The sequence below is a fragment of the Fervidobacterium sp. genome (genome assembly GCF_059913585.1).
The window spans coordinates 1-57,671 of sequence record NZ_DBOLZL010000017.1 but is presented as its reverse complement, the minus strand read 5'-3'; the positions used below and the strand labels follow the sequence as shown (position 1 = coordinate 57,671).

Below are 57,671 nucleotides of genomic sequence, written 5' to 3'. Positions count from 1 at the left end.
TGCAGAGGCCCCTTCTGTTTGTCTTTTTTGTTTACCAACGTATCTTTTGTTTGTTCTCATAGTTTGAACTTTCACTCCTTCCCTTCAACTAATTCATTCCATGTTTCTATTGTAAGTGGTAGTAGATAGAGGTTATGAGTCACTGCGTATATGATTTTGTTTTTAATTATCTCGAAATAGGCGATGTTCAAATCGTAGAAAGCTATTTCTCTAAGTTGATTAACTTTCTCATAATACCTTGTGAATTCCAGGGAATCAGCTAACACGAGGGCTTTTGCATATGTGCCAAAATCTGGATGACCTGACGTGTGGTAAGCAACTCCCAGAAGAACATCTGTGTCAGCAATTTTGTATTTTCTTTTTAGAAACTCAGCAGCAACTAGTCCATGTAAAAGGATAGGACGTTTTTCATAAACACCTTCCGTAATGATACCATAGCTACTGGCAATCTTTTTTAGCTTTTCAGCAGGTAAATCTCTAAAAAGGTCATGAGCAAGTGCCATAATTTCTAATTTATCACTTTCCAAGTTATACCTTCTTGCTAATTTGAAACAAAACTCAACAACACCGTTCACGTGTTCTATTCTTTCAGGCTTTACCAACCTACCAACTAATGTTTTCAGTTCGTCTGCAATGAATCGAGCGTTCATAGGTTACCTCCTCAGGTTACATCTTTTGAGAACTGAGTTTAAAAATGATGGTAGTCATAGGTGAATTCTTCTATAGTATATCGGCCTTCTACATAGTTTTCTATAGTATCAAATTTTGCTTCAGCATCTGATTCGCTAAGGGTTGCAAAGGCAATACCTATAAGCACGTAATCTTTTGAATCTTGCCTTCCTGATTCTATGGCAGAGATTTCGAACTGTTTTTTTAAATCGTTTACGAGACTTCTTACAATACTACGCTTTTCTTTTAAAGAATTAACACCAAAAAGTCTAATAAGTATGTTCCCATACGCAACAACCATAGGTTCTATCACGTCCACGCATATGTTACTCCAATTCTTCTATAGTTATGTTTTCATTTGTGTATATACATATCTCACTGGCAATTCTCATAGCCTCTTCTGCAACTTTTCTAGCATCAAGTTGAGTATTTCTAAGTAGAGCTCTTGCTGCGGCTAATGCGTAAGGACCTCCTGAACCGATAGCAGCTACATCCTCGTCTGGCTGGATTACTTCACCAGTTCCTGAAAGAATCAATAGGTGTTCTTTGTCAGCTACGATAAGCATTGCTTCTAACCTTCTTAGTGCTCGGTCCATTCGCCAGTCCTTTGCAAGTTCGATAGCAGCTTTCAATAAGTTTCCGTTCCATTCACGGTATTTTGTTTCAAACCTTTCGAGCAATGTCATTGCATCCGCGACTGCACCGGCAAATCCAGCAAGGACTTTTCCATCTCCAATTTTTCTGACTTTCTTAGCGGTGCCTTTCATCACAGTTGCTCCGTAGGTTACTTGACCATCAGCAGCCATTACCACTTTTCCATCTTTTCTAACTGCTATGACGGTGGTTGAATGCCAAAGATTTTCTCGTGTTTCGAAAGATGCAGTCATAGCTTTTTCCCTCCTACTGAGACTTGATACTAACCGATTTTCAAGACTTTGAAACAGCTTTCTTAATCCTATTCATTATCGAGAAAAATATACCTTCTTCAGGCAATTTCTCAATCACAGCCTCAGGATAAGGACTCTTATCCACAAGTCTTAAACTTTTGTAGAGATTTTGTGCGATAGTGTACGGCTTTGCATATGCTCCAATTATATGTACATTGTTAGCATTTCTTAGATACTTTTCACAAGTTTCCAATGTACACAAAATTAAGACGTCTTTATTAGCATATTCTTGAATTTTCTCAGGTTCAACCATTTTTAAAGTTTTCTCTGGAGCGTAATGACGATATTTCATGCCAGGTGCGAGTGGCTTTTCATCTGATTTAGGGATGTAAAATTCAACCCCTCCAAATTCTTTGAATATCTCGTTCAGCTCTTCGATAGTAACAGGACCAGGGCGAAGGACAAGCGGTCTTTCTTTTGTTAAGTCGATGATAGTTGATTCTATGCCAAAAGCGCTTTCTCCTGCATCGATAATACATTCCACAAGGCCAAATAAATCCTCTATTACACTTTTCGCATCTGTCGGACTAGGTTTGCCTGATAAATTCGCGCTGGGTGCTGCTATTGGTCCTGCACATTGAGCCAATCGTTGTGCAATGGGATGAGCGGGAATACGTACACCTACCGTATCCAATCCAGCGGTTACTTCAGGTGGAATAATAGACTTTTTTTTAAGAACAAAAGTAACAGGTCCCGGGGATAGTCTTTTGATTATATTAAGATACTTTTCCTCAACATAAGCTACTTCGTTCACCTGATCGAGTGAAGCAAGGTGAACTATCAAAGGATTATCCTGGGGTCTGCCTTTTACTTCGAATATCTTCTTAACAGCCGCAGGATTTAATGCACAAGCGCCAAGTCCATACACTGTTTCGGTAGGGAATGCCACCAAACCACCATTTTTAAGAATATCACAAGCATACTGGATATCATCGTTATACAAATCCGAAATTTTAATTACTTTTGTCTTTGTTGTATTTCCATTCATTTATTCTTACCAACTCCCATTCAACAATGCTTTGAAAATTTGTTCATACATCTTAACAATCCTTCGGTCTTTTGTATTCCAAATCATCTCAACATTTTTGTGAAAGCCACTTTCTGTGTAATTTGTTGACCCTGTGAATAGTTCATCATCAACTATAATAAATTTGTGATGTAACATGGTTCTATTGATGATTTTGCAATTACCTCGAAGATATTTCGATATGCGACTTCTTAAAAACCATTTGTCAGTTACAATTTGCACATCTATTCCTTGGCTTTGTTTCCATTTAATCGAAGCTAGTATATTTTCATCGGTAAATGCGTACATGCAAATGTATATTCTCTTGCGAGCTTTCTGTATAGCTTTGAGTACCTTTTCCTCGGGATTATCTACAGGCGAAACCAAGAAACCTTTGACTCTTCCAATTTTACCATATTCCCATAGGTTTAGGAAGAACTCTTTAAATCTCTCGCTATAATTTTTAGGAAACAAAATAAGATCATTTAGGCCTGTCTCTAAACCACTTACACTAAAATTAGCAGAGCCAAATATTACACCATTGTCGTTTACCATAAACTTTACATGATGCAACCCCTTTGAAGCATCGAGTTTCGAACGAAGTCCAACAACAGGTTTTTCACTAAGAACCCTAACATCAACGCCGTTTTCTTGTAACTTTTTGAGGGCAGAAAGAACTATAGGATGACTCACATCAAGCGCGGATACGTAAAGGAAAGTATCAGAAGAATTCATGAATTCTAAAACAAAATTTGTCAGTGTCTCTGTTTCAGTAAAATGCACGGAGATGTTTGGATTTGCGTTGTGCTTTTGGATTAAGAATACGAGGGTAAGTACTGAGATTACAGAGAATATTATTATTCCTACGTCTTTCCTCATTTTCTTTTCAGCCTCTATGTTCACATATTATCATTCTTCGGCAACCTTAAGTCTTTTTGAGAATATTAACAGATTAATTCCTAAGAGCACTATGTATACTATCGGAACAATAATATGACCTTTCTCGAAACCATTTAAGTTTTTTGCTAAGCGTATGGCATCAACGGTATACGTTAGTGGTAAAAAACGTGCGAAGTTTTTAACTACCGGATTTGCAAACTTCAGAGGAAAGTAAAAACCACCTGCAAACATCTGAACTTGGAAGTATATCTGTCCAAAAACAAAAACTCTGGATGGTTTGTTTTTAGAAAAAATCAAAACATTCAGGCTTAACAACGTTAGTAAAACACAAGCTAATGAAATGTGCAAAACCATTGAAGGTAAGTACTTACCAACATCAACACCTTTTAAGTTCGCAAATAAACTAAGTACTAATATTCCTAAAATTAGTTCAATCATGTTAACAATGGCTGTGAAAATAAGTATATTGATGATATTAACTGGTGTAGTGTAAAATCTGCGTAACACACCCCTTCTGTAGAGGTATTCGACTTCGCCCATAAAACCAAAAATGAATACGGACAGTATTGCCATTCCAACGACTCCGGGATAGATAAATTCGTTGTATTCAAACTCACCTTCGGATAGTTTGTATGTTTCAACAGTGACTACTTCCCTCGTTCCAAGGGAATTAAAAACACTTGATAGGATATCACCAGCAAGTTTTGACTCCTGTCTTACAGGAACGTAGTAGATATTAACTTCTACTTTTCTTTGGAACTTTGTTTTTTGAAGAATTGTTGCTATTGAAAATTCTGAATCAAAGTTTTTTGGAAGCACTACAAAAGCATGGAGTTTTCCAGAACGCAACTCTTTATCTAACTCTTTCAACTTGGACGACTTTTCGACATCGTCTGCAAAGGTTATGAATTCTGCCTGGAATTGTTTGATGTCACTGAATACATTTTCTAATATTTTACTTTCTCCGAGAATTTTAACTTTTAGCTCCACATTTTCCTCAATGTTTCCAAAAATAGTTGTAAGAATCAAAAACAATACCGTTGGAAATATTACCAACCAAAAAACCGATTCTTTCGACCTTAAGAAAAATTGCTTAAACACAGAAGCAAACAATTCGAGCGAACTTTTTGTTTTTGTAGCTTTCATACAATTCTCCTACCCTTAGTCAATTTTACGTCCTGTGAGTTTAAGAAAGACATCCTCCAAAGTGGGATGTCTTAGCACGAAGTTTCTGACGTTGACTGCCAGAAGCTTTTCGATAATAGGAATTGGGTCTGTTACGGAAACGTAAGCGTATTCCCCTGAAATTATCATCCCTTCGAGGTTTATCTTGTCTACATACTGTTTTGGGAACTCGATGACAGAGTTTAATCCTGACGATGAAATAAGTTCCTGGGGTGTTCCGTGAGCAATAATCTTTCCGCGGTCCATGATATATACCCTATCTGATAGTTGATGCGCTTCTTCCATATAATGGGTTGTAAGAATTATAGATTTTCCTTCCCTTTTGTATTTTAAAATCACGTCCCAAAGGTGTCTTCTTGCCTGTGGGTCCAAGCCGACTGTTGGTTCGTCTAAGAAGACGATATCGGGATTATTCAGAAATGCCAGTGCAACTGCTAATCTTTGCTTCTGTCCACCAGAGAGATGTTTAATTCTTGCTTTCAGTTTTTCGCGTAACTGGAATGTGTCAATTATCTCTTCTAACTCCACTTTTGTGTTGTAAAACGATGCGTACAATTTAATGGTCTCAAGTACAGTGAGTTCTTCGAAAAAGAAGTTTTCCTGTAGACAAACTCCTATTCTCTCTTTTACTTCATGCGTTATTTTTTCGTATTTTTCAAAATAGACTATTCGACCACTATCGGGTTTCCTCAGGCCTTCGAGCATTTCAACGGTTGTTGTCTTACCCGCTCCATTTGGTCCAAGTATAGAAATGATTTCTCCTTTCTTCAGTTCTATCGAAACTCCATCTACGGCTTTTACCGACTGGTAATATTTCTTAAGGTCTGTAGCTACGAGCACCAAATCATTTTCTGCCACTTGTATCACCTACCAAAAGTTAGCTATCTATTCTCAGAACGCAAAAATTTCCTCGTTGCAATGCTTGCAATTGTTATTCCCGAAAAAATGAAGATGATGTTTATCATATAGAAGCTGAAATTATCGAATACAGGTATATTGTAAACTTTTTGAAATAACAGATGCACGTACCTTGGTGTTGTGAGATAAGAAACTAAACGAAGGGTCTTCGGTAAGAAGTCTATTGGAAAGTAAACACCTGAGAAAAAGATGAAAATGGTGTAGATTATTTGTGCAACACTTTGTGCTGCGTTTTTGAATAAGAGTCCTATTATCGTACCAAGTGCGAGGTTTACCAACACGGAACTAACTACAACCAACAAATATTCAGGTAATTGTGAGGGCCCTACAATGAGGTTTGCACGAAATATAACCTTTGAAAGTAGAAGTACAGCAAAAGACGAAATGATTCCCGTTATCATATTAGCACTAGCACAGCTCAAGAGCAGTTTTAAAGAAGAGATTGGGGTTACGGAAAGTCTTTTGAAAAGTCCGTATCTTACGTACTCAGAGTAAATACTAACTCCTGCATTCATTCCAACAGAAAGTAAAGAAATAGCGATAACCCCTATCATTATATACTCAAGAGATGTCAGTTCTTTTCCAACCTTTACATCGTTCAATACAACTTCCACAGGCATGGTTGAGCCCTTACTTATATACCGTAGTTTAAAAACCTGGAGTTCATAATCAATTTGCAGAAGATTTGACTTTGAAAAAACCTGGATTTTTCCATCCTTGCCAATGATAATAGCATCGTACGGGTTACTTTTTATCTCTTCATTTGTTGGAACAGTTGAAAGCTTAGTCCAGTTCTCAAAGTCAATATCCAATTCCCTGTCTGAATAAAAAGCAACAGACGCTCCCGTCTGTTGCTTTCCAAACACTGCTCCAAACAAAATTAAAAAGACAATAGGAAGAAGAATGTTCATGAAAAACAAGAACCTGTTCCTAAGGTTTAGTAGGAGAAAAGAGTAAAATAACATCTTCTACACTCCTGTTTACAGTCTGTTTTCACCTTACTTTCCTATTACTAAGTAAGTAGCTATACCAATTATCGTTAAGCCGAAAATAACTAACCAGCTTTTTAGATTTTCATTCTCTGACTTTAGTTCCTTTAGTTGTTTCTGTAAATCATTAATCGAGTCCGAAATTTGTAATAACTCTTCTTGGTCTACTTTGCCTTCAGCAAGTTTTTTCATTTCTTCGTTGGTGAAGGTTATGTGTTCTTGATTTTGTTGAACGGACCGCCTCAAAGTTTCAACTTCTTCTTTCAGTTTACTTAGATCGTTTGAATTCCTTTCAACCGTTTGTTTAACTTTGAAAAACTCATCGTGTGTTGTTTTTTGAGCCAGATCAATTTTCCCAATCTTTTCGGTTAGCGTGCCTTCAACTTCTTTAATCTTTTCAAACATATTGTTTTTTAGTTCGTTGAGTTTTTCAGAAACTCTTGTTTCCATATCATCTAACTTTTCATCTACTGTGTCTTTGGTAGCTAGTGTTTCAATTAAAGCTTCAAATCCGGAAATTTTTCTATCCATGTTTGAAAGCTCGCTTTGTATCTTGGAAATAATCTCATGTTCTTCCTCTAAGCGTTTTGTCAAAACTTCTGTGTTGTTTGCTAGAGCCTCGTTGGTTTTTCTTACAGAAAGTTCGAGAGTATTGAACTTATCAAGTAAGTCATCTATCTTTGTCTCATATTTGCTCAGAGTGTACTTTAAATTCGAAAGCTCATCTTTTAACATTTGCTGAGCAATGTTTAGTTCATCTATTAATGTAGCAAATTCCTTTGTTCTATTGTCGAGTTCATTGAAATTTCTTGCCAAAAGCTCAAAGTTTGGTTCAATAGTTGACAACCTTTCACTGAGTGTAGAAACTATTGAAAGCATTTTATCAAAATCTTCTTTGGAAAGTTCCTGTTGATGAATTTCCAGCTTCTGAATCCTTCCTTCTAGATCTGAAATTATTATTTTCATGTTTGCGATTTCTTGGTCAGTTTCTTTTGCTTTCTGTGTAAGTGCGTCACATTTTGCTTCCAGTGCTGATACTTTATCGTCGCGTAGTTCAACACTCTTAGTAAGCATTGTGGTTTGCGTTTTGAGATCATCAATTGATTTTGTTATCAAGTCAAATCTGTTTTTTAAATCACTGAGCTCAGCATTTATGCTGACATAGTTTGTTTCAGGCTGATTTGTAGTTTGATACGTCGCAGTATCTGTGTCTTTGTTTACGTTTTCTTTTGGAACTTCTAAATTTTGCAATCTATTTTGAATTTCTTTTACTTTGTCTTGGAGATCCAAAACCATAGATAATACTTTTTGAACGTTTTGGTTAACGGAATTAAGTTGAGCGGTTGTCGCTCTTTTTTGGACTTCGTCTTCTACTTTTTTGACTTTATCCTTCAAAGAGTTTACTTCTGATAAAAGGGCTTGATAACTTGATTCCTGAGCAAGCCTTGAAGATATATTTGCTAACTTTAAAGATAAGTCGTCGGTTATTTTTGAAAGTTCGGTATATTTGTCAGAGATAGTTTGCAATTTTGCTTCGAGTTCATCAATTCTTTTGTTTTTCCTTTGAATATCTTCAGCTAAGGCTTGGACTCTAGTGCTATCAACAGGAACCAATCGGAGTTCCGTAATCAACTCTTTGATTGACTCTACCTCCAACCTAAGTTCCTCAATTTCATCTTTTTTAGTGTAATTTTCATCTGTTTGGTATTTATCCTCCAATAGTTTTACCTTTTCTACTAAAGAATTTATGGTAACCTCGATACTTGATAATCGTTTTAAACTTTCTTCGAGGGCTTTAATTTCAGCACTTTCAAGGATTTTTACTTTGAGTTCTTCGATTATTGTTTCGCTATATTTTAGTTCGGAAGCAAGCTGAACACTGGTTTCTTCTTCTTGTTTTACTGAAGTCTTGTCTGAAAGTTTTTGGATTTCCTTTGAGAATTCATCGAGTCTTTTCTTTATCTCCTGGTTTTCGCCAAGCAAATCTTCAAGAGCTTTAGAGACCCTATCTACAGACTGTTTAATAAGATTGATTTGGTTTTGAATATCTTCGTCGTTCTTTGAAAGGTTGGCTAGAGTTTCCTGTATCATATTGATTTCCGCAAGTACTTTTGATATATCTTCTTCGTTTAAGGGGTGAGACCGCTGAGGAATCGCTTTTTCTCTTAGAGTTCTGAGCTCTGATATCGAATTCTGGATTTCAATAACTTTGTTATTTAACTTTTCAACGTCCACTTTTAAAAGTTCCAGCAACGACAATCTCTCTCTCAACTCTTTAATTTCTGTTTCAACTGTGAGGATATCTTCAGAGGTAGGTTTCTGGACTTGAAGACTACTTTCAAGTTCTTTCAACCTGGAATTCAAGGCCATTTCAAGTTCCTTCAATGTGTTATTTATCTTTGATATCGAATCTGAGAGGGTTTTAGAAGATTTTTCAAGGGTTTCCAAACGGGAACTTAAATTTGAGTATTTGTTGTTTAGTTCTTCTAAGGATGTCTTCAAGGATTCTTGAGTTGCACTTAATTTGTCTACTTTTTGATCTACAGCGTTAAGAGAATTGTTTGTTTTATTAAGAGCTGAAACATAACCTTTAAGATCTTCGGATACTTTCTTCAAGTCCTGTGAAAGCTTGTTTAAAGACGCTCTAAGTTCTTCTATATCACTTTTGAAATTTGATTTTAGGTCGTTTTGCTCTTTTTTGAGTATTTCAACAGACTGCTTAATATCTGAAATTTGACTTTGCTGTGGTATGTCGAAAAATCTTGCTTGAATGCTTGATACCTTGCTATCAATTTCCCTTAAGCTCGAATCAAATAAAGAATACAACCTATATAGTAGCATAGCAACCTGAAACCTTGTTACAGTTTCGTTCCCTCTAAATGTCCCATCAGGAAAACCTGAGAAAATGCCCACATTCGTCAATTTTTCAACAGCTTCGTAAGCCCAATGTGATTGCGGAACGTCTTTGTATTCTCCATGCAAAAGCACGGAAACAAAAAGCATGAACGTAACAACTACCCTTCCCCAAACACTCTTGTTCATATGTATGCCCCCCTTGGTGGAAGTTCTGATACTGTTTCTATTCAATTATAACAAACATATTCCCAATTTTGACAATGAGAATTTTTAGAGCAGATAATTTATATTAAGCATTCTTGAAATCACAGTTTTTCGTTTCATAAAGTTACAATTCAGTTGCTTGTAAAATGTTTTTGTATAAACTCCAAAGTTTGAATATCCAGTGTTGAAAAGTCTCCTGCTCTTATCCTGTGTGCATTCTTGGAACCAATACCTGGTATCGAAGTTAATTCTTCAAAACTCAATTCAGATAGAGGAACTCTTCTGACACCCGTTAATGACCTGTGACCATGCCCTACCACAACAATGTCTGAAGGGACCTCGAAATCAGCAGGAACACCTATCAAAATAGGGTATGTGCCGAGCGGCCTGCCAAATGTGACTTTGCCTTCCTTAAATTCTGGAATGACATTTTCTATAACACTCCCGGGAGGGAATACCTTTTTAAGCATTGGGGTGTCAACGTTATTTCTAATAAGATATTTATAGTGTTCGAAAAGTTGTTTGTTTATCTTTAGCGTCTTCCTTTTAGAAAGGTAATAGATAGGGGTACCTGGGAAAATTATCAACTGGCGAAGGTTTATTCTTCTTAGTAACAATCCATTTTCAAGATATTCCAGCAGTTTTTTGTAGTTTATTTCATAAGTTTTCTTTGTCTCACCAAATAATCCAAATATCAGATTTATTCCTGGAAGTAGCTTTGGAATACCGTTGTTATCTCTAATTCCCCCGATTTCATTGACCACCCTTACGGCAGTATCGATGTCTTCCACTTCCCCATCTATATTGTTCTTTTTCCTGACAATAGAGTCAAAACTCTCCACTCCAAATGATAAGATGTCTCCTGCGGTGTTGTGTTTAACAATGGTTTCAATTATTCTTGCTGAATGTGGGAGATTTTTGGAGATGTAAGCAGGGTTTGCATTGTCTGTATGTAATACTCTAATCTCTGGACACGAACTTCTTATACCACTGTAGAGTTCTTCAACAGCTAATGGATTTATTGAACCTGAATTCCAATCACTTCCAAAGGCAATTATGTTTGCACTTCTTCCAAGTCTAAATGCACGAATGCCTTGTTTGTATAACTCGGTCACTTCGTCAACAATATCCTGAGTAGGTCGAGAGAAAAATCTTTTATGGAGTAAAGGTTCTGTGCAAAACGTACAATACGTTCTGCGTTCACAACCCAGGGAGACTTCTATTTCAGCGATGATATTTGGAAATCTCGGATGCTGGACTACGATTGCAGCTCCTATCTGAGATGCTATTCTTATCGCCTTTGTATAGTCTTCTGAAAGTGTTTCAGAGACCCACTTTCCAATATCATCAACAAATTCATCGGATTCGATATCTGATGTTTCTTTTGCAACTTTTCCCCCAGATGCTGCAAATGCCCTTGCGATGGCACCCATCAATATTCTATAGGACGCTCTCGAGTTGGCAAATATTTTGTTTGCTTCTCGAGGTGTTATGGGTGTTCCTCCGATGTACTTTCCCGGTACGGTAGTGCCACCAATTATAACGACGTAGTCATAGCGAGAAAATGCGTGCCAAAGGTCCTTGGCACGCACATCGTCTATCGTAAAATAGTCCACATCATATCCCTTTAGCCAAAATACTCCTGCAACGTATCTAACGTAGGTGCTTATGTAAGGTGGAACGCCCAAAACCGCGGGTTCGTCAACGTAACCATCAATAATTGCGCAACGCATTCTTAATCTCCCTTGCAATATTTTCGGATACTTTAATCAGCTTTACGTAATAGTTTCCAACTTTGAATTCTCCAGATATTTTATTGATTTCTAACTCGAGAGCTTTTCCTTCTTTGTCATACCCTGAGATTCTTATAAAGTCCTTCCCTTCTGACGTTGTTGCCCAAAGGAAAAACTTTGAAAGGGAGTACAGCTCTTCGGGGAGTGGGGTGTCATCCACAAGTTTGTATTTACCAATCAAGCTCTTTATATCAAACTGCTTTGGAAACTTGTTAATGTACATAGTCGTTGTTACATCTGCAACTTTTCGAACAACGCGCATTATTTCGCCAGACACGACGAAGATTTCCAAGGCAAAAAACTCTTCGACAAATTTGTACACACCATCTTTTGATATGTCTAATTTCTTGGATTTTACGTACTCGTAAGCGATATCTGAAAGATCTTTAATTTGGAAAGTGCGCATCAGCACATTTGAATCACCTATGTAATACTTATCCTTCAGTTTTACCCAAACAAAAGATTCAGGGCTTGAAACAATAACAATTTTATAGTCGCCGCTTTCGTAAACTTCTTCAGAACGCATAAATGTACCAGCTTTGCAAGTCTCGTATACCATACGAACGTAGTACCCATCAGAGTAAGCAACCGTGGGAAAATAAATTAGAAAACAAACAGAAAAGGCAAAAAGCAAATAACTCCTCTTTAGTTTATTTTCATTCACGCTGACCTCACCTTACTTTTAGAAAGGATTTGAGTATTACCAATCTCCATCGCTCGCTATAGCTGTGTACCTCAGAGTTTTAAAAAGCAGGTCGTTCATGTGGTTCTCATACGTGTTCTGACCGTTTGTTAATGTTTTCAAATTCGAAGAGACGGGCTCTTGATTTTCAATCCTCTGTTGGATTGATGAAAAGTTTTGCTTGATTCTAAAAGATTGCGCACTTTCGAATTTTGTGAACAATATTACAAATGCAATAGTAACTACGATTCCCATTTTAAAAAATATTCTTTTCAGCTTATTTCTCTTTATCTTTCGAATAATCTTTTCTTCCATCAATGGACCAGGTTTGTAGGAATACTCCTTAGCGATAAACTTTGCAACAAGATTGTATTCTCCCATATGTGTAAAGTTTTCATGGTTCTTCCTGCTCATCGCCTAATGCCTCCCCTAAAAGCTTTCTTAGTTGCCTTTTTACATAATGTAACCTACTCTTTATTGTTCCCTCTGGTTTATCAATTATTTTTCCAATTTCTGCGTATGTTAAGCCCTCAACTTCTTTCATGTACAAAATGGCTCTATCTTCAGGGTCCAATTTAGCCAAGGCTTCGTTCAACTTTTGCAAAACTTCCTCATGTGACAAGATTTTTTTAATATCATCTTCAGAACTGACCTGACTATGGTATTCAGGGAACTCTTCGTCATCCGTTGATTGTTCAAAATCAGTCAGTATACTTCTGTGTTTTAGCTTCTTATATAGGTTGTTACATACGTTCATTGTTATTTTGTATATCCATGTTGCTAACTTAGAATCACCACGAAATTTTTTGACGCCTTTATAAACTCGAAGAAAAACTTCTTGAATCACATCGTCAATATCATCTGAACCTAAGAAACTTTTAACCAAAGCGCCTATTTTTGGAGCGTAGGTTCTATACAAATATCTGTAAGCTTCTTCATCACCCTTTGCCAAAGCTCTTATTAACTTTTTCTCATCGTTCCAATTATTTTGACCATTGTTTTTTTCAAATCGTTCAATATCCGAATTATTCTTCATCTCCGAAAATTTGGAAGATTCCAATTTTCTCACCACCTACAAGGGTTCTAAACATTACAGCGTTTTTCAAAGCCTGTCCACGGTAGCAGTTATTGAAGAAAACAAATCGCTTTGTTGAAGGTAACGAAAAAAGTTCTCCAGCAATCTCTGCCAGCTCGGATTCCGAGTAATTGTAATCATAACGTGTTTTTTCGTCAGCAGTAAACCAGTTCGGATTTCGGCCGTGCAGCCGGATATACGTAGTATCTTCGTTTGCATTGTACTCAGTATTAAAAGGATACAGACCTGGTAATCTCGGAAGGTCGACTACAACTATGTGGAGATAAGGACTGAATTCTTTCATCAAAATCCAAACATCATCTCTTTTTGCCCACGTCGAGTTTCTAAACTCTATGAAAAGTTGAGTATCCTTACTTGTTATTTCTTCAGCAAGCTTCTTTAAAAACTCAACATGTTCACTAGAGTATTTAAACGCATACGGAAATTGGGCAAGGTAACCTACCATTTTACCTTCCTGTTTTATAATATTTGTGTTCTTTACGAACTCCTCGAGATTTTCTATATTTCCGTCGTGTGTTATAGAACTATGAAGTTTTACTGCGAATTTGAAACCTGGAGGCGACTTTCTCAATAAAGATACTATGGTTCTATATGACGGCATTTGGTAGAATGTGTAGTTTAACTCTACTGCGTTGAAACCATAATTCTGCCAATAGTAATTGAACATCTCGCTAGATTTAATATAATCCGGATAAACTGTTCCAACCCAGTCACTGAACGAAAAACCGCTTGTGCCGATAAACCAGATGACACGTTTTTCTTTTTCGTCCATTTTCTTTATCTGACCCTCCAGTATTCAACTAAGTAAGGAGGTATATCCTCAACAAAGTCACGTTCTATTTTTCCGGTCCTAAAGTAGTCACTTCTAGAAAAAACGGAATGAGTTATATAAAGCATATCTTTAGCTCTGGTTATTGCAACATAAAACAGCCTTTCTTCTTCGTCAAGTGAACCATCTTTCAGAGCCAAGAAGTGTGGAAAATCACCAGGATTGACACCTATGACAAAGACTATCTTCCACTCCAACCCCTTAGCTTGATGGACTGTTGTCAATGTAACTTTCCCGCCTTCATCTTCGTTTGTGTCAAGTTCAGCCTCTCTTGCTTCAGATATTATTAACTCACTTAAGAATTCCTCTGTAGAATTGTAAAACGATGCCATTTCAATAAGCCTTTCAATATCTTCCTCTCTGTCTCGGAAATCTTGGTAGTGGTATTCAAGAATGCTTTGATAAAAACCTTCATAGAAATTTCTTATCTGCTCACTTGGACCTTTACCAAGAGAGTTGTAAATAACGTTTTTCAGCACATCTATATTATCACTTTTAACATTAAGACTTAAGAACCGTCCTATAGGGTCTTCTGTCGATGTTATTTCATTCGCAATCCTTTCAGCTTTTACATCTCCTACGTTTTCAAGCATTTTCAGGATTCTCATCCATGAAATAACCTCGTAAGGATTTTCCAAAATCTTCAAAAATGCTATAACATCCTTTGCATGAGCAGTTTCCGTAAACCTAAGACCTGAGAGTAGTTTGAAAGGGATGTTGTTTTTTGAAAGCTCCAGCTGTAATTCCAACGAGTGAGAATGGGCTCTATAGATTACTGCTATATCACTGTAGTTTGCACCATCATTCACATGTTCGATAATTCTTTGAGCAACAAATCGTGCTTCGTCAAAATGGTCATAAGTATTAACAATTACGGGTTTTTGGGAACTGTAACGAACAGCTCTTAACTTCTTAGGCACTGACGACCTCGGTATCATAGAATTCACTAACTCAACTATTTTGTCTGTGCTTCTGTAGTTGGTTTGTATTTTAAACACATTAGCACCTTCCATGATTTCTTTTACGTTTTCAAATCGCGCCCCTCTGAATGAGTATATACTTTGTGCATCGTCGGCTACTACGAAGAGATTGTTGTGTACCTGACTTAAAAGCTGAACAATTTTTAATTGCAGTATATTTGTATCTTGGAATTCATCAACTAAAATCCATTTGAATTGAGATGAAATACGTTCACGAACATCGGGCTTTTCTTCGAGAAGCATAAGCATCTTAAGTAACAAGTCGTCGTAATCTAAGACGTTTTGTTTTTCTTTTTCAATGGCATACTCTTTATATATATTTTCAATCACATCAATGACGTTTACCCATCTTTTTGCACGTTTAACTATGACTTCGTATGGGGTTTGAAGGGTGTTGTTCATAAAAGAATAGAGTGAGTAAAGCTCGTTTGGAGTTGGGAGTGCTTTACTCATCTGCTTTGAAGTTACAAAACGACTTCTGACTAACTTCATCAAATCTACAGAATCATCTTCGTCTAGGATTGTAAAGTTTGGTTTAATACCTATACTTGACCCATAACGTCTGAGCAACACGTTACACACATGGTGAAATGTTCCTGCGAGCATACCAGAAAGTTCTCTTTTAGCTACTTTTTGTGCTCGCTCTATCATCTCTCTTGCTGCAGCTCGAGTGAATGTAACCAAGAGTATCTCTGAAGGTTTTACTCCATTTCCGAGAAGATATGCAATTTTGTAAGTAATTACACGGGTTTTTCCGCTACCTGGACCCGCTATGACAACACTCTTACCAAAGGAGTTTAAAACGGCATTCCTTTGCTCAGCGTCGAGCTCGTTCATTATCTCGCTGATTATTTTCTCAGTTGTCCCATTCCTATTTTCTAACTTGTATTCTTTAATTTCTCTATCTCGACTCATCATCACACCACCATTTGTATACTTATTTTCAGAACAGTCTGGATAAGAACTTACCGATATGTCTATATGGGATGTTCATTCCAAGCTTTATGTTGGGTCTGTTATCTCCATGGAAGTCACTTCCTGCGGTGACCACCAAATCGTATTTTTCCGCGATTCTCAATAATTCTTCTACTTGACCTGGCAAATGTGTCGAATAATACGCCTCTACACCGTCCAAACCTTTTGAGACCAAATACTTAATCAAATCCTCCAGAGTTTCAATGTCCGGAGTTATTGGGTAAGGTTTACCCTCGTGGAGTGCTTGGTAGGGATGTGCCAGTATGGCAATACCACCTGATTCTTTTATCAGTTCGATAGCTTCCTCTGGTTTCAGTCTTTTTTTCTCAACAAAAAATAATCCCCCGTCTTTTAGATATTTTTGGAACGCCTCGTCCATGCTATGCACGTATCCTTTTTCCACCATCAAACGGGCAAAGTGAGGTCTACCAATTGCCTTGCCCTTTGCCACTTTTTTTAGTTCTTCCATTGTAACTTTGAATCCGTGTTGATTCATCTTTTCAAGAATCAGCTCGTTTCTTTTGTTGCGATATTCGATTAAATCATTCAATACTTTCTCAACTCTTTCCGAATTGGCGAAGTTGTAACCTAAGATATGCAGGCTATCAGTTGGATATTCCGCACTGATTTCCACTCCTCGAATAAGTAACAACTTTGGGTCTTTGTAAACAGTGTCATCAATTTGATGGAACCCCGTTATTGTATCATGGTCAGTTATCGCCAACACCTCTAATCCTATTAGCTTTGCCTTTTCCACAAGTTCCATGGGCTTTAGAGTACCATCTGATGCGGTTGTATGAGTGTGAAGATCCAGAACCAAAGCAATCCCTCCAGATAAGTTTAATATCTCTTTTTCAAATTTCACGTTTTATTATACCACGTTTTGTGGTATACTTAATTAAAGATAGCTACACAACAAATAAAATTTGAAAACAGTTCTGGGATGGAGGGATTGCCTTGAAAAGAGAAGAAGCACTGGAGCTACTTAAAACACATTTATCCAACAAAAACCTGATTAATCATTGCTTAGCTTGTGAAGCCATTATGAGGCGTTTAGCCCGCCATTTCGGACAAGATGAAGAAACTTGGGGACTTGCAGGGTTGCTACACGACCTTGATTATGATTATACAAAAGATAAACCAGAAGAACATGGTTTCAAAAGTGTTGAAATTCTTGGTGATTCTGTAAGCAAGGAAATAAAAGATGCCATCCTTGCACACTGTGAAAAGAAAGTGCCAGAAACCCTTATGGAAAAAGCGCTTTATGCGGTTGACCCAACTAGCGGTTTCATAGTAGCTGCTGCGTTGATAAGACCGGAAAAGAAACTCGCCTTTGTTGACGTTCCGTTTCTGCTAAACAGGTTTAAAGAAAAAGGATTCGCAAAAGGTGCAAATCGGGACCAGATGAAATCTTGCGAGAATATCGGGCTGACATTAGAAGAATTTTACTCGCTTGCTCTAGAAGCCATGAAAGGGATAGCTGAGCAGATAGGACTGTAAAGTTTTGGCTTCCATTTTAAAGTGTTGAGGTGTGAATATGGAATTTACACTGTGGGTTGTTTCTGTTATCTCGGTTTTCGTTGATAATGTTTTCAGGGAATATTTTACACTTGTGCCATTGTATTTTCTTCTCGAATCTCTTCCAGAAATTGATAAAAGAAGCTTAAAGTCGAAAGTAATAAGACTGTTTTTGTTTTCTCTTTTTTACCAAAGTTTTTCATATCAGAGATTGACAATTATATGGGTTATCATAACATCTGTCATTATTGTGATAGAATTGTATAGAGATACATTTTACTATCCTTGGAGCGCATCTTTACTACAGGCGGTTTTATTCTTGCTTCCATACTACTTTTTTAAACCATTTGCTTTACTTTACGGTTTTCTAGTAAATTGCGCTTTATTTGTTTACATATACAAAAAACTCGAGTTTGGAGGTGCCCGATGATTATGCAAGTGAGATTACCTGATGGAAGTATAAAAATTTACGATGGACCTGTAACACCGGGTCAAATAGCGAGAGAAATTTCCGAGGGGCTATGGAGGAATGCTGCAGGAGCTTTGGTTAACGGTCAGTTATGGGACTTGGACCGACCTATCGACTTCGATTGCGAGTTGAAAATAGTAAAGTTAGAAGAACCAGAAGCGGCAGAAATTTACAGACATACGATGTCACATATAATGGCTCAAGCTGTTATGAGAATTTACGGCGCTGACAAAGTTAAACTTGGCATTGGTCCAACTATTGAAAACGGGTTTTACTACGATTTTGACATTCAAGACGCGAAAATAACGGAAGAAGACTTAACGAAAATAGAAGAAGAGATGAAGAAAATAATCAAAGAGGACTTGAAAATAGAAAGATTCGAACTACCAAAAGCCGAAGCAATAGAACTAATGAAGCAAAGGGGTCAGGTTTATAAAGTAGAGCTCATAGAAGAAATTCCTGATGAAAAAGTGAGTTTTTACAAACAAGGAGAATTCATTGACCTTTGTCGTGGACCACATCTACCAAGTACTGGCAAAGTGAAGCATTTTAAGCTGCTTTCTGTTTCTGGTGCTTATTGGCGAGGTAACGAAAAAAATCCTATGCTCCAAAGAATCTATGGTACAGCCTTTGCTAAAAAGGAAGACCTTGAAAATTATCTGAAGATGCTTGAGGAAGCAAAGAAGAGAGACCACAGAAAACTCGGACCTCAACTTGATTTGTTCTTTATAAATACCGATGTTGCAGCAGGTATGCCGATATTTTTACCGTACGGTATGACAGTCCTTTTGGAACTTATGAATCTTTCAAGAAAGTTGCACAAAAAATACGGCTACAAAGAAGTGGGAACTCCTTTAATAATGCACGAAAAACTGTGGCGTCAAAGTGGACACTGGGACCACTACAAAAACAATATGTATTTCACAGAAAAAGAAGAAGTTACCTATGCTGTAAAACCGATGAACTGTCCCGGACACATACTCATCTACAAAAACAAACCTGTTTCATACAAAGACCTTCCAATCAGGTTGTTTGAGTTCGGTAGGGTTCACAGATACGAACGTGGCGGGGTTTTACACGGACTATTGAGAGTGAGGACGTTTACACAAGATGATGCACATATATTTTGTAGAGAAGACCAGGTTGTGGCAGAGGTCACCAACGTTGTTAAATTCATCGACGAACTCTACAGCATTTTTGGTTTCACATACCGTGCAACACTCAGCACGATGCCTGAAGACCACATGGGTGATGAGGCAACCTGGGAAAAAGCTACACAAGCGCTTAGGAATGCTTTAGAAGAAACAAAAGTTCCGTACGTTGTTGCCGAAGGCGAGGGTGCATTTTACGGTCCGAAGATTGATTTCCATGTTAAAGATGTGATTGGAAGAGAATGGCAGTGTGCAACTATCCAGGTAGATTTCCAAATGCCGGAACGCTTCGATATCACATACAAAGATGCCGATGGAACAGAGAAAAGACCAGTTATGATTCACAGAGCGCTATACGGTTCCCTTGAAAGATTTTTCGGTATTCTTATTGAACATTATGCTGGTGCATTTCCAACTTGGCTTGCACCGGTTCAGGTTGTTATATTACCTGTTTCAGAAAAGTATGTTGATTATGCAAAGCAACTATCAGAAAAGTTTGACAAAAACGGGATAAGGGTAGAACTTGATGACCGTAACGAGACTCTTGGGTACAGAATAAGGGAAAATCAAATAAGGAAAGTGCCATATATGATAATTGTTGGAGAGAAAGAGAAAGAAGCCGGGAAAATCTCAGTTAGGACACGTGATGGAAGAGACATTCACGATGTGGAAGTTGAAGAATTCATAACAAAGATTACGGGGGAAATAAATTCCAGAAGTATATCTCTGGCTTACTGATTTGAACTATCGGCAAAAAAAGGTGGTGGGAATTTGTTACCGGAAGAACTCATAAAACTTTTCAAAGAGGCGTTTGGCAAAGAACCAATATGTGAGGATCCAAGTAAAGGAATTTGTTTATCGAAAGAGAACGGTTATATAGTCATAAGAGAAAACGGAAAAATGATAGCGCAATTTGAAGATAACGAATCCGATTATGGTTTTATCTTACAATACTATGCGAAAAAGGCAGGTTTGTTTGCACCCCAAGACAAACAAATAGAAGAACTCTTGAGGTCGCTTTTTGTAAATATAATCGTCCTAACAGAGGTAGAAGACAAGAATGGATTTTCCCATTCTCAACGGGTTGCCAAGCTAGCTGAAGAATTTGCTCGGTATCTTGGATGGGATGAATCAAAAGTTCAAGAACTTAGGAATCATGCATTTTTGCATGACGTTGGCAAAATCGCCATTGAACAACTGATGCTTTATTCACCAACGCGATTAAGAACATTTGAAGCTCACTACGAGGACCATCCGATGATGGGAACTATTTATCTAACAATACACGAAAGCCTGTGGAAATATATCCCAACCGTCAGACACCATCATGAACGGTGGGATGGAAAAGGATTCCCAGATAAACTGAAAGGTGAAGAGATACCATACTTTGCGAGAATAATTGCTATCTTGAATTACTACGACGAAGTAACAAATTTTGTATCGGCTGATTGGGACAGCGAAATTAAAACTCCACAACAAGCGGTAAAGGAAATAAAGAATCTATCAGGAACATTCTTTGACCCAGCAATCGTCGAGCAATTTGTAAATTTTATGAGAGATGTTCATAACGTAAGTATTGAGTAGTTTTTAGTTATGACCCGTAGTTGGAAAAGACTGGAGTGAGTTGTAACAGTGTATATTTGTTTTTTACCTTTTCCAACACGGCTTCTAAGGGGGGATCTTATGATTTCACCGGTAGCGTTTTGGATTATCTTGGGTGTTCTACTAATGGTTTTAGAGATATTTACACCAACTTTTTTTGTATTCTGGTTTGGGCTTGGTAGCTTAGCAGCCGCCATCGTTGCTTATTTTTATGAGAACACAATCTTCGAGCTTCTTACATTCATAGTTGTGTCGGGTATACTTGTTTTGTCCACAAGAAAACTTGCCAAAAAAATAACAGGTGAAGAAGTAAGAAGTATCAATGTTGATGAAATTATTGGAAAAGAGGCAGTAGTTATAGAACACATTGATAATAAATTGGGAAAAGGTGTAGTAAAAGTAAGCGGTGATATGTGGCGAGCTGTATCTGTTAACGACGATGTAGTGATACCAAGCGGAGAAAAGGTGATAATCGAAAAAGTGGAGGGAGCTCATGTCGTTGTTCGCCCACTTTTTATACCGAAAGAGTCTGAGAACTTAAAGGAAGAGAACAAGTCAGATAATTTAGAATAATTCCAAACCTAAAAAGGAGGGGAGAAACATGTATGTTGTGCTAATTGCAATTGCATTTTTACTTCTGATTATTGCTGCAACAGGAATCAGGATTGTAAGACCATACGAGCGTGGTTTGATTGAAAGGTTAGGAAAGTTTAAGAAGGAAGTTAAGTCTGGCCTACACTTCATTATTCCTTTCTTCGACAGGATGATCAAAGTTGACATGAGAGAACATGTCATAGATGTTCCTCCTCAGGAAGTTATTACGAAAGATAACGTAGTTGTAGTTGTTGATGCTGTGATATATTACGAGGTAACAGATGCGTTCAAGTCTGTTTACAATGTCAGTAATTTTGAGTTTGCCACTATCAAGCTTGCTCAGACGAATCTGAGGAATGTGATAGGTGAACTCGAACTTGACCAAACACTAACGTCAAGAGAGAGTATAAATGCTAAGTTAAGAACAGTTCTTGATGAGGCGACTGATAAATGGGGTATAAGAATTACACGTGTTGAAATTAAGAAAATCGATCCGCCAAAAGACATTATGGAAGCAATGAGTAAGCAGATGAAAGCTGAGAGGACAAAGAGAGCTGCCATACTGGAAGCAGAAGGTATCAGACAATCCGAAATTCTCAAAGCTGAGGGAGAAAAACAAGCAGCAATTCTGAGGGCAGAAGGTGAGGCTGAGGCAATTAAAAGAGTTGCCGAGGCGAACAAATATCGACTTATTGCTGAAGCTGAAGGTCAGGCACTTGCTATAACAAGTGTGTTTAAAGCCATCCATGAGGGTAATCCAACAAATGATCTCATAGCAATTAAATATCTTGAAACGCTCAAGGAAGTTGCCAACGGTCAAGCAACAAAGATATTCCTACCTTTAGAAACATCGTCTGTCTTGTCATCGGTAGGAGCAATAGCTGAGCTGTTTAAAGATGTTCAAACAAAGCAAGAAAAACATTCGGAGGAAAAGAAAGACAAATGATTAAGACATTTTTAAACATAATCTTTGGCTCCTTGATAAGTACGCTTATCGGGAGCTTTTTTGCCGTACTTATTTCTTTTAGTGTAATTTCCAAAAGACCGAGGTTTCGCTATCAAACCCTCTATTTTTTCAATGACATAATGACGCTTGGGTTACTCACATTGCTTTGGTACTATGTTGACAACTTGATAATTGCCTTTGCACTCTTTGCTGTCTTATCGACCGTGTTTTTAATATACAAGTTGCTTGTTGGAGTTTATTCCATCGACAGGCGCTTCAGATTACTCATACTATCTTTAGGTGCAAGTCATAACGAGTATTCGCTTTTTATCCTTGAACGTAACCTCGGTAAGCTTTTCGCCAATCTGCTAAAATTTTACGTACTGTGTCTAATAGGTTTCTTAGTCTCACTAACAAACTATGCCTCCGATATAGGTTTCTTTTCTTTGATTGTGGGATTGATTTTAACTTTATTTCAAACAGATTAATGTAAAACAGGACGATGAAAGGAGAAGTGTTACATCATGGATAAGAACTTGCTGGTAAACTATGCACAGGCTATCTTAAAAGTAGGTGTGAACCTTCAAAATGGCCAGAAGCTTATTGTGAATGCTTCTGTAGACCATAAGGACTTTGTTAGGATTCTTGTAGAACAAGCTTACGACCTAGGTGCGAAGGAAGTACTCGTTGTTTGGAACGACACGTATATAACAAGGCAGAAACTTCTGAAAGCTCCAGAAGATGTTATTACAAATGTGTATAACTGGGAAGTTGAAATGGCAAAAAGTTTTCTAGACGATGGCGCAGCTACGATTTCACTTGTAGGCTCCTATGCAGATTTACTCTCAGATGTTCCAGCAAATAGGATAGGAGCTGCTACTAAGGCAAGGCAAATAGCATTTAAGGAAATAATGGAAAGAACAATGATGAATAAAAACAGATGGTGTGTAGCAGGTGTACCAAATCCAGAATGGGCTAAGAAAGTTTATGGAACCGAAGATATAACTCTTTTATGGAAAGACATTCTCTTTATGGCAAGGATAGACGAATCAGGTTATGACAAACTCCTTGCTCATTTGGAAAGACTAAAAAATCGAAAAGATTATCTAAACAATATGAAATTCGAGGCTTTAAGGTACGAAGGACCTGGCACAGATTTGATCGTAGAGCTTCCAAAGAAACATCTTTGGTTGAGTGGGATAGAACATGATGTGAACGGTGTGCCATTCCTTCCGAATATCCCAACAGAAGAAGTTTTTACTGCGCCATCGAAATACGGAGTTAACGGAAGGATATCCAGCAGTATGCCTCTTGTTTACCAGGGCAACATAATCGACAATTTCTGGTTTGAGTTTAAGGACGGTAAGGTAGTTAATTTTGGTGCGGAAAAGGGAGAAGGTGTGTTGAAAGAACTCATCAACACAGATGAAGGAGCATCCTATTTAGGCGAGGTTGCTCTTGTTGACATAACCTCACCAATTTATCAACTCAATAGGATATTCTACAATACGCTATACGATGAAAACGCTGCCTCACACTTTGCTCTTGGTAGGGCGTACCCAACATGCGTGGAAGATTTCAGCGGTGATCCAGAAAAAGATGGTATAAATACGAGTCTTACACATGTGGATTTTATGGTTGGAAACGATAAAATGAATGTATACGGAATAAAAGATGGAAAGGAATATGTATTGATGGAGAACGGACTTTGGAAAATTTAGTTAAACACCATCTGGTATAACTTTTCCAATATGGTATAATTGTATGTGAAGAATATCACTAAGTTTCGATGTGAATTTTGCTGAAGGAGGTAGGCTGTATGAGTTTTGACAAACAGGAGTTTGTTCATGAATTAATCTCGCCGAATGCTTCTAAGATTGTTTTGCTTGTTATGGATGGTATCGGTGATTTACCAAATGAAGAAGGTGTAACACCACTTATGAAAGCGAACACACCAAATTTAGATAAGCTTGCTGAACTCAGTGACCTTGGTCAAACTATACCTGTTATGCACGGAGTAACACCTGGTAGTGGACCAGGACACCTTGGGCTTTTCGGATATGACCCCATCAAATATCAAATTGGTCGAGGTATTCTCGAAGCGTTGGGAGAAGATATAGAAGTTGGAGAGCTTGATGTTGTTGCAAGGGGTAATTTTGCAACTATAAGTGGTGATATAGTCGTAGACAGAAGGGCAGGTAGGCCATCAACAGAAGAGAGCGCTAAGGTTGTAGAAAAACTGAATGCAAACATAAAGGAAATTGAAGACGTGAAAGTAACGTTTTACCCTGGTAAAGAACACAGGTTTGTTTTAAAGCTTACAGGAGAGGGATTATCCGATAACATCGAAGATGCGGACCCGCAAAAAGAAGGGAAACCCATAAAATATACGACAGCCCTCTCGCCAGAAGCTGAAAAGACGGCAAGAATTGTAAATAAACTTCTTGAAAAAATCAAAGAAGTGCTCAAAGATGAACCCAAGATGAACTTTGCACTCGTTAGGGGTTTTTCAAAGTATCCTAAGCTTCCACAATTTCCAGAAGTTTACAAACTTAGAGCAGGTGCGATTGCGGTTTATCCAATGTACAAAGGGCTTGCAAAACTCGTTGGAATGACCATTATCCCGACAGGTCAAACCATCGAAGACGAGATAGAGACACTAAAGAAAGAATGGAATAATTACGATTTCTTCTTTGTTCACATAAAGAAAACAGATTCCTACGGTGAAGACGGCAAATTTGACGAAAAGGTTCACGTCATTGAAAATGTTGACAAGGTTCTTCCTGAAATCTTAGCACTGAACCCTGATGTGCTTGTTGTGACCGGTGACCACTCAACACCTTGTGCAATGAAAGGGCACTCGTTCCATCCGGTTCCGATAATGTTCTTTGCTAAACACACAAGAAGAGGACTTTCAAAAGCGTTCAACGAATTTGAATGCGCAAGAGGAACAATTGGCACAATCCATGCAACAGATGTTATGAACCTGATCCTAGCGTACTCGGGTAGGTTAGAGAAGTTTGGTGCGTAATACATCTTCAAGTTTAAGATAGTATTGGCTGGGGGGAAAGGGTTGGGGGAGAAGCCAAAAGTCTATTCTGCATCTTTTACTTCTTTCTATTACTTTGGTGGAGCAATTATCGGTCCATTAGTGGGAACTCGTTTGAAGTTCCCACTTTTCTTTTTGGTTTTTCCCATAGCTTTAGCCCTTTTTAAAAGACCAAAGCTTGGTTTATTTTTCCTTGTTTTGATGTTATCAAATGTCATGTCTGTTAACAACCTTGAATTTCCAATGAAAAACATGGAATTCGTAGGAATTGTGAAAATGGTCCAGAATGGTTCAAGTATTCTTCAGTTGTCATTTTTCGATGGTGAAAAGTGGCACAAACTTGGTGTTGATGTTCTTGTATATAAGGAAGAACCTCTCGGCACAATAGTATACTTTGTAGGTGAGTTAAGAAAGAGAAGTTCATATCCTATATACTATGCAAAGACCGATTATTATGTAACTGCGAACAATTACGAATCTTTCATCAGCTCGGTCTTTGCTCAGTTTGAGAAGTTCAGAAAATTTACAACCTATGTTGACCCTTTTTATCAAAACTTATTCGGAAATTCTTCAAGAGATGAGAATTTTATCAAAAGTGGATTATTTCATATATTCTGCGTTTCAGGAATGCACGTATCTTTGCTTTATTTATTCACCTCTTACATCGTAGGAATTTTAACCTACAGAAAATGGTTGAGGACTGTCCTTTCTTTGGTTTTGCCTACGGTTTTTGTGATAGGCTCAGGAATGGGATTACCCTCGATACGTGCTTTGATAATGCTGTATGTGGCAGGATTACTAAGGGCTTTTGATTACAGAATAAACACTATAAACGTAGTTTCACTTGTTGGGACGGGCATGGTGTTAGCGAATCCAGAAATTGTGTTTTCGCTATCATTTTATATGACTTTTTTTGCGACTATTGGTGTTTTAATTTCTGAAAATAATCTCCTATCAAACGTTGGAGGGTTCCTTGGAAGTGCTCCGTATGTTTCTTTGATAAATCCGGTGAATCCCTTTTCCATAATAGCAACTATCTTGGTTTCAATACCAGTTCAAGTCTTGTTGTTCGGACTAACGGTTAGTTATCTTCTCTTTGCGCTTAAGTTGTACTACCTCAGCGCGCTCTTGCTTTACGCATTAAAGCCTTTTTCTTGGTTTATCGAGACGGTGGCTATCATGTTTGCTAAATTGCCATTGATACCCCAACATCCAGTAGTTACTTTTGCATTTGCGATGTCTTTTATCATTTATATAGGCCTTGTATTTGAATCAAGAAAACAAAAGCAGGAGCTGTCTTAGAAAGACACTCCTGCTTTTAGTTTGATTAATTTTTTCGGATTCAGTTGCTCACTTTTTTGAGCATTTCGGGCATAATCCCCTGAACTTCAGGTCAATTTCTTCCACGATGTAACCTTTATTTTTCAAAAAGTCCATGTACATACTCATTACTTTATCGGGAGAAAGCTCTCCTTTTAGTTCGTATATTTTTCCACAAGAATTGCAAATAAAATGCGAATGTTTTCCTTCCCTATCGACAAGTTCGTATCTGTACACTCCTTCTCCGAATTGCAACCTTCTTAAAAAACCGAGTTCAACAAGTAAATCTATGGTCCTATAAACCGTTGCTTTGCTTACATTGAGCTTTTTATTTAGAAGGTATCTATAAACCTCCTCGGCTCCCAAGTGTTCACTATTGGTTTCTACAAAGACCTTTAAGACTTGTTCTCGTTGAGGAGTCATTCTGTACTTTCTGTCTCTTAGCTCTTTTTTAAGATTGTCAACGTGCATATTATCGCCCCTTCATTTTGTGAAATTGTCGAACTTACGCGTTCATAACAGGTTTAATATCTATCTTCCAACCCGTTAACTTCGCTGCTAACCTTGCATTTTGTCCAGCTTTTCCTATCGCGAGCGAAAGTTGATTTGGAGCGACAAGAACTCTTGAGGCCTTCGACTCGTAGTCTAAAATTTCGACATCAATAACCGAAGCAGGCAAGAGCGCATTGGCTATCAATTCCTTTGGATCATCGGACCATTTTATAATATCTATCTTTTCCATTTTCACTTCGCGTAACACAGCCGCTATTCTAGAGCCTTCGTGACCTATACAAGCGCCGACAGGGTCGACTTTTGGGTCCTTCGAAGTTACAGCTACCTTAGTCCTAACCCCGGGTTCTCTTACAACTTTGACGATTTCTACTATTCCCTGCTCAATCTCAGGAACTTCAAGTTTTAGAAGCCCAACCACAAACTCGGGATCTGTTCGTGATACTATAATTTTTGGACCTTTCTTGTCCCTTTTGACTTCCCTTACGTAAACTTTTATCAAATCGGATTGTTCAAATTCTTCACCTGGAATCCATTCTTTCTTTGGAAGATGTGTTTCGAGCTTTCCAATCCTGATATCCAACCACTCCGGGGTAACTTTAAGAACTTCAGCAACGACTACCCTTCCAACGAGCTCTGAGTACCTTTCGTATTGTTTCTCTTTTTCTATTTCTCTTATCTTTTGGATAAGAACTTGCTTCGCAACTTGAACTGCAAACCTTCCAAGCTTCTTTATATTCATCTTCTTCTTAATAATGTCCCCAACAACTGCATCTGGCTTTATCTTCAATGCTTCCTCAAGGGAAATCTGAAGATTTTCGTTTTCTACCTTTTCTACAACTTCAAGCAGTTGATAAGCCTCAATTTCTCCCGAGAGCCTGTTGATGACGATTTCAACATTCCTTTCACCAGTTTTGTTCTTATATGCACTCATAATAGCTTTTTCAAGAATGCTAATCGATTCGTCAACAGATATACCTTTTTCTTTTTCTAACTCCCTAAGTGCTTCCAACAACATTGGACTGTTCATGCTTTACCGACCTCCTATGCCTATTTTTTTAAATTCTTTAAAATACATCTACTTCCAGGTTTGCAGACTTAACATCATTATAGTTTACAGTGACTTCTTTACCTTCGACTTCTAGGACCACTGTCCCATTTTCCAAATCGACGCTTTTTATATACCCCTTTAAAGTTTTATTTGTCTTTACCTTTGCAAGGCTTCCTTCAAACCTTTTGAAATCTTGGATACTTCGAAGGGGTCTATCAAGTCCCGGAGAAGATACCTCTAAGTAATACCTCCCGGGTATCAGGTCACTTGAATCAAGCTTTTTCTCTATTTCGTATGAAACCAGTTCACAGTCTTTTGTACTCACGTAATCATCCAGTTTGTCTATAACAACTGTAAGTATCCATCTGCCAGATTGCATTTTATATTTCACGTCGAAAAGTATCAGCCCGAAAGCTTCGACAATAGGTTTGGCGATTTCTGTCACCTTTTTTTCTATTTCCTTAGGACTTAAACTCATTTTTTCACCTCCTGAAAACTTCTATTAAGATAACCGAAAAACCGGGACTAACGTCCCGGTTTTGATGAATTCTTTCAAGACTACCTAACACTTTCTGGCGGAGAGGGTGGGATTTGAACCCACGGGTGGTTTATGGCCACCGCACGCTCTCCAGGCGTGTGCCTTAGACCCCTCGGCCACCTCTCCTGGGAAGCTCGGAATCCCTACCAAGCTTGCAAAGTCCTACGTAATTATACCATAGCTCAATTAAAAATCAAGAGCTTTCATTGACTGCAACCCAATGAACGGATTGATTCTAGGTGACAATACTTTTGTAGCCATGTTTTTTCAAGGTAAACTTTATCAAAAAAAACACATTAATTAGGCTTGCGTTGTGTTATAATAGATACCAGAGGTGAAAAGAATTGGTTGATATACTTTTGAAAACGATAATGTTCGTTCCAAAATTTGGTGTACATTCTCTGCAAGTTGGCTTTATTGCATCAAAAATAGGTAAGCAATTGGGACTTGATGAACTGGAATTATTTTATTGCGGTGTTCTCCATGACCTTGGGGTTTTGACACCGCATAAAGGTATTTTACTAGATGATATTAACAACGAATTTCTTATTAAAGAGGATATTCCCACGTTTGAAGCTCCTACCAAAGATCACACACTAATCTCTGCGTTTGAGGTCTCAAAGATATCGTTTCTTTCCAAAAGGTTTCCAAACTTGTCTGCAAGCATTTTACTCCACCACGCCTTACCACATTATCTGAACGAGAGTTCGACAAAAGATATCGCAGCCAATGTTGTGTCTATCAGTGAAGAAATATCTAAGTACGTACTTGTGAACGACGAAGAGATGACCTATGATGATTTTATTATTCCTTTATCCACAATAAAAAACAGATTCTTCGATTTTGTGTACGATGCTGCGCTGAGTGTCTTAAAACAAGAATACACAAGATGGATGCTTTATGATATAAAAGCTGGGTTTAACAGGGAAAAGCTAATCCAAGATTACTCCATACAGGAGACTATGAGTTTTGAAGAAATTGTTGAAATGGGAGCGGTTTTGTCTTACATAATTGACTCAAAGAGCGAATTTACACGTGCACACAGTTGGCGAGTAGCTAACTTGGCGGGAGCTATCGCAAAGGAAATTTTGCTTAAGGAAGAAGAATTCTTCATTGCTGGTCTATTCCACGACATAGGAAAAATAACAACTCCGATAAGTATTCTAGAAAAGAAAGGAAAGTTGACAACTTCTGAGATGGATATAATGAAAAAGCATGTTTACTATAGTTATCTCATACTTTTAGAGCACCAAAATGAACCGTGGTTTTGGCCCGCCGTCAGGCATCAGGAACGAGTTGATGGAAGTGGTTATCCTTGGAAGCTAAAAGGGTCTGAAATGACATTTAAGGATAAGATTCTACAAGTTGCAGATTACTTTGTCGCAGTATTGGAACCGAGACCTTACAGAGGTCCCAATAGTCCTGAGAAAGCTTTAGAAGAAGTGCAAAGGGCAGTTTCTAATGGGGTTCTTGACCCTGGACCTGTAAGCATCTTGAAAGAGCTTGTTTACGGTGGTTTCAATTTTGAAAGTATTGATTTCATGTCATCTATCCAAAAAGAAATTAGTGATTTTGAAAAAAGTTTAACAGAGTAACGTAGTTATAAAAGAAAGGTGGGATTTTGGTATGAGTATTAATTTAAGGGAAATCAGAAGAGTAGCCATTGTTGGTGCAACAACAAATCCTCAAAAGTTTGGAAATATTGTTCTAAAGGACTTGAAGAAGAAAGGCTTTGATGTTCTTCCAGTTAGCCCGAAGTACGATGTTATCGAAGGGATAAAAACCTACAAGAGTGTTGATGAACTACCAGATGATGTTGATTTGATAGTTTTTATTGTTCCACCAGATGTAGGGCTTGAGGAGTTAAAAAAAGCTTACAGCCGTGGATTTCGTAAATTCTGGTTCCAGCCAGGTGCAGAATCGGAAGAGATAATTGAATTCTCAAAAACACTGTCAGATGCAGATTTTTCTTTTATCAAATGCATAATGGTCCAGACAAACTGGTGAAAGCTTAGGAATGTTTACATTTTTGATTTCAAATATTCGAAGAGGTGACGTGGTTTGACTTCCGAGATTTTAGAAAAGGTTCAAAAGGTTTTTGCCAATATAAGCGTAAAAGAATTCATGACCAAAGATGTAATTTACGTAAAGCCAGACAGAACGGTTGCACAGGTAAAGGAAATACTACGGCTGAAAAGAATCTCTGGAGTCCCTGTTGTAGACGACAACAATGTCGTGGTTGGCATAATAAGCATAGAAGATATCATAAAATGCCTTGAAAATGGTACACTTAACGAAAGCGTCAACGAACACATGACTAAAAACGTGGTTTGTTTAAGTGAAGACGCTACATTGCAAGATGTGATTAAGCATTTCGAAAGATATCGATACGGCAGATTTCCAGTTGTTGATGCTCAGGGGAAGCTTGTTGGTATAGTTACGAAAAACGATATCCTTGCCGCAGTTGCTACTAGACTTGGTTTGCTTTATCTACATGATGAGAGACGAAGAGAAGTACTTGAGCAAGATGTCTTGAGTAGGTCTTTGGTCACTGGTGAGGAAATTGACAAAAAAGGGGCAGATTTTTACTTCAAAATTGACTACTTCGATGTTAATTTAGCTGGTATAGGTGCAGCTCAATTGAAAAAGTTCTTGATAAGTAAAGGTATACCTGAGCAAGATGTGAGGAGAGTTGCAGTAGCCACCTACGAAGCTGAAACAAATGTGGTCATACATAGCGGGAGTGAGGGTGAAATATTCTGTTTTTTAGCGTCTGACCGGATTATCGTCAGAGTGGAAGACCGGGGAAAGGGTATCGAAAACATCGAATTGGCAATGAAAGAAGGTTATTCAACGGCGCCGGATTATGTGAGAGAGTTAGGATTTGGTGCTGGAATGGGGTTACCTAACATGAAAAGATTCTCAGATAAAATGGTTGTACTCTCTGAGAAAGGAAAAGGCGTAGTTGTTGAAATGGTATTTTATTTGAATAAGAGTTCTTAAAAAACCTAAGCACTTCTTTGAACGGTTTTAGAAATCAAGGCGTCTAAATATTTAGTGATTAATGTGAGTTCGCTATTTTTGCATTATTTTAAGTTGAGTTTCTCACTATTACTCAGGCATAGGAGGTGTAACTATGGATAACACATTAACGTGGGTTTTGGTTGGGGTTCTTGTTGCCGCGGTTGTTGTTGGTGGGATTTTTCTTCTCATGCCAAAGGATAAGTACATCGAAGTTGACGGCGTAAAAGTCTGGAAGGTTCCAAACGATGCGGAGATTATTTTTGTTGACCAGTCAAAAGCATTGAGTGTGAAGACTCTTGTTCAAAAAGGTCAACTGATAGCATTTGAAGGTGAGGCACAAGGTTTGGGAACAACACAGGATAGAGAAAAAGCAAAGATACGTGCATATCAAAAGATTGCAGAGTTTTTGAACGCAAAGGTTACAACATTTGCACAACTTGTAGAAGGTCAGCTACAAAATGTGCAGGTATCCGGCAGTAAGAAACAAGAGGTAGTGAGTGCGTCAGTGGACGCATACAAAAGAGTAACGGAATTGTTTGCTGAAGGAAGAGTGTCAGGTGCCTACGAATTTGCAGCGTGGAAGGTTAAGAGAGATAACCTGGTTTACACATACGTGCTATTAGTGTACGACCCGGCTCAGATTTTGAAATTGATAGAGGTTGATGCTTTGGTGAAACAAAAAGTGGACGAGCTTGGAAAACAAGGGGTTAACTTCTTTGAGAACTTGAATGCTGTCTTACAAGAAGCAACTAAAGGGACACCAATGGAAAAGAAATAATAAGTTGGTCTGCGATGCCCCCTGCTATAAAGCAGGGGGTTGTTTTATTGGGGTTTTTAAAGAGGAGGTGTTCCTATGGATTCGACAACACTGTTGATAATTTCCGCTTTGTTGATAGGTATTTTAGTTGCAGGTTTCTTTCTCTTAATACCCAAACCTGAAGTAAATCAGCCTGATACATCGTCTGCTATTAAGACTATGGAGGACATAAATAAGACAATAAGCACAGCTACAAGTCCTGGCACTGCCCAAGAGCAAGTTCAGCCACCTCAAGCAACACAACCATCACAATCTTCTCAGCCTTCGTCACAGCCTCAACAATCCCAGGCATCGGTTCAAATATCACCAGTGCAACCTCCAGCACAGCTTTCGAATGCATATATCGAAGTCTTTGGTGAAGGTTACGGCAAAACGGAATTAGAAGCAGAAGAAATGGCCAAAAACAATGGACTCCAAAAGCTGATTGAACAACTGTACGTGGAAGTAAAATCCTCCGCTGTATTAAAAGAAAAGCTTACAACGATGATTCAAGATGGAAAAGTGAAGGAAAAATTCGAAACTCAATACGAAAAGACGATTCAAACGAAGTCAGAAATGGAATTACTGGGGGTTTCGTATAGAACTACAGAGAGGAAGAAAGTTGGAAACCAGTATTATGCAAAAGTCCAAGTATATATAGAGGCCGAAAAAGCAAAACAGCAATTAGAGGCATTTCTCGCTATAAGACTTGGTAAATCACTGCTTGACTCTAAGATGATATTTTCCGCAAAGGCTATTGCTGATAAATACGAACCTCTTTTGTCAGCAAATACTTTTCCTCCAAAGACTGCAGAAGAGCTGATTCAAATTGTAAATGATATCAGAAGGAGATACGATAGGGTTCAAAACCTCACCGCTAGTATAAACTCCGCACGAGTTACTGATAAGAAAAGTGCACTAGAAGTGGCTAACTATTTAAACGAATTGTTCTCGATGGTTAATGACTTACCGCCTGGTTCCGTGGATGTTGACAAACTTACGCCGTTTTTGAATGACGTGAAAATATCGATTAAAGGTCCTCAGGATGTACTACTTGGAGAACAAGTAAAACTTGAGATTTTTGTAGAACCTACTCAGGTAAAATCGTTGTGGGTTTTCGGAGAACAGGTTGAAGCACAAGACTTGGTAACACTTAGCGATGGGAATGCTGTATTGTCTGTGCTTGTCAAATCTAGCACGTCAAAGGTAACAGTTTCGCTCGCCGGAATGGTAAATGCTACATGGGCTCCAGGAAGCGTTAGGGTGAACCCTGACATACTGAAAACGGTCTACAAAACAGACGCAGAGTTAAAGATTTTAGCCGGTGGGACTGCTAAGATAATATCAGACCAAAAGTTAATGCGTGAGAATGCTTTGAAGGATGCTTTAGTAAAAACTATGAAAAAAGCTGCCTCTGAGTTACTTATTGGTAGTGAGAGGGAACTGTTGGACGTTCCATTAGATGAATATATTCTCACCAAAGTTATTGGAGCCATCGACTACGAAATATCGGCAACAGGAGAATACGCAGGTTTATATTATGTCCTCGTGAGTTCAAAGATTAAGAAATATGATTTTGAGAATTATATTAAAGAAGCTTTGAAAAATGCCCCGGTCGGCTTTGCATTGGTTCTAACCGAAGGGGATAAATTAGGATACATCGAACCTGCGATAATTGATGGATTACTGTCTTCTGGTATAAAGCTCGTGTCTAAGGACTTCTCAAGGAAAATCCTGGAGGCCCAGGTAAAGAGTAATCTGCCACCAACTGTGCTGGCTAAAGTAACAGCATTGAGTGCAGCAAGGTACTTGATTTACGTGATTGTTAACAGTGCAGCAACGTACTTGCCAGATTACAAAGTTTATTCTGTTAGAACGTTGATTACAACACAGATTATTGACACTATAACTGGTAACATACTTGATACTTTAAGATTTGAGGAAGTTAACACAGGAGCTACTGAGCAAGCGGCTTTATCTAAGACAACATCTGGTCAAAAATTCAAAGAATACGTAGATGCTGTAGCAAGTTCTCTTAGATTCGAAAACGCACAACCAATTGCAGTTTACAAATACACGTTTGTGCTTGAAAGAGTAATCTACGGCTCCATTTTGCTTGATTACTTAAACGCGAATTATGATAAAGTTAGAGTTGTTGAAAAGACCGATACAAAATTGATAGTGGAGATAGAAAACGTTCCTATGGCTGATATGGAAAAATTCCTTTCCACAGTTGATGCTCTGAAAATTAAGAAGATATCGGATTTTAATTATCAAGTGACTAAGTAAAATTAATAAAATTTCCTCTAAGGAGGTGTGCTCACGTGATATTTGAAAACAACGGTGTTTTATGGGCTGTAGTAATATTATCAGCAGTATTGGGGGTGTTTCTTCTTTTTACGTTATTTCAACAGGACCAATATCAATGGATAACGGCTAACGGATATAAGATTCAAAGTATTCCCAAAGATGCTACTATTGTCTTTGTGAACAACAGTATGGAAAAAAGGGTTGGTGAGCTATACAAAGCGGGAAGATTAATCGCCTTTGTGGGCCAAAGCATAGGTGCAGGCATTGATACAGTTAGTGCAAGAGAAAAGGCAAAGATTAATGCATACAAAGAACTTGCTGAATATTTCAATGCCAAGGTTCAAACTTTTGCAGCGCTTGTTGAAGGTCAATTACAAAGTATTTCGAATTCAAAATCACAAGAGGTTAAAAGTATCGCCGTTGAAGCGTATAAAAGAGTAACGCAGATGTTCTCTGAAGCTCAAATTTCTGGTGCTTACGTGTACGCAATTTGGGAAGAGAGAGTGGGCTCACTCGTTTATACTAATGTATTGCTTGTATTTGACCCGGAAGGTGTCATTGAAGCTCTAAAAGCAAATGAAGAGATAAATAAGCAGATAGAAGAACTTGGAAAATCCGGAGTAGATTTCTTTAAAGCGCTGAATTCGATAATCGAGGAAGCAAAGAAATAATCAAGTGCAAAAGCAAAAAATAAAAAAGCGGGATGGTTTGTGTTCCTCCCCGCTTTTTTATTTATACATACTTACTTTTTAATCTCTACTAACGGCTGGATGGGACCAAAAGCTTTGAACGGCCACACTCTCAAAATAGGCCTACCAACAACGCAGTCTTTTGGAACAAAACCGAAATACCTGCTGTCTAAACTTTGAGAAGCATTATCTCCCATAAAGAAATAGAAACCATCAGGAATTTTCACATATACCTGTCCGTTTTCTTCCCATACATAGTCCGAAAGTTTTATACCATTCGGTTGCAGATATCGGTCTACAAAAACCGTGTAATCTATACCGTAGGGCACGGGATCAAGTCCACCTAAGATACTAAAGACAATATTGGTTAGCTCTGTTCCTTCTTTAGACGCGAGTTCGAAAAGAAAATTTTTGTACTGGGTTTTATCGTTCTTATACTTACTCGCTTCAGCTAGGTATTCCCACAGCTTTGGATATCTAAAAATGCCCTCTCTAGTGTAATTAACATCTTTTAAATGCTCAGGTATCTGGCCGTTGACGAACAGCTTCCAGTTTCCGTCCACTTCTTTCAAAGTTATTACGTCTCCTTCTTTCGCCACCAACCTTTTCACATACTTTACCGAGCCTTTGAACTGCCTTGGTGTGAATAAATCCATGAATTTATCAAATGCTCTAAGCATTTGCTGAGCGCGTTCATCCGGGAACGGAGTATAAAAGACGACAATTTCGCCAACTTCAGGTTCACGTGCAGAATACGTTATCTTCTCAACAAAAAGACGGTCCCCCACATTTATTGTGGGGACCATTGATGGAGTGGGAACAAGCATCGTTTCAAATACAAAGACCCTTATGATTGTTGCGGCAACGATAGCGTATATAAGTGTTATGACTATCTCCTTTGCTAAATTCTTCCCTTTATTCAGTTTGTTGTTCTCAGATTTTTTCTTTGAGGGCATTTTATTTTCTCTCCTTAATCTTCACCTTACCCTTGATATTTCTGAGGTAATAGAGTTTTGCCCTTCTTACACGACCTTTTCTGAGAACCTCTATCTTCTCGATGGTAGGAGCGTAAAGTGGGAAAATTCTTTCGACTCCGATACCACCTGCAGCGATTCTTCTGACCGTGAATGTTTTGCTGATACCGGAACCTCTGATGGCAATAACTATACCTTCGTAAGCCTGAACTCTTTCCTTGTCTCCTTCTTTTACTTTGACATGAACTCTTACAGTATCCCCAGGTCTGAACTCTGGAACTTCTTTCAGTTGACTTTTCTCGATGATTCTAACAAGGTTGTCCATGCTCATATGTATAACCTCCTTTTCAAATTCTTATTTTTCCGTTTTTTCTAGAACAGCCTCTCCGATTAATCTATCCAAGATTATCGCAACAGCTGCTCTAACTGATAAGTGGTTAAAATCACTTTTGCCACGGATAGGTTCTAGGGAATAATCGCACATATCTTCTAATTCCTTAGGCATTCCCCATCCTGTTCCAAAGAGCAACAAGATAGGTCTTTGCTCATTCAGTACAATTTTCCTACCCTCTTCATATGTTATTGTGTTTGGTCTGACCTTTGCTGAAGTAAACATCATTATGGGTTTCTGACCTTCGTTTTTTTCTATATCATCTATTACATCTTCAACATATGATTTGAGCTCGACTATAGACAATGCATCTGAACGGTTGGGATTGTAAGTTTTCCCAAATCCATCAGTCCAATATCCAAGGACCTTTTTTACTATATCTTGTTGAGCAGGAAGATGTGTCACGACGTAGTATTTTTTTATGTTGTACGTCCTTGAGCTACGAGCTATGTCGTGAATGTCAAGGTTTGTAACTGCGGTTGTTATAATCCTACCGTCTCTACCAAGGACAGGATAGTGAATCAGAGCTGTATATATTTTATCGAGCATCTCTAATCAGCTCCTTGAAAAGGCTTATTAGAGCCTTCTTGTCTAATTCATCGAATTCATGTTTCATAAAGATATCCGGTCTTTTTAGCATCGTTTTTTTCAATGATTCTTTCCGTCTCCAAAGTTCAATTTCTTCGTGGTTACCGCTTATCAAAACTTCAGGAACAGACATACCATCTATTTCTCTTGGTCTTGTGTAGTGTGGATGGTCTAACAAATTGTTGTAGAAAGAGTCGTTCTTAACAGATTCTTCTTCTACCACACCTGGAACAAATCTTGAAACTGCATCGACAATAACCATTGCAGGAAGCTCTCCACCTGTGAGTACATAGTCACCTATTGAAATCTCATCGTCCACAAATTTCATAACGCGTTCGTCGATTCCTTCGTATCTTCCGCAGATGATTACAATCTGTTCTTTGTTGGCGAGCTCCATAGCAACTTTGTTGTCGAGTCTTCTGCCTTGGGGAGAAGTGAGAATAACATAAGCCTTTCCATAGTTACTTTGAAAAAACTCAAAGAAACGAAAGAACGGCTCAGGTTTCATAACCATGCCAGGCCCGCCACCATATGGATAGTCATCCACAACCTTGTGCTTGTCAGTTGTGAAATCACGCAGGTTGAATATATCGATGTGTAAAAGACCATTTTCAACTGCTTGGGCAATTACTCCGTATTCTCGTATAACTTTTACAAAGTCTGGAAATATGGTGACGATACCTATCCTCACTCCAACCACTCCGGCATCTTCACATGAATCTTCTTTGCCTCTTTATCTATCTTTGTAACATACCTTTCGATAACTGGTATGAGAACCTCTTCTTTACCTTTCTTTACTACTATTACATCATTGTTCCCTGTTTCTATCACATCTTCCACGATGCCAACGGAGTTCCCGTTTTCATCTATAACCTCGCAATCAAAAAGTTCGAAAAAGTAGTATTCGCCGTCTTTTGATTTTGGGAAGAACGACTTATCAACATACAAGACAAAACCTTTGAGTTTTTCCGCCTCGGATATGGTGTTGACACCAGCTATGTGGACTATGTAATAGTCATGGGCTCTTCGGCTGGTTTCAATGCGTATATAAGCGAATTTTTTCTGAGACTCGTTGTAAGCAACGACTTCCGTGAGTTTTGAAACAAGCTCTGGCATGTTTGTAAAAAGATGCAGTTTTAGGTCGCCTTTCAGCCCATGGGTATTGCTTAACACACCAAGGGCCACCTTGTCTTTCAGTAACTCTTCAACTCTTTTCATCATCTTATCACCTTCAGGATGAAGTCAGAATCATCGGCCATAGCAGACAACAAAATTTTGATTGATTTAATAGTTCGCCCGTCCTTGCCGATAATCTGACCTACATCCTCTGGATGCACCGAAATATCGAAAACCTTTTTTCCGTCCTCTGTGTATTCAACGACTACTACATCATCTGGATGTTTAGCTATCGATTTGAGGACGTACTCAAGAAAATCCTTCACACTTATGCCTCCTTCTTGGCTTTGGCAGCTTCAAGTTTTTCATAGAGGCCTAACTTACCAAGCAGTTTAGAAACAGTTTCGCTTGGTTGTGCACCTTTCAGCATCCATTCAACAGCTCTGTCGATATCAACCTTAACTTCGTAAGGTTCTTTAAGTGGGTTGTAGTAACCAAGACTTTCAATGTAAGCTCCGTCTCTTTTTTTCCTCTGATCAACAACAACGATTCTGTAGAATGGTTGTTTCTTCTTTCCCATGCGTGTAAGTCTAATCCTTACCACTAACAACACCTCCTAAGTTCTTTTGTGATGAGATTTACTGAATTGTATTTTCTTAAAACTTCAAACCTCGAAGGCCAAATGGTAATTTTCCCCTCTTCATCATTTTCATTAACTTTTTCATTTCTTCGTATGATTTCAGTAGTTTGTTTATATCTTGAACGGTTGTTCCGCTTCCCATCGCTATCCTTTTTTTCCTACTGGCGTTCAAAATAGCCGGATTGTTCCTTTCCTCTGGGGTCATTGAGTTGATTATCGCTTCAATTTTTTTCAGTTCCTTTTCGCTGGTGCTTAGGTCAATATCTGGTGTTCCAGGTAACGCTTCGAGAATTTTTTCAATCCCTAGCTTTTTTATCTCTTTTATCTGTTCTCTGAAGTCTTCAAGCGTGAACTCGGCTCTCATAAATTTTTCGCCCATTTTTTGCATCTTTTCTTGGTCAAGTTCACGCTCAACTTTTTCAATCAAAGAAAGCACATCGCCCAGACCAAGGATACGGTTCGCTATTCTGTCTGGATAAAATTCGTCGAAATCGTCGATTTTTTCACCAACACCGACAAACTTGACAGGTTTACCTGTAATGTATCTGATAGTAAGTATCACACCACCGCGTGAATCACCATCCAACTTTGTAATGACGAAACCTGTTATGTTTAGTCTTTCGTTGAAAACTTTGGCTGAATTTACAGCATCTTGTCCAGCCATTGCATCAACAGTTAAGAGTATCTCGTCTGGGTTTACCATTGCCTTTATCTTTTCGAGTTCTTCCATCATTTCATCATCTATGTGCAAACGTCCAGCTGTATCGAGGATTACTACATCATATCCACTATCTTTAACAGTCTTTATAGCTTCTTCGACTATTTTCAGTGCGTTTTTCCTGTCTCCGGTGATTACAGGGACACCTATCTTCTTTCCTAAAGTTTCAAGTTGGTCAATTGCCGCTGGCCTGTAAGTGTCTGCTGCCACTAAAATCGGGTGTTTGCCTTGTTTTTTTAGGTAATTAGCAATTTTTGCAGCGCTTGTTGTTTTTCCTGTACCTTGCAAACCTACCATCATAACGTAGGAAGGAAGATGGATAAGCCTGAAAGGTTCTCTTTCTCCAAGTAGTTTTATCAATTCATCCCTGACAATTTTAATAAACATCTGATCCGGTGTCAGTGATTTTAAAACTTCCTCACCAAGTGCACGCTTTTTTACATTCTCAACGAACTCTTTGACAACTTTGTAATTAACATCAGCAGCAAGAAGCGATGTTTTCACAATTTGTATCGCTTCTTCTATATTTTTTTCAGTAATTTTACCTTTCCCAGATAACACCTTAAAAGCATTTGATAGCTTATCTCTCAAACCTTCAAACATAAAATCACCCCACCGAAGTCGTACAGAAAATATAATACAGCTTCGAGCAAAAAAATCAATTAACTGGACAATACTAAAGTAACAAAAATGGAAATTGTATATGAATTTTAGGTATCAGACAATGTATGTGTTTACTTAACACACATGATTTTTGTTACAGAAAAGAAATATAAATTACTCGGCGTGTAGTGGTATAATTTAGAATGTGTTCTATTTATCATGCTTTATATTCACCGAATTAATTAATAAAGCCGAAGCATTTTGCGAGTGCTTATCAAAACATTTTTCGGGGGGAAGTCTTTTGATATGGCTTGTTAATACTTACACATTCCTTGTGGGGCTGTCCAGAGCATTTTACACCGCACTTTTTAACCTATACTTAAAAGAAAACGGAATTACTAACCAAGTTATTGGGACCGCAACGTTCTATTATTCTTGGGGACTTGCTTTTGGTGGTTTCCTCTTTGCTAGCTTATCTGATAGAATTGGAAGAAAAAAGACTATCCTTCTTACGATGCCCATCTATACGTTATTTGGGCTGTTGCGTCTTCTGAATGTTGGCGTAATAGGATGGTTGTATTTTGTTTCGTTCCTTTTCGGTTTCTTTGATACCTCTATTATCATGCCAACTATAACTGTAATAGAACATTCTGATGAAAAAAAGAGGCTGAGAAATTCAAATATAAACTTTGCGATAGTTCTTCTAACAGGTGTAATTGGTTACTTTGGAGCGGGGGTGCTTGGAAAGTCGCTAGGAATTTTTCCCACGCTTGTTTTGTCAATGATATTAGCTCTTGTCTCTATTGCTCCAGTTTTTGCGTTTCCGAACGTTAAGGTCAGTAAGAAAAGAAAAAAGAAACAAAGTCTTACAAGAACTCAAAGAACAATGCTCATTTACTATTTGCTTTCCGGTGCTTTGGTAAGTCTTGCGGCTGGGGTCTTTATAAACTTTGGAAATGTTATATTTTACGATTTGTTCAAGTTCTCAACGTTGGCAATTACAACGGTTCTTGCTGTATCCCAGTTATCAACTGCAGCAACATCGTTGTTTTCACACAAACTAACGGCTAAATATGGGTACAAATTAACTTTATTCTTGATATATCTCGGTGTTACATTGCTTATATTTATGATGTCATTATTTACGCTAAACTCCTTTGTTTTTAGCGTTGCTTACGTACTCAGGTATGTGCTAATAAACATTTCAACACCAATGTATATGGTTTTCTGTTTATCTTACCTTCCAAAAGCAAGTTTAGCAACCTATTCAGGACTTAGCTACTTTCTTAATAACGTCATGAGAGCTTCATCAGCACAACTTTTCGCAAGTTTGTCGAAAAGCGGGGTAACAGACTATAACAAACTCTTCTTTGTATCAGGTTTCTTCTACTTATCCAACACTCTGATAACATTACTTGCTTTTTATTTAATGTACAAACTCTCTCAAAACGAAACTACATCTAGCAAGGAGTTAAAGAAAGAAGAGAACGTAAGAGAAGGAAGGACATATCAAAGAAGGTATTATTTCACTTATAGGCGTTCTAAAAGGACCAAGAATACAAAAGTTAGTGTGCATTTCCATAACACCCGATTGTCAAGAGGAAGGTTTAATTCAGGCAAGTAAAATGAGAGGGGATGGCATATTTTTTACACAACGTGATGTCGAAGGTTGATTGAAAAAAGACTTAGAAAAAGCTAAAAAATTCATATCCTGAGAGTGATTTTAGACTTAAAGTCTTCTTTTCTTAATTTTGTGATATAATTGAGATATGTTACCTTAATTTTTTTAGAAGGATGTGATTATTCATGGGTATTAAAAGTGGTGACAAGGTGAAGGTCCATTACACAGGTATGTTTGAAGACGGGCAAGTTTTCGACAGTTCTTACGGCAGGCAACCGTTAGAATTTGTTGTAGGTGCTGGACAAGTTATTCCAGGCTTCGAAGAGGAAATTCTGGGATTAGAAGTTGGGGATAAAAAGAGGTTTACAATACCTTATGAAAAAGCCTACGGACCAGTGAGAGATGATTTGAAATTCTCGGTTCAGAGAAACGTTTTACCCGAGGATGTTAATGTTGGAGATTTGCTTGAAGTTCATCAACCAGATGGTAATTTTTTTGTTGTCCGTGTTGAAGAACTTGATGATGAAGTTGCAATTCTTGATGCCAATCATCCGTTAGCAGGCAAAAACCTTGTCTTTGAGGTTGAAATCATAGAGATTTCTTAATGTCTCTCGATTACGAAGTTGTTACAATAGCTTTATGCGCGTGTGCATCTTGGTTGAAGGAACCTATCCGTACATAACTGGAGGAGTTTCCTCTTGGATACAGATGTTAATTGAAAATATGCCTGATATCGAGTTTGACGTTGTCCACTTAGCTCCATGGAAGTGGACACGTTCTTTTGGTTATAAACCACCAAAGAATCTGAAATATATATACGAATACCTTCTCTTTTCAAGCGACTTCTCGAAAACAAATATCGCTTTTGATGAAAGAGAATTGGTAAGATATGTCAGACAATTAATAGAACTAAAAGAAGAAAGAGCTAAGTATTTTGCGAACATTCTAAAGGTAACTGCAGGTAAGCACATTGATTACTTGTTACTTAGCCAAACTTTTTGGGACTTTTTGAATGACATATACGTCAGGTACTTTCAAGAAGAAGGTTTTCCTGGCTTTTACTGGACTGTCATAGGTTTCATAATCCCCATTCTTGGTGCAATCCAAGCCTTGCCTCCGAAAGCAGATATCTACCATTCCACCACAACAGGTTACGCTGTGTTAAGCGCTCTCACTGGAAAGTATTATCACGGTGGGAAATTGATAGTCACGGAACACGGTATATATCATAGGGAAAGGGAGATAGAAATTACGAAATCGAAAAGTGTACCAGAAGTGTATAAAAAACCTTGGATAGAAATTTTTAAACTTATCAGTGAGACCGCTTATGCAGAGTGTGATGCCTTGACCACCCTTTTTGAGAAAAACCAAATCTTTCAATTCGAATTAGGTGCTGATTTTAGAAAGATGCATGTTATACCTAACGGTATAGACGTTAAAAAATTCTCAACTATAAGGAAACTTGAAAATGATACGTTTAATGTAGCAATGGTTGGAAGGGTGGTTCCAATAAAGGATGTGGTAACTGGTATAAAGGCGTTTGATGCGTTAGTCAAGGAAGTTCCAAATTCGCGACTATACATTATAGGACCAACTGATGAAGATGAAGAGTATTATCAAAGGTGTGTAAATCTTGTTGAGCTTTTAGGTTTAAGCGGAAAAGTTATCTTCACAGGTAAAGCCAATGTAATCGACTACTACGGAATGATGGATGTGTTATTGATGAGCAGCATATCCGAGGGTCAGCCGTTGGTCCAGTTAGAGGCTATGGCTGCGGGATTACCTGTTGTTGTTACAAATGTCGGTAACTGCCCTGAGATTGCACTTGATCCAGAGGGACAATCAGGTTTTGTGGTGGAACCAAAAGATTATGTTGCTATGGCGGAAAAGCTAATTATTTTAGCTAAAGACAAAGCTCTTCGTGAGACTTTCGCTCAAAACGGCAGACGCGTGGTAAGTCAAAAGTACACATTAGATCGCATGATAAATTCTTACCGCCAACTTTATGAGGAGGTTTTAAGAAATGCTTAGAGTTTTTAGAAAATGGCTTTTTACTATCAGTTTGATTTTTCTGACAGTAATAGAGTTTTCCAACATAGAGGCGAAAGCTTTGTTACTTTACAAAGGTTCTGAACAAGGCTATGGTTACAATATTTTACTGAAATACTTCGCACCGGTCTTGAAAGAACTAATAGAAAGCTACGATGTTATCGATGTAGAAGGTGTTGATTTTTCTAGCATGGACCTTCAGCAGTACAATTTGATAATAACATGCTATTACAGTCCTCAGATGAGGGAGGCAAAAAAATACCTTGAAAAACTCACACATTTTTTGATAAATGGCGGGAAAATTTTAATTGTAAACAACTTGGGTGCGACTATCGATACGTCAGGTTCAAATCATCCTGGGCTTGCTGAAATTAACTCAGTTTACAACCTTTTAGGCATTTCTTACACTTTCAGTTGGAAAAAGGTAAAACCACTAAATGTGAATATAGACAACGAATACGCAGCTGCGGAAAGTTTTAAATTCGAAAATTTACGCGATGTAGAGCGATTTAAAATGATAAGCCCGTATGCAAAGAGTTTGATTAAAATAGAGACAGAGGATGAAAATACATACGACATGGCTATCCTGAGTAGTTTGGGAGGGCTAATCAGCTACAGTTACCTTTTCGACGACGAAGGAAAAGTTACACTTAATTTACACTTAATAATATCAAAGCTCCTTTTCGGTGATAACGATACTTTTAGGTTTTTAGTGGTTGGGCAGGATAACGCAGATTTAAGGAAAGCTTTGGATTATACGCTTTTAAGCTACGATTGGAAAAGTGCCGTGGTCCCGGTTCTATCGATTTACGATGCAGTAATTCTTGTCAACGGGATATTTCCTGTTTCAGACTCTAGATTATTGGAGTATACTACAAATGGTGGGACCGTGGTTGTAATTAGCAAGGGAGATGTTCAAAAATACATACCAGATTTGATAGTGGATAACAATGTTTTTCCAATGCCAAAAGATTACAAACTACCCTTTTCAAAATCTATTTCCGTGAAGAGGCCACCAAGTGGAGCAGTAAATCTTATAACTTCCTCATCGCAAGACAGCCTTGTGTGGAAAATTAACCTTGGACTGGGCCAGGTCATATTCTATCCACTTGATTTGTTGAAGAAAGAATATCGAGGTTTACTCATCCAAGTTATCTTGTCACAACTTCCAATATCAATTCAACCAATAGTAAATAGTTGGTCAATGTTCATTGATGATTTCCCATTACCAGCCTACAAAAGAAAGTTGGATATAATCACAAGGGAGTTTGGTGATATAACGGACAATGAATTCTATTACAACGTATGGTGGCCAGCGATGAAGCAATTAGCTAGAGAGTTCGGTATAAAATATACGACATTCTTTGTTGCAAACTACAATGCATCTGTAACATGGCCGTTCAGCTTCCAAGAATACACAAACACGCCTCAACAACTGCTTGCGCTGAAAGAACTACTAAATAGTAATTTCGAAATAGGTATACATGGTTACAATCATATTCCGTTAACAGCTGACCGATGGTCAGCAAAACAATTAGATTTGGTTTTATCTATTTTGAAGATATTCCTGAGGAACACACTTGGTGAAAGTTACATTTCTTATAGTTACGTAGCGCCTGATAACATAATAGACTTGTTCGGGGTAGAAAAGTTGTTAAAGTCCTTCCCAAGTATAAAGGTCATAGGGACGACCTACAGGGGAGCAAATACACTTTCTGAGTTTGAAATATTGTTTGACAAGGTAGTTGTAGTACCAAGAACTACGTATGGATATTATCCGGAAGACACACTAATTGCTAATTCTGTTTTAGCACTTATGTCACTTGGAACTTATCAGTATTTCTTACACCCAGATGATCTGTTCTCGAAAGATAGAAATCCTGATGGAAAGACGTGGAAAGAGATGTACGAGAGTCTGAGAAACTTCCTTTCTACCATGAAGCAGTATTACCCATTTCTTAGAAATCAATGGGTATCTGAAAGTGGAGATGTGATATACACTTTCTTTAAAGAACGTCCGATTATAAAAAAAGAATCAGGGAGCATTTCTGTTTCGCTGCCTATTGGATACCACCTTCCAAGATATTATTATTTGCGAGTCTCAGGACCTTTTACACTTTACGGTGGAAAAATTGTGTATTCTTATGGAAACTTAATAATTGTTGAACAAACAGAAAATAAGATGGAAATACGAAAATAGGAGGTTTTATTGGTGCACTACAGGTTTATAGCCTTAGACTTAGGTGATGACATTGACATTAAGAGATTGATGCAGGAAAAATCATCACATATTGAACATATAAGATGGGAAGAACCGTTTAAATTTAAATATGCACAGGGAACTGTTTACGTCTACTCCTTCGGAGCCGTGGTTGGATTGAATGTACCAAGTAATCAATTTAATAGCCTTGTTTCTGAACTCGATGAATATGTGATTGGTAACGTGAAGCACACAGCAACGGAAATACTCGAGGTGCTAGTCAACAAGGATACAAAAGACAGGGAAATCGAGATTTCAGAAGATAGAGTTTACGTACCAAGAATAGATGAAGGCGTGCTATCGACGGTCGCTTTTGTTTTAGCTCAGAGCGTTTCTTTGCACAGGATAGAGCAAAAAACAGGTCTTCTAATAGACGAAATCGAGAAATTTCTGTCAGAAAAGGGAAAAGTAGCGAAAGGTAGGAAGGCATTAGGACTTGCAATGAAGATACTAAAAACAAGACACGAAATACTTTCAGATGTTATGATACTTGATAAACCTGATATTGCCTGGGAAAACGAATTGTACGACCAGTTGTATCAGAAACTTGCCAGGTATTACGAGCTATCAAGAAGATACAAAAACGTGACAACGAAGTTGGACCACGCCTTCGAGGTTGCAAGTGTTCTCTTGGAGATTCATAGTGAAAGCAAAGCAAATTTCTTGGAATGGATGATTATACTGCTGTTTGTTTTAGAAATCGCCATGAGTCTTATCGAGAAGCTTTTTTAGAATGTTTTGTCTTAACAAAGTAGAGGTTTATAATAATATTAATCACTACATATTAAGGAGGGATAGCTATGAAGCGATATTTTGTTATACTTTTGTTGTTAGTAAGTTTACTTGTTCTCGCGGCAAAGATTACAGTGTTCCACATTAACGACACTCACGGACATGCTTGGCCGTTTACAGACTCTGCAGGAAATATCATAGGTGGTTTTTCAACGGTTGCCACAATTATTGATGCAGAAAGAAAGGTTAATCCTTATGTTCTTTTCTTGCATGCAGGAGATATAAACACAGGTGTTCCTGAATCAGACTTGTTAAACGCACTGCCTGACATATTTGTCCTGAATAGAATGAGACTCGATGCTGTTGCGGTTGGTAACCACGAATTTGACAAGCCAAGAGAAGTGCTTTTGAAACAAATAAGCTGGGCAAAGTTCCCATTTTTAAGTGCAAACATTTACAAAGATGGAAAGCCATTCTTTACGCCTTACATAATTAAAAACATTGGTGGAGTAAGAGTGGCAATCGTAGGTTTCACAACGGAACACACAAAGATACTTGAAGGCCCAAATTCTGAAGATTTGGAATTCAAGAATGTAATCGAAGTTGCAAAAGCACTGATTCCGGAAATTAGGAAACAAGCTGATATTGTAATTGCATTGACACACCTTGGCGTTGGTCAAGGTTATTCGGAACTTTACACAACCGCTGACCAATTGGCTCAGCAAGTTTCTGGCATTGATTTAATAATCGATGGTCACAGTCACACGAATCTTTCTCAACCCATAGTAGTTAACGGAGTTCCTATAGTTCAGGCATTCGAATGGGCAAAGGTGTTGGGAAGAGCCGATATTTACTTTGAAGATGGGAAAGTTACGAAAATAGAGTGGCAAGCAATACCCGTGGTTCAGGCTAAGGTTGTTGGAAAAGATGAGGCAGGCAAAAATGTATACCAGGTAATTACTCCTGAAGCAGCATATGTAAAGACAGCTCTCGATTATTTCAAAAAACTCGGTGGAGCAAAACTCGATACAGTAATTGGTTATACAGAAATCCTACTGAACGGAGAAAGGGCGGATGTTAGGTCCAAGACAACAAACCTTACCAATCTCATAACAGATGCTATGCTTTGGAAAACAGGAGTAGATGTAGCACTTACAAACGGTGGCGGAATAAGAGCTTCCATTAAACCTGGTGAGATTAAGATAAGAGATGTCCTAACAGTTCTCCCATTCGGAAACACATTGTATGTTTTGGAAATGAAAGGCTCAGACCTTCTCAAAGTTTTTGAATATGCTGCATCGGTTCCAAATGGGCAGGGCGCATTTTTGCAAGTTGCCGGTGCAACGTGGAAGGCAGAAGGAGGAAAACTTGTTGAAGTGCTCATCAATGGGAAACCGATAGACCCAGAAAAAGTGTATAAGGTAGTGACAAACAACTATATGGCGGCAGGTGGAGATGGATATGCAATGTTAAAGGGTCAGAAAGGATACGACACGTATTACGTTATGGCTGACGTTGTAGTTGAGTATATCCAAAAGGTGCTCGGTGGAAAGATTACAAGTTACGACGATAAACCAAGAGTTGAAAGAAAATAAAACCACAAAAATTAAAATCTACGGGCGGGATTGCAACCCGCCCTTTTTATTTTTTCACACTTAGATAAGTTGTGTCTGATATTAACTTTCTCTGTAAAATATTGTATAATAAATTTGAGGTGATGTTTATGGAAAGAAAGTATCAAATTTTGGAACTGCTCAAAAAAAGCAAGACTCCAGTTAAAGGTAAATACTTAGCAGAACTTTTTGATGTAAGTAGACAGATTATAGTTTCGGACATCGCGCAGTTGAGAGAAGAAGGACACAAGATAGTTGCTACGAGAGATGGTTACCTCTACGACTCAGGAAACAGGGTTCGCAGGGTTGTCGCTGTAAAGCATTCCTCGAAGGATATTTACGACGAGCTTAGGCGTATAGTCGAAAACGGAGGAAAAGTCTTGGATGTTATCGTTGAACATCCTGTTTATGGTGAAATTACTGGGAGGATAGACGTTTCAACTCTTGACGAAGTGGAGAAATTTGTTTCCCTCTTAGCTTCGAGTGGTACAAAACCCCTTTCCGAGATTTCAAATGGTGTACACCTTCATACCATAGAAGCCCCAGATGAAGAGACTATGGAAAAGATACTTAAAGCAATCAGTAAGTACAGACTCTCAAAAGATGATGCAGAGAAGAATGAAAAAACAGAAGATAATGAGTAACTTATCTTGCGGGAGGTGCTAAGATGGAGGCGTTGTTGATAGTTGATTTGCAGAATGACTTTGCAAAACCAGGCGGTGCCCTTTATTTCCCAGGTGCTGAGAATGTCATCCTTCCAATTGTTGAGTTATCAAAAGAATTCAAGAAAAGAGGCTTGCCGATTATATATACAAGAGATTGGCATGAGGACAACGACTACGAGTTTGATATATGGGGTGTACATTGCTTGCACGATACAAAAGGAAGTGAGATCGTTGATGAACTAAAAGAAGTGTTAGATGGATATGAAAAAGCTTATGAAATAAAGAAAAGCAGATACTCTGCATTCTATGGAACAAATCTTGAGAACTTGCTCAGAGAATTGGATATTAGAAAAGTTCATGTCGGCGGACTCGTAACCCATATATGCGTTCTGTTTACTGTTGAAGAACTGAGGAATCGAGGTATAGAAACAGTTGTATATTCTAACTGTGTCGATAGTTTCGACAAAGATATGCACAATTTTGCACTGCGCGAGATGAAGGAAGTTTTGCTCGCAAAGGTCATTTAGGCAGTTACTGAAAGCGTAATCAATCTTAATCCAATGTTAATTGTACTTATCTAAAAGTATGTTAAACTTACTTAGCATGTGCATAAGAACATAAAATACGCACAAATATGGTCCACTCCTTTCTCCTTGCGTGTGAGGTAAACCACCCGACTTAACCTGACAGGTAAGACGGCAAGGTGAGGGGTGGGAATTTCTAAATCCCGCAGGGAAGAAAGGTAGGAGTAGATATGAAGAAAACAGATATTACGAAAAGCGTTGAAAGAGAAAGTGGTTTCGAAGTTTTTGGCTTGAGTGAGGAAACACTCTCAGCTATTGAGAAGAAAGGTTACACTCAACCCACCGAAATTCAGAAGTTGGTGCTTCCCGTAGCTCTTGGGACTGATAAAGATATAATCGCTCAAGCTCAGACAGGAACAGGGAAGACAGTGGCATTTGCGATACCAATACTTGAACGTATAGATTTTAAGGTAGACAAGAGTATCAAAGCGTTGATAGTCACACCTACAAGAGAGTTAGCACTTCAAATATACGAAGAGATAAAAAGTCTTAGAGGGAATCGTAGAGTCAAAGTTTCTACTATCTACGGTGGTCAATCGATAGAACGGCAGCTTAAAGACCTTGGGAAAGGTGTAGATATCGTTGTTGGAACACCTGGAAGATTGCTTGATCATATATATCGCAAAACGCTCGATTTGTCCAATGTAAAATACTTGGTATTAGATGAAGCTGACAGAATGCTTGATATGGGATTTTTGGATGATGTGCTTGAGATAATTAAACAAACACCTGAAACGAAGCGCACATTTCTCTTTTCAGCAACAATGCCGAAGGAAATAGTAAACATTGCAAGAAAATTCATGAAGGATTACGAACATATATCCACTGTAAAAGAAGAACTCACAACAGGGAATGCAGAACAACTTTACTTCGAAGTTGAAGAGAGTGATAAGTTACCACTCTTGTGTAGAATAATTGATATGAATCCTGAGTTCTATGGTATTGTCTTCTGCCAGACAAAAGCCGAAGTTGATGAAATTGCTAAGAAACTGTCAGACCTGAGGTATAACGCAGATGGGTTGCATGGTGATTATTCACAATCTCAAAGGGAGCGAGTTCTCGATAAATTCAGAAAAAAGCAGTTGAACATACTTGTCACTACGGATGTTGCGGCAAGGGGAATAGATATAGAAGGCCTCACTCATGTTATCAATTACTCTGTTCCGAGAGACCCAGAATACTACGTACATAGGATAGGTCGAACCGGAAGGGCAGGAAAGAAAGGACTTGCGATTACATTCGTAACAAGGAGCGATTACTATCATTTTACAAGAGTAAAGAGATTTGCAAAGGCAAAGATAATGAAGGATAAAATCCCCATGGTTGAAGATATACTTAACAGGCAACTTGAAAGTGTTATCAATAGCATTAGGAAAGAATCATACGTTTCCAATGAACTCTTCAGACAAGTCGCTCAAAAATTGATCGAAGAGATGGGACCTACAGAAGCAGTTGAAATGTTACTTCATACCCTTTTAAAAGAGAAGATAGATATTACACGTTATGGAAACATCAAAGTGAAGGATTTTTCAAAACAATCAGAGAATAACTCGACTGTGAGATTATTTGTGGCACTTGGTTCTTCTAAAGGTTTGGATAAAAAGAGACTTGTTGAATACATATCTGAGAAGACGGGTATTGAACCAAAAAATATAAGCAATGTGCGAGTCTTTGAGACATACTCATTTATAGATGTTAACGAAGCCGATGCAGATGTTATTATGAGGACTCTAAACAAGAACACAGGAAAGAGTGGAAGATATTCGAAATCATCCAAACCATTAGTTCAGAAGGCACGAGAAAAGAAGTCGAATTGACGATGTTTAATTAAAAAGGCTCGCGTAAGCGAGCCTTTTTTGATTATCAGTTATTACTGACATTCGATTGTTTCACCTGGTTTCATAATAACACACCTGACTCCCATTTTTTCGACTTCTGTTTTGAATTTTTCGGGATCTGCTTTGATGATATCCCATGTGTTGTAGTGCATTGGAACAACTACTTTTGGTTTTATCATTTCAACAGCTGTTATTGCGTCTTCCACGTCCATAACGAAGTTCCCACCAATTGGTAGGAACGCAAGATCTACACCTTTAATTAACTCCATCTCCTTTGTCAATCCTGTGTCACCTGCATGGTATATGGTTTTGCCTTCCGTTTTTATCAAAAAGCCACAGGGGTTTCCTCCGTAAATAACCTTATCTCCTTCATGTATACCGGAACCATGGACGGCAGGCGTCAGTTTCACTTTTCCAAATTCAAAATAGTAAACTCCCCCGACATGCATAGGATGAACCTTGCAACCTTTTGCCTGCAAATAGTTGCATAACTCAAAATTTGCAATTACAGTGGCACCATACTTCTTTGCTAGTTCAACAGTATCGCCTACATGGTCACCATGACCATGGGTCACGAGAATGTAGTCTAACTTTGGTAGTTCAAATCCCTTCGGATAAGCTGGGTTACCACTTATAAATGGGTCGATAATTACGTTGTACTTCCCTTCAATTTCGCTAATCAACACTACAGCATGTCCTAAGAACGTCACCTTCATGCCTTTCACCCCCATTCACAGATTTTTTGGTAGGTTTTTTATTCATACAAGACAGCTTTAATTATTGCAGGTTCTAACCTGAATTTTGAGCCCTTGCCCTGCAAAAAGTGGTGAGCGGCGAGTAAATGAATAGATAATTCACTGAACATGAGCTCTTTACCGTTATTCAAGTTCTTTACCAGCGCCACTCTTTTTCTAAAAATCCCATCTTGGAAAGGACATGGTAGAAATCCCCTTGCCTCGTCTACTCTTATCTCCCATTTTTCATATTTTATAGGTTCTCCTAAACCTTTCAACCCCTCTTTCATGAGTTTTCTCATAAGCTTGGCTACTTCAACAAAATCTAAACCGAGGTATTGAAACTCTTCTTCGTCAGCAGCGATTATGTCTACAATATTTCTGTCATCATCTCCCAAAAATCCATCTGCTGTAATCTTTCCCGGTTTCATGTTTTCTTGTGCTTTAATATACTTGGGAGTCATTTTCATTTCGCTCACCCCCTATCATCGATTAATTATGCAAATTTGTCGTAATAAACATCCTTTACACCATATTTATCAAACACTTGAACACAAGCGTTTATCATCCCTGGGCTACCACACAAGTACCCTTCTTTTGGTGTGTCTTGGGGTATAACTGATGCCAAGTATTTATCCAAAACGTTTGTTATAAGACCGGTTTCACCTTCCCAGTCATCTTCCGGAAGAGGGTCTGAGAGAGCAGGGATGAAATGAAATTTCGGCCACTTCTTTTCAAGTTCTTGGAACATCTCCACGTAATAAAGGTCCCTTTTGCTACGTGCACCAAAGAAATACCACACATTTCTATCTGTTATTCCGCGTTCCCACATGTCAAAGATGATGGATTTTATAGGTGCCATTCCGCTTCCGCCAGCAACCATTATCATATCAGCGTTCGTTTCTCTCATGTAGAATTCACCAAACGGTCCAACCACTTCGACTAGGTCTCCTTCTTTCATATATTTATGAACGTAAGTTGTTGCAATTCCACCTGGAACTAATCTTATTAATAGCTCAATATGGTTCTTATCACTGGGGGAAGAAGATATCGAGTATGCCCTTTGTGTAGGTTCTTTAATGTTCTCATACGGTGGAATAACCAGTTGGACGTACTGACCGGCCTTGAAGCTTATCTCGTTAGGTTCCACTAAACGTATTCTGAGTTCTTTGATATCGTAAGTTACATCTTTAATTTTCTCAACGATACCCTTGAACTTTTTGATGTTGAACAGCTCTTCTGGCAAATATATTTTTATGTCTTTCTTCAGTTTTATCTGGCACGCTAATCTTATATTTTCAGCTATCTCTTCTTTTGACATATAAGGTAGTTCGGTTGGTAGGTGCGGACCAACGTCTGATAACACTTTCACCTTACAGGCACCACAACTGCCTCTTCCACCACATGCAGAGGGCACAAATATCCCAATTGAGCTAAGTGTATGGAGAAGAGGTGCTCCACCTTTCACTTTTAATTTCTTCTTTCCGTTATTAATATCAATTTCTACTTCTCCGTAGTTGTTGACAATACCATCAACAATGACTATTATCAAAGCCAAAGCAGAACTAATCATTGATACCACCAAAGGTGCAACGATTATTTCCATACTTATCACCACCCAACATCAATATAATCACTGAACGTTTATCATACCGGCAAAGCCAATGAATGCCATTGCCATTATCCCAATGGTGATAAGCGTTATACCGACACCCTTAAGTGGAGCCGGAACTGGCGCATTCTCTGTCTTCTTTCTGATAGCTGCCAAAAGAACAATTGCAAGCCACCAGCCAATTCCGCTACCGAGTCCGAAAAAGACAGACTGAATGAAGGAATAGTTTCTAAGTTGCATAAACAAGGCTACACCAAGAATTGCACAATTAACTGTTATCAAAGGTAGGAAAATACCAAGGACCATGTAAAGATTGGGTGAAACTCTATCTATTATCATCTCAAGAACTTGGACAATAGCTGCTATTACGATGATGTAGATTATGTATCTAAGATAACCTATATCTAGTGGAGTTATCACGTATTTTTCTAAAATCCAGTTAAGTGCAGTTGTTATTGTCATAACAAGTGTTACTGCAATGCCTAAGCCGTTGGAAGATTTCAAATCCTTTGAAATGGAAATAAACGAACACATTCCAAGGAAGTTTGTGAGTAGTATGTTACTGGTAAAAATGGAAGCGAAAAATAACACTAATGGATTAATATTTGGGTACATCATTTATTTTCACCCCCTGAGGACTGGCTCACATCTTTTTTAATCTGTATACCTCTGACTATCCAAATGAATGAGGCTAAGACAAAGAACGCACTTGGTGGCATAACCATAATCGTCCACTTCGGGAAGGAATTAGGCAAAACTTGGAAACCAAGGATTGTACCGAATCCCATAAGCTCTCTAAAAAACGCAACAACAACCAAAACGAACATATATCCAAGCCCTGCTGTAAAACCGTCCCAGAACGAAATCAGCGGTTTGTTTCCCTGAGCAAAAGCTTCCGCACGCCCCATGATTATACAGTTCGTAATAATCAAACCAACGTACGGTCCAAGTGCTTTACTTACATCAGGAACGTAAGCTCTGAGGACTATATCGAACATGATAACGTAGAACGATATCACAAGCACTTGCGTTATCATTCTGACCTTTCTTGGAATTAAGTTTCGCATTGCAGAAATTGTGAGGTTGGAAAGCGCAGTTACAAGTGTAACACCAATAGTCATTATAAGTGTGTTTCTCAAATTGTTGGTAACAGCAAGTGTGGAACATATACCTAATATTTGCACAATTACGGGGTTTTCGAACCAAAAGTTATTTTTCAATATCTTTTTGAACTCGGACATTTCAGTTCACCCCCAGTAACGATTTAAGAATAGGGATATACGTTGCAATTATCTTTTCTATAGATTTAGATGTTAATGTAGCCCCAGTTATTGCATCAACTTGTCCATCATCTTTGGAATCTGGAACCTTCGTTGTCGATACTAAAACTTTACCGTCAACGATTGCTTCGTTTCTAAATTGTTCTTTGAACCAACTTTCCTCAATTCGACCTCCGAGACCAGGTGTTTCACTTTGTGAGATAAAGTCTATACCTACGATTCTTGAAACTTCGCTATTAACAGCTATAACACCAGAAATATTTCCCCACAAGCCACTTCCATTGAAGAGGATGGCATAAACTTTCTCACCATCTACTTCCGCAGAAAACAGACTGTATGAATCCTTCATTTCCATCGTAACTTTTGATTTGAAAAGACCGATGGCTTCCTCATCGCTCGTATATGGAATTCCCATGGCATTAAGAACAGCCCGAATCATGAACAATTCTTGATTCTTTTTCACTTGCTGTGATGTCATAACATTTAAACCAGAAAGTATAACAAGAAACGTAAATGATACGATGAATGTGAAAATAACAGTGTAGACTTTACTGTCTCTATCGAATCTCATGCTTCCACCTTCTTCCCAGAAGCATCATTGCTTACGCTTTTTACTGGCTTTTTAACTTTTTTGTCCTTAATAGTCTCGTCAAGAAGTGGAGCAAACATATTTCCAATCAATATTGCAAAGCTCCATCCCTCGGAAAATAAGGAAAACGTTCGAATAACTACTCCAGATAAACCTATAATCATTCCATATATCCACATTGACTTAATTTTCTTGGGTGCGGTTATAGGTTCTGTTACCATGAAAACAGTAATAAAAAGCAAACTTCCAGAAAGCATTGCGGGAATCGTAGGTAACGATTTTGGAACGTTGAAAAGATCCAACAAAAAAGTGAGAAGCACGGCTGAACCATAGGTTGAGACCATTAATCTCCAATTTGCAGTCTTTGTCCATATCAAATAAATTGCAGCCAGTAATATGAGTAAAACAGGTGCCTCACCAATGGCTCCAGCCCGCCAACCAAGTAACAAATTCAATAAATCCACACTCTGCTCATCCCTAAGAATTTGTAATGGAGTTGCAGAAGTCGCTGCATCCAAGCCAAACAAAGATGGTTTAAGCCAACCAGATGTCATATAAAGTGGGAAGGTTATGTATATAAACAATCTACCGACAATTGCAGGATTAAAAACGTTTCTACCAAATCCACCGTATACTTCTTTTCCAAAAGCGACACCAAAGGCGATACCTATTATCGCTACCCAAAATGGGACAGAAGGTGGTAAAGAAAGCAAAAACAACATAGCTGTTACCAGAACTGCCTCGCTTACAGGTTTATTCTTACGTCTTTCAAAGAGGTATTCGACAAAGATAGCAGTGAGAAACACCCAGAATCCTAACCAGATAACGCGCAATCCATATGCAAAGATGGAAAACAACAGAATAGGTGTGAGCGCATAGAGCATCTTTCTCATCATAGGTTGTTTCTGAAACTTTATAGGACCTGTGGAACCCATTCTCACATCGCCCCCTTTCGATGGAAGTTATGGCATAACTGAGGATAATAGCTTGATAACATATGGATACACAATTAGAACCACTAAAATTATACCACGATTTTAACAATGTCTAACATTATCTATTTGAAACTTTGGGACAAAGTTTTAAAAGGCGAAGTTCCTTATCAATGGTATTTTGAAAAAAATTGATTACTTCACTTGTTTAAAACTGGAGTAGTTCTAATTAGCCTGTTCTAAGTGGTTTAGTTATATTTTGTTATATTGTTTGCTGTATGGTATAATATGTAAGAACAGTGCGAACACATCTCTGCTTATTTTTAAAGAATTCAAGGTTTAATCGGTTTTCTAAGGTTTTTTGTTGGAATAAGTCCAAAGTTTATCAACATTCAACTAGGAGTCAACTATGTAAAATTAAATTTTGAGTAGAAGACGAAAATGTATGATCAATATGGAATTTCTCTCGCTTTTTCATCATAGCAAATATTGTCCTTAGCAACTTGTGTGCTACACTCATCATCGCTTTTTTGTAT

Annotated in this window: 60 protein-coding genes, 1 tRNA gene and 1 pseudogene (1 of these 62 running past the window's edge); 25 read left to right on the top strand and 37 right to left on the bottom strand. The window is 38.1% G+C overall.

Annotated elements, in window-relative coordinates:
• From AC3M61_RS06840 to AC3M61_RS06760, 17 genes are all read right to left on the bottom strand, one after another.
• Positions 1–60: the beginning of a hypothetical protein gene (locus AC3M61_RS06840; RefSeq protein WP_500780126.1), read on the bottom strand. The gene continues 666 nt to the left of window position 1, outside the view; 60 of the gene's 726 nt are visible here — the first part of the coding sequence; it begins with the start codon at positions 58–60; its stop codon lies beyond the left edge, outside the window.
• A gap of 11 nt (positions 61–71) precedes the next feature.
• The gene (gene yqeK, locus AC3M61_RS06835; protein WP_500780125.1) at positions 72–650 is read right to left on the bottom strand and encodes a bis(5'-nucleosyl)-tetraphosphatase (symmetrical) YqeK; all 579 of its coding nucleotides are present in this window, start codon (positions 648–650) and stop codon (positions 72–74) included.
• A gap of 38 nt (positions 651–688) precedes the next feature.
• A complete protein-coding gene (locus tag AC3M61_RS06830) occupies positions 689–988 on the bottom strand; it encodes a DUF503 domain-containing protein (protein ID WP_448378802.1) in 300 nt (99 codons plus the stop codon).
• Positions 989–995: 7 nt separating this feature from the next.
• Entirely contained in the window at positions 996–1,556 is a 561-nt protein-coding gene (hslV, locus tag AC3M61_RS06825) for an ATP-dependent protease subunit HslV (protein WP_500780123.1), read from the bottom strand.
• A 40-nt stretch (positions 1,557–1,596) separates the two neighbouring features.
• Positions 1,597–2,604, bottom strand: a complete 1,008-nt coding sequence (locus tag AC3M61_RS06820) for an L-threonylcarbamoyladenylate synthase (protein WP_500780122.1) — start codon at positions 2,602–2,604, stop codon at positions 1,597–1,599.
• 6 nt (positions 2,605–2,610) lie between these two features.
• Positions 2,611–3,501 carry a phospholipase D-like domain-containing protein gene (locus AC3M61_RS06815; protein WP_500780121.1) on the bottom strand — a complete coding sequence of 297 codons (891 nt, stop codon included), beginning with the start codon at positions 3,499–3,501 and terminating at the stop codon, positions 2,611–2,613.
• A gap of 30 nt (positions 3,502–3,531) precedes the next feature.
• The gene (locus AC3M61_RS06810) at positions 3,532–4,668 is read right to left on the bottom strand and encodes an ABC transporter permease (RefSeq protein WP_500780120.1); all 1,137 of its coding nucleotides are present in this window, start codon (positions 4,666–4,668) and stop codon (positions 3,532–3,534) included.
• A gap of 15 nt (positions 4,669–4,683) precedes the next feature.
• Positions 4,684–5,565, bottom strand: coding sequence for an ABC transporter ATP-binding protein (locus tag AC3M61_RS06805; RefSeq protein ID WP_500780119.1), 882 nt, complete (start codon positions 5,563–5,565; stop codon positions 4,684–4,686).
• 23 nt (positions 5,566–5,588) lie between these two features.
• Positions 5,589–6,590, bottom strand: coding sequence for an ABC transporter permease (locus tag AC3M61_RS06800; RefSeq protein WP_500780118.1), 1,002 nt, complete (start codon positions 6,588–6,590; stop codon positions 5,589–5,591).
• Positions 6,591–6,623: 33 nt separating this feature from the next.
• Positions 6,624–9,656, bottom strand: a complete 3,033-nt coding sequence (locus AC3M61_RS06795; RefSeq protein ID WP_500780117.1) for an S-layer homology domain-containing protein — start codon at positions 9,654–9,656, stop codon at positions 6,624–6,626.
• 149 nt (positions 9,657–9,805) lie between these two features.
• Positions 9,806–11,407 carry a radical SAM protein gene (locus AC3M61_RS06790; protein ID WP_029684099.1) on the bottom strand — a complete coding sequence of 534 codons (1,602 nt, stop codon included), beginning with the start codon at positions 11,405–11,407 and terminating at the stop codon, positions 9,806–9,808.
• The gene (locus AC3M61_RS06785; protein WP_500780116.1) at positions 11,388–11,993 is read right to left on the bottom strand and encodes a hypothetical protein; all 606 of its coding nucleotides are present in this window, start codon (positions 11,991–11,993) and stop codon (positions 11,388–11,390) included. Before AC3M61_RS06785 ends, AC3M61_RS06790 begins: the two co-directional genes overlap by 20 nt.
• Positions 11,994–12,167: 174 nt before the next feature.
• A complete protein-coding gene (locus AC3M61_RS06780; protein WP_500780115.1) occupies positions 12,168–12,563 on the bottom strand; it encodes a hypothetical protein in 396 nt (131 codons plus the stop codon).
• The gene (locus AC3M61_RS06775) at positions 12,544–13,218 is read right to left on the bottom strand and encodes an RNA polymerase sigma factor (RefSeq protein WP_500780114.1); all 675 of its coding nucleotides are present in this window, start codon (positions 13,216–13,218) and stop codon (positions 12,544–12,546) included. The genes AC3M61_RS06780 and AC3M61_RS06775 overlap by 20 nt, the downstream gene beginning before the upstream one ends.
• A complete protein-coding gene (locus AC3M61_RS06770; protein ID WP_500780113.1) occupies positions 13,175–14,017 on the bottom strand; it encodes a DUF72 domain-containing protein in 843 nt (280 codons plus the stop codon). Before AC3M61_RS06770 ends, AC3M61_RS06775 begins: the two co-directional genes overlap by 44 nt.
• A 5-nt stretch (positions 14,018–14,022) precedes the next feature.
• Positions 14,023–15,969, bottom strand: coding sequence for an ATP-dependent helicase (locus tag AC3M61_RS06765; RefSeq protein WP_500780112.1), 1,947 nt, complete (start codon positions 15,967–15,969; stop codon positions 14,023–14,025).
• A gap of 28 nt (positions 15,970–15,997) precedes the next feature.
• Positions 15,998–16,849, bottom strand: coding sequence for a PHP domain-containing protein (locus AC3M61_RS06760; RefSeq protein ID WP_500780111.1), 852 nt, complete (start codon positions 16,847–16,849; stop codon positions 15,998–16,000).
• A gap of 137 nt (positions 16,850–16,986) precedes the next feature.
• Between AC3M61_RS06760 and AC3M61_RS06755 the strand changes: the two genes are divergently transcribed.
• The 10 genes from AC3M61_RS06755 to AC3M61_RS06710 all read left to right on the top strand — a co-directional run bounded on the left by AC3M61_RS06755 (position 16,987) and on the right by AC3M61_RS06710 (position 26,660).
• Positions 16,987–17,529 (top strand): HD domain-containing protein, encoded by a 543-nt coding sequence (locus AC3M61_RS06755; protein WP_500780110.1) that lies wholly within the window; start codon positions 16,987–16,989, stop codon positions 17,527–17,529.
• Positions 17,530–17,566: 37 nt separating this feature from the next.
• On the top strand, positions 17,567–17,977 hold the full coding sequence (locus AC3M61_RS06750) for a hypothetical protein (protein WP_500780109.1): 411 nt from the start codon (positions 17,567–17,569) through the stop codon (positions 17,975–17,977).
• Complete coding sequence (gene thrS / locus AC3M61_RS06745) at positions 17,974–19,905, top strand: threonine--tRNA ligase (protein WP_029684094.1); 1,932 nt, start codon at positions 17,974–17,976, stop codon at positions 19,903–19,905. Before AC3M61_RS06750 ends, thrS begins: the two co-directional genes overlap by 4 nt.
• A gap of 33 nt (positions 19,906–19,938) precedes the next feature.
• Entirely contained in the window at positions 19,939–20,751 is an 813-nt protein-coding gene (locus AC3M61_RS06740; RefSeq protein WP_029684095.1) for an HD domain-containing phosphohydrolase, read from the top strand.
• Positions 20,752–20,850: 99 nt separating this feature from the next.
• Positions 20,851–21,342 carry an NfeD family protein gene (locus AC3M61_RS06735; RefSeq protein WP_500780108.1) on the top strand — a complete coding sequence of 164 codons (492 nt, stop codon included), beginning with the start codon at positions 20,851–20,853 and terminating at the stop codon, positions 21,340–21,342.
• A gap of 28 nt (positions 21,343–21,370) precedes the next feature.
• Positions 21,371–22,309: an SPFH domain-containing protein gene (locus tag AC3M61_RS06730; protein WP_029684097.1), complete on the top strand. Its 939-nt coding sequence runs from the start codon at positions 21,371–21,373 to the stop codon at positions 22,307–22,309.
• On the top strand, positions 22,306–22,797 hold the full coding sequence (locus AC3M61_RS06725; RefSeq protein ID WP_500780107.1) for a hypothetical protein: 492 nt from the start codon (positions 22,306–22,308) through the stop codon (positions 22,795–22,797). Before AC3M61_RS06730 ends, AC3M61_RS06725 begins: the two co-directional genes overlap by 4 nt.
• A 36-nt stretch (positions 22,798–22,833) precedes the next feature.
• The gene (locus AC3M61_RS06720) at positions 22,834–24,030 is read left to right on the top strand and encodes an aminopeptidase (RefSeq protein WP_500780106.1); all 1,197 of its coding nucleotides are present in this window, start codon (positions 22,834–22,836) and stop codon (positions 24,028–24,030) included.
• A gap of 98 nt (positions 24,031–24,128) precedes the next feature.
• Complete coding sequence (locus AC3M61_RS06715) at positions 24,129–25,340, top strand: 2,3-bisphosphoglycerate-independent phosphoglycerate mutase (RefSeq protein ID WP_029684215.1); 1,212 nt, start codon at positions 24,129–24,131, stop codon at positions 25,338–25,340.
• A gap of 42 nt (positions 25,341–25,382) precedes the next feature.
• Positions 25,383–26,660, top strand: coding sequence for a ComEC/Rec2 family competence protein (locus tag AC3M61_RS06710; RefSeq protein WP_500780105.1), 1,278 nt, complete (start codon positions 25,383–25,385; stop codon positions 26,658–26,660).
• A gap of 48 nt (positions 26,661–26,708) precedes the next feature.
• Here the strand turns inward: AC3M61_RS06710 and AC3M61_RS06705 are convergent, their stop codons facing one another.
• The 4 genes from AC3M61_RS06705 to AC3M61_RS06690 form a co-directional block, all read right to left on the bottom strand.
• On the bottom strand, positions 26,709–27,149 hold the full coding sequence (locus AC3M61_RS06705; RefSeq protein WP_500780104.1) for a Fur family transcriptional regulator: 441 nt from the start codon (positions 27,147–27,149) through the stop codon (positions 26,709–26,711).
• 34 nt (positions 27,150–27,183) lie between these two features.
• Positions 27,184–28,218: a transcription termination factor NusA gene (gene nusA, locus AC3M61_RS06700; protein WP_500780103.1), complete on the bottom strand. Its 1,035-nt coding sequence runs from the start codon at positions 28,216–28,218 to the stop codon at positions 27,184–27,186.
• Positions 28,219–28,255: 37 nt separating this feature from the next.
• On the bottom strand, positions 28,256–28,717 hold the full coding sequence (gene rimP / locus AC3M61_RS06695; protein WP_500780102.1) for a ribosome maturation factor RimP: 462 nt from the start codon (positions 28,715–28,717) through the stop codon (positions 28,256–28,258).
• Positions 28,718–28,812: 95 nt separating this feature from the next.
• Positions 28,813–28,903 (bottom strand) — tRNA-Ser (locus AC3M61_RS06690).
• A gap of 218 nt (positions 28,904–29,121) precedes the next feature.
• Between AC3M61_RS06690 and AC3M61_RS06685 the strand changes: the two genes are divergently transcribed.
• From AC3M61_RS06685 to AC3M61_RS06660, 6 genes are all read left to right on the top strand, one after another.
• Positions 29,122–30,372 (top strand): HD-GYP domain-containing protein, encoded by a 1,251-nt coding sequence (locus AC3M61_RS06685; protein ID WP_500780101.1) that lies wholly within the window; start codon positions 29,122–29,124, stop codon positions 30,370–30,372.
• 37 nt (positions 30,373–30,409) lie between these two features.
• Positions 30,410–30,784 carry a CoA-binding protein gene (locus tag AC3M61_RS06680; RefSeq protein WP_500780138.1) on the top strand — a complete coding sequence of 125 codons (375 nt, stop codon included), beginning with the start codon at positions 30,410–30,412 and terminating at the stop codon, positions 30,782–30,784.
• Positions 30,785–30,901: 117 nt separating this feature from the next.
• A complete protein-coding gene (locus AC3M61_RS06675; RefSeq protein WP_500780137.1) occupies positions 30,902–31,780 on the top strand; it encodes a CBS domain-containing protein in 879 nt (292 codons plus the stop codon).
• 133 nt (positions 31,781–31,913) lie between these two features.
• Positions 31,914–32,579, top strand: a complete 666-nt coding sequence (locus AC3M61_RS06670) for a hypothetical protein (RefSeq protein WP_500780100.1) — start codon at positions 31,914–31,916, stop codon at positions 32,577–32,579.
• A 75-nt stretch (positions 32,580–32,654) separates the two neighbouring features.
• Complete coding sequence (locus AC3M61_RS06665; protein WP_500780099.1) at positions 32,655–34,886, top strand: hypothetical protein; 2,232 nt, start codon at positions 32,655–32,657, stop codon at positions 34,884–34,886.
• A 35-nt stretch (positions 34,887–34,921) separates the two neighbouring features.
• A complete protein-coding gene (locus AC3M61_RS06660; RefSeq protein ID WP_500780098.1) occupies positions 34,922–35,578 on the top strand; it encodes a hypothetical protein in 657 nt (218 codons plus the stop codon).
• Between the two features lie 71 nt (positions 35,579–35,649).
• On the opposite strand, the gene lepB is transcribed toward AC3M61_RS06660, so the two are convergent.
• The 8 genes from lepB to ffh are packed head-to-tail and all read right to left on the bottom strand — an operon-like array spanning position 35,650 to position 40,626.
• Positions 35,650–36,552, bottom strand: coding sequence for a signal peptidase I (gene lepB / locus AC3M61_RS06655; protein ID WP_500780097.1), 903 nt, complete (start codon positions 36,550–36,552; stop codon positions 35,650–35,652).
• A 1-nt stretch (position 36,553) separates the two neighbouring features.
• Positions 36,554–36,901: a 50S ribosomal protein L19 gene (gene rplS, locus AC3M61_RS06650; protein WP_448378562.1), complete on the bottom strand. Its 348-nt coding sequence runs from the start codon at positions 36,899–36,901 to the stop codon at positions 36,554–36,556.
• A gap of 24 nt (positions 36,902–36,925) precedes the next feature.
• Positions 36,926–37,510 carry an RNA methyltransferase gene (locus tag AC3M61_RS06645; RefSeq protein WP_500780096.1) on the bottom strand — a complete coding sequence of 195 codons (585 nt, stop codon included), beginning with the start codon at positions 37,508–37,510 and terminating at the stop codon, positions 36,926–36,928.
• The gene (gene trmD, locus AC3M61_RS06640; protein WP_500780095.1) at positions 37,500–38,240 is read right to left on the bottom strand and encodes a tRNA (guanosine(37)-N1)-methyltransferase TrmD; all 741 of its coding nucleotides are present in this window, start codon (positions 38,238–38,240) and stop codon (positions 37,500–37,502) included. Before trmD ends, AC3M61_RS06645 begins: the two co-directional genes overlap by 11 nt.
• Positions 38,237–38,770 carry a ribosome maturation factor RimM gene (gene rimM, locus AC3M61_RS06635; protein ID WP_448378565.1) on the bottom strand — a complete coding sequence of 178 codons (534 nt, stop codon included), beginning with the start codon at positions 38,768–38,770 and terminating at the stop codon, positions 38,237–38,239. Before rimM ends, trmD begins: the two co-directional genes overlap by 4 nt.
• The gene (locus tag AC3M61_RS06630) at positions 38,767–38,991 is read right to left on the bottom strand and encodes a KH domain-containing protein (RefSeq protein ID WP_014451475.1); all 225 of its coding nucleotides are present in this window, start codon (positions 38,989–38,991) and stop codon (positions 38,767–38,769) included. The genes rimM and AC3M61_RS06630 overlap by 4 nt, the downstream gene beginning before the upstream one ends.
• 2 nt (positions 38,992–38,993) lie before the next feature.
• Positions 38,994–39,269, bottom strand: a complete 276-nt coding sequence (gene rpsP, locus AC3M61_RS06625; RefSeq protein WP_014451474.1) for a 30S ribosomal protein S16 — start codon at positions 39,267–39,269, stop codon at positions 38,994–38,996.
• Between the two features lie 52 nt (positions 39,270–39,321).
• Positions 39,322–40,626 carry a signal recognition particle protein gene (gene ffh, locus AC3M61_RS06620; RefSeq protein WP_500780094.1) on the bottom strand — a complete coding sequence of 435 codons (1,305 nt, stop codon included), beginning with the start codon at positions 40,624–40,626 and terminating at the stop codon, positions 39,322–39,324.
• Between the two features lie 301 nt (positions 40,627–40,927).
• Here ffh and AC3M61_RS06615 point away from each other — a divergent pair, with 301 nt between their 5' ends.
• From AC3M61_RS06615 to AC3M61_RS06575, 9 genes are all read left to right on the top strand, one after another.
• Positions 40,928–42,250, top strand: coding sequence for an MFS transporter (locus tag AC3M61_RS06615; protein WP_500780093.1), 1,323 nt, complete (start codon positions 40,928–40,930; stop codon positions 42,248–42,250).
• Positions 42,251–42,432: 182 nt separating this feature from the next.
• A complete protein-coding gene (locus AC3M61_RS06610) occupies positions 42,433–42,852 on the top strand; it encodes an FKBP-type peptidyl-prolyl cis-trans isomerase (RefSeq protein WP_500780092.1) in 420 nt (139 codons plus the stop codon).
• Between the two features lie 34 nt (positions 42,853–42,886).
• On the top strand, positions 42,887–44,278 hold the full coding sequence (pelF, locus tag AC3M61_RS06605; protein ID WP_500780091.1) for a GT4 family glycosyltransferase PelF: 1,392 nt from the start codon (positions 42,887–42,889) through the stop codon (positions 44,276–44,278).
• On the top strand, positions 44,271–46,496 hold the full coding sequence (locus AC3M61_RS06600; protein ID WP_500780090.1) for a DUF2194 domain-containing protein: 2,226 nt from the start codon (positions 44,271–44,273) through the stop codon (positions 46,494–46,496). Before pelF ends, AC3M61_RS06600 begins: the two co-directional genes overlap by 8 nt.
• 12 nt (positions 46,497–46,508) lie before the next feature.
• On the top strand, positions 46,509–47,288 hold the full coding sequence (locus AC3M61_RS06595) for an RMD1 family protein (protein ID WP_500780089.1): 780 nt from the start codon (positions 46,509–46,511) through the stop codon (positions 47,286–47,288).
• A gap of 68 nt (positions 47,289–47,356) precedes the next feature.
• Positions 47,357–48,883, top strand: coding sequence for a bifunctional UDP-sugar hydrolase/5'-nucleotidase (locus tag AC3M61_RS06590; RefSeq protein ID WP_500780088.1), 1,527 nt, complete (start codon positions 47,357–47,359; stop codon positions 48,881–48,883).
• Between the two features lie 128 nt (positions 48,884–49,011).
• Positions 49,012–49,545: a transcription repressor NadR gene (locus AC3M61_RS06585; RefSeq protein WP_500780087.1), complete on the top strand. Its 534-nt coding sequence runs from the start codon at positions 49,012–49,014 to the stop codon at positions 49,543–49,545.
• 23 nt (positions 49,546–49,568) lie between these two features.
• On the top strand, positions 49,569–50,093 hold the full coding sequence (locus tag AC3M61_RS06580; protein ID WP_029684200.1) for an isochorismatase family protein: 525 nt from the start codon (positions 49,569–49,571) through the stop codon (positions 50,091–50,093).
• A gap of 227 nt (positions 50,094–50,320) precedes the next feature.
• On the top strand, positions 50,321–51,967 hold the full coding sequence (locus tag AC3M61_RS06575; protein ID WP_029684201.1) for a DEAD/DEAH box helicase: 1,647 nt from the start codon (positions 50,321–50,323) through the stop codon (positions 51,965–51,967).
• Between the two features lie 53 nt (positions 51,968–52,020).
• Here the strand turns inward: AC3M61_RS06575 and AC3M61_RS06570 are convergent, their stop codons facing one another.
• The 8 genes and pseudogenes from AC3M61_RS06570 to AC3M61_RS06535 form a co-directional block, all read right to left on the bottom strand.
• A complete protein-coding gene (locus AC3M61_RS06570; protein WP_500780086.1) occupies positions 52,021–52,704 on the bottom strand; it encodes a metal-dependent hydrolase in 684 nt (227 codons plus the stop codon).
• Between the two features lie 38 nt (positions 52,705–52,742).
• A complete protein-coding gene (locus AC3M61_RS06565) occupies positions 52,743–53,192 on the bottom strand; it encodes a hypothetical protein (RefSeq protein WP_500780085.1) in 450 nt (149 codons plus the stop codon).
• Positions 53,193–53,218: 26 nt separating this feature from the next.
• Complete coding sequence (locus tag AC3M61_RS06560; RefSeq protein WP_500780084.1) at positions 53,219–54,328, bottom strand: NADH:ubiquinone reductase (Na(+)-transporting) subunit F; 1,110 nt, start codon at positions 54,326–54,328, stop codon at positions 53,219–53,221.
• A 27-nt stretch (positions 54,329–54,355) separates the two neighbouring features.
• Positions 54,356–54,952: an NADH:ubiquinone reductase (Na(+)-transporting) subunit E gene (locus AC3M61_RS06555; RefSeq protein WP_500780083.1), complete on the bottom strand. Its 597-nt coding sequence runs from the start codon at positions 54,950–54,952 to the stop codon at positions 54,356–54,358.
• Positions 54,949–55,575, bottom strand: coding sequence for an NADH:ubiquinone reductase (Na(+)-transporting) subunit D (locus tag AC3M61_RS06550; protein WP_500780082.1), 627 nt, complete (start codon positions 55,573–55,575; stop codon positions 54,949–54,951). Before AC3M61_RS06550 ends, AC3M61_RS06555 begins: the two co-directional genes overlap by 4 nt.
• Before the next feature lies 1 nt (position 55,576).
• Positions 55,577–56,185, bottom strand: a complete 609-nt coding sequence (locus AC3M61_RS06545) for an FMN-binding protein (protein ID WP_500780081.1) — start codon at positions 56,183–56,185, stop codon at positions 55,577–55,579.
• Positions 56,182–57,138, bottom strand: coding sequence for an RnfABCDGE type electron transport complex subunit D (locus AC3M61_RS06540; RefSeq protein WP_500780136.1), 957 nt, complete (start codon positions 57,136–57,138; stop codon positions 56,182–56,184). The genes AC3M61_RS06545 and AC3M61_RS06540 overlap by 4 nt, the downstream gene beginning before the upstream one ends.
• A gap of 400 nt (positions 57,139–57,538) precedes the next feature.
• Positions 57,539–57,671: pseudogene (locus AC3M61_RS06535) on the bottom strand (IS110 family transposase); the annotation flags it as partial.

Excerpts from the sequence above, each read along its gene's own strand:
- nusA (WP_500780103.1), bottom strand. The coding sequence starts at position 28,218 with ATGAACAGTCCAATGTTGTTGGAAGCACTTAGGGAGTTAGAAAAAGAA.
- AC3M61_RS06800 (WP_500780118.1), bottom strand. The coding sequence starts at position 6,590 with ATGTTATTTTACTCTTTTCTCCTACTAAACCTTAGGAACAGGTTCTTG.
- AC3M61_RS06570 (WP_500780086.1), bottom strand. The coding sequence starts at position 52,704 with ATGAAGGTGACGTTCTTAGGACATGCTGTAGTGTTGATTAGCGAAATT.
- thrS (WP_029684094.1), top strand. The coding sequence starts at position 17,974 with ATGATTATGCAAGTGAGATTACCTGATGGAAGTATAAAAATTTACGAT.
- AC3M61_RS06645 (WP_500780096.1), bottom strand. The coding sequence starts at position 37,510 with ATGCTCGATAAAATATATACAGCTCTGATTCACTATCCTGTCCTTGGT.
- pelF (WP_500780091.1), top strand. The coding sequence starts at position 42,887 with ATGCGCGTGTGCATCTTGGTTGAAGGAACCTATCCGTACATAACTGGA.
- lepB (WP_500780097.1), bottom strand. The coding sequence starts at position 36,552 with ATGCCCTCAAAGAAAAAATCTGAGAACAACAAACTGAATAAAGGGAAG.
- AC3M61_RS06705 (WP_500780104.1), bottom strand. The coding sequence starts at position 27,149 with ATGCACGTTGACAATCTTAAAAAAGAGCTAAGAGACAGAAAGTACAGA.
- rplS (WP_448378562.1), bottom strand. The coding sequence starts at position 36,901 with ATGAGCATGGACAACCTTGTTAGAATCATCGAGAAAAGTCAACTGAAA.
- yqeK (WP_500780125.1), bottom strand. The coding sequence starts at position 650 with ATGAACGCTCGATTCATTGCAGACGAACTGAAAACATTAGTTGGTAGG.
- hslV (WP_500780123.1), bottom strand. The coding sequence starts at position 1,556 with ATGACTGCATCTTTCGAAACACGAGAAAATCTTTGGCATTCAACCACC.
- AC3M61_RS06795 (WP_500780117.1), bottom strand. The coding sequence starts at position 9,656 with ATGAACAAGAGTGTTTGGGGAAGGGTAGTTGTTACGTTCATGCTTTTT.
- AC3M61_RS06545 (WP_500780081.1), bottom strand. The coding sequence starts at position 56,185 with ATGAGATTCGATAGAGACAGTAAAGTCTACACTGTTATTTTCACATTC.
- AC3M61_RS06585 (WP_500780087.1), top strand. The coding sequence starts at position 49,012 with ATGGAAAGAAAGTATCAAATTTTGGAACTGCTCAAAAAAAGCAAGACT.
- AC3M61_RS06720 (WP_500780106.1), top strand. The coding sequence starts at position 22,834 with ATGGATAAGAACTTGCTGGTAAACTATGCACAGGCTATCTTAAAAGTA.
- AC3M61_RS06555 (WP_500780083.1), bottom strand. The coding sequence starts at position 54,952 with ATGATGTACCCAAATATTAATCCATTAGTGTTATTTTTCGCTTCCATT.
- AC3M61_RS06715 (WP_029684215.1), top strand. The coding sequence starts at position 24,129 with ATGAGTTTTGACAAACAGGAGTTTGTTCATGAATTAATCTCGCCGAAT.
- AC3M61_RS06785 (WP_500780116.1), bottom strand. The coding sequence starts at position 11,993 with ATGCGTTCTGAAGAAGTTTACGAAAGCGGCGACTATAAAATTGTTATT.
- AC3M61_RS06560 (WP_500780084.1), bottom strand. The coding sequence starts at position 54,328 with ATGGAAATAATCGTTGCACCTTTGGTGGTATCAATGATTAGTTCTGCT.
- AC3M61_RS06790 (WP_029684099.1), bottom strand. The coding sequence starts at position 11,407 with ATGCGTTGCGCAATTATTGATGGTTACGTTGACGAACCCGCGGTTTTG.
- ffh (WP_500780094.1), bottom strand. The coding sequence starts at position 40,626 with ATGTTTGAAGGTTTGAGAGATAAGCTATCAAATGCTTTTAAGGTGTTA.
- AC3M61_RS06765 (WP_500780112.1), bottom strand. The coding sequence starts at position 15,969 with ATGAGTCGAGATAGAGAAATTAAAGAATACAAGTTAGAAAATAGGAAT.
- rimP (WP_500780102.1), bottom strand. The coding sequence starts at position 28,717 with ATGAGTTTAAGTCCTAAGGAAATAGAAAAAAAGGTGACAGAAATCGCC.
- AC3M61_RS06540 (WP_500780136.1), bottom strand. The coding sequence starts at position 57,138 with ATGGGTTCCACAGGTCCTATAAAGTTTCAGAAACAACCTATGATGAGA.
- AC3M61_RS06815 (WP_500780121.1), bottom strand. The coding sequence starts at position 3,501 with ATGAGGAAAGACGTAGGAATAATAATATTCTCTGTAATCTCAGTACTT.
- AC3M61_RS06610 (WP_500780092.1), top strand. The coding sequence starts at position 42,433 with ATGGGTATTAAAAGTGGTGACAAGGTGAAGGTCCATTACACAGGTATG.
- AC3M61_RS06670 (WP_500780100.1), top strand. The coding sequence starts at position 31,914 with ATGGATAACACATTAACGTGGGTTTTGGTTGGGGTTCTTGTTGCCGCG.
- AC3M61_RS06750 (WP_500780109.1), top strand. The coding sequence starts at position 17,567 with ATGGAATTTACACTGTGGGTTGTTTCTGTTATCTCGGTTTTCGTTGAT.
- AC3M61_RS06730 (WP_029684097.1), top strand. The coding sequence starts at position 21,371 with ATGTATGTTGTGCTAATTGCAATTGCATTTTTACTTCTGATTATTGCT.
- AC3M61_RS06565 (WP_500780085.1), bottom strand. The coding sequence starts at position 53,192 with ATGAAAATGACTCCCAAGTATATTAAAGCACAAGAAAACATGAAACCG.
- AC3M61_RS06675 (WP_500780137.1), top strand. The coding sequence starts at position 30,902 with ATGACCAAAGATGTAATTTACGTAAAGCCAGACAGAACGGTTGCACAG.
- AC3M61_RS06600 (WP_500780090.1), top strand. The coding sequence starts at position 44,271 with ATGCTTAGAGTTTTTAGAAAATGGCTTTTTACTATCAGTTTGATTTTT.
- AC3M61_RS06590 (WP_500780088.1), top strand. The coding sequence starts at position 47,357 with ATGAAGCGATATTTTGTTATACTTTTGTTGTTAGTAAGTTTACTTGTT.
- AC3M61_RS06820 (WP_500780122.1), bottom strand. The coding sequence starts at position 2,604 with ATGAATGGAAATACAACAAAGACAAAAGTAATTAAAATTTCGGATTTG.
- AC3M61_RS06580 (WP_029684200.1), top strand. The coding sequence starts at position 49,569 with ATGGAGGCGTTGTTGATAGTTGATTTGCAGAATGACTTTGCAAAACCA.
- AC3M61_RS06770 (WP_500780113.1), bottom strand. The coding sequence starts at position 14,017 with ATGGACGAAAAAGAAAAACGTGTCATCTGGTTTATCGGCACAAGCGGT.
- AC3M61_RS06810 (WP_500780120.1), bottom strand. The coding sequence starts at position 4,668 with ATGAAAGCTACAAAAACAAAAAGTTCGCTCGAATTGTTTGCTTCTGTG.
- AC3M61_RS06665 (WP_500780099.1), top strand. The coding sequence starts at position 32,655 with ATGGATTCGACAACACTGTTGATAATTTCCGCTTTGTTGATAGGTATT.
- AC3M61_RS06575 (WP_029684201.1), top strand. The coding sequence starts at position 50,321 with ATGAAGAAAACAGATATTACGAAAAGCGTTGAAAGAGAAAGTGGTTTC.
- AC3M61_RS06725 (WP_500780107.1), top strand. The coding sequence starts at position 22,306 with ATGATTAAGACATTTTTAAACATAATCTTTGGCTCCTTGATAAGTACG.
- AC3M61_RS06735 (WP_500780108.1), top strand. The coding sequence starts at position 20,851 with ATGATTTCACCGGTAGCGTTTTGGATTATCTTGGGTGTTCTACTAATG.
- AC3M61_RS06550 (WP_500780082.1), bottom strand. The coding sequence starts at position 55,575 with ATGTCCGAGTTCAAAAAGATATTGAAAAATAACTTTTGGTTCGAAAAC.
- AC3M61_RS06780 (WP_500780115.1), bottom strand. The coding sequence starts at position 12,563 with ATGAGCAGGAAGAACCATGAAAACTTTACACATATGGGAGAATACAAT.
- rimM (WP_448378565.1), bottom strand. The coding sequence starts at position 38,770 with ATGATGAAAAGAGTTGAAGAGTTACTGAAAGACAAGGTGGCCCTTGGT.